Raw genomic sequence first — 52,848 nt, forward strand, 5'->3', positions numbered from 1 at the left:
GTCTCGAGAGCGGGCGGGGCATCGACATCCGAAGTGGCGACGGCACCCTCGGTGAGCAGCACCAGCCGCGAACCGGCGAACCGCTCATCGGTGAGGAAGCTCTTGACGGTGCCGAGAAGCTGGGCGAGGGCCGTACGGGCGGTCGCCAGTGGGTCGGTGCCGGTGCCCGTGGCCTCCGTACGGTGGGTGACGAGGATGACGTCGGGCGCGGCCCCGTCGGCGTCGGCCGCTGCGCCCAGCTCGGTGAGTGTGGGGTGGAGGGGTACGCCGAGGGTGCCGGCCAGACCCAGGGGGTCCGTACCCGCGATCGCCCAGTTCACCGCGTCGGCGGATGAACCAGCGCTCGTCCCGACCCAGTTGACGCGCTTGAGGGTGTCCGTGCGCGTGGCAGCGAGGCGCCCGGTGTCGACCGCACGTACGAGATAGCCGTCGACGAGGGCCACGGGTGCGCCCGTGGTGTCGGCGAGACGCAGCAGGACGGAGTCGGGGCCGGTGGCCGCGATCCGGACCCGGACGGCGGACGCACCGGTGGCGTACAGCGTCACTCCGTGCCAGGCGAAGGGCAGACGGGTGATGTCGTCGGCGGCTCCGTCCTGGGTGAAGTCGGTGGCGTGCAGCGCCGCGTCGAGCAGCGCGGGGTGGAGCGCGAAGGCTCCGGCGTCGCCCTGGACGCCCTCGGGGAGGGCGACCTCGGCGTAGACCTCGCCGTCGTGCCGCCAGGCGGCACGGAGCCCCTGGAAGGCCGGGCCGTATCCGTAGCCCTTCGTGGCCATGTCCTCGTAGAGACCGGTGATGTCGACGGGCTCGGCGCCGTGCGGGGGCCATTCGGCGAGGCCGAAGCCGGCGCGGTCGGCGGCGGGGGCACCGAGTGGGGCGAGCAGTCCGTCGGCGTGCTGGGACCACGGCTCGTCGTCGGTGGCGTCCTCGGGCCGGGAGAAGAACGTGATGGCGCGGCGTCCGCTGCCGTCGGGGGCGGCGACCTGGATCTGCAGAGCGATGCCGGTGCCGTCCGCGGGGACGGTGAGCGGGGCCGCGAGGGTCAGTTCCTCGATGGCGTCGCAGCCGACCTGGTCCCCGGCGCGGACGGCCAGTTCCACGAAGGCCGTGCCGGGCAGCAGGACGGTGCCCGCGATGGCGTGGTCGGCGAGCCAGGGGTGGGAGCGCAGCGAGACGCGGCCGGTGAGGATGATGCCGTCCTCGCCCGCGCGGCTGATCACGGCGCCGAGCAGCGGGTGCCGGGCGGCCACCTGGCCGAGGCCCGTGGGGTCGCCGGAGTCGGTGATCCCCCGGGTGAGCCAGTAGCGGCGGCGCTGGAAGGCGTACGTGGGCAGTTCGACGCGGGGGGCGCCGTCCGGCGCGCAGGCGGTGCCCCACTCCACGTCGAAGCCCCGGACGTGGACGGCGCCGAGGGCGGTCAGCAGTTCCCGCTGCTCGTCGTGGCCTCGGCGCAGCACGCAGTGGAAGGCGGGCGCGTCGTCGGCGGACCTGGTGTCTCCGGCGTCGGCCAGTGCTCCCTGCGCCATGGCGGTGAGTACGGCGTCGGGGCCCAGCTCCAGGAAGGTGGTGACTCCGGCGGCGGCGAGGGTGTCGATCCCGTCGGCGAAGCGGACGGCGCGGCGGACGTGGCCCACCCAGTACTCGGGGTCGCAGAGTTCGGCGCTGGTGGCGATCTCACCCGTGACGTTGGAGACGACGGGTATCAGGGGTGCGCGGTACTCCAGCAGCCGGGCGATTCCCCGGAACTCTTCCAGCATCGGCTCCATGAGGGGCGAGTGGAAGGCGTGGGAGACGCGAAGCCGCTTGGTCTTGGCGCCGCCCGCGGCAAGTCGTTCGGCCAGGGCGAGGGTGGCCTGCTCGGCGCCGGAGACGACGACGGAGCCCGGGCCGTTGACGGCGGCGAGGGCGACGGTACCGTCGCCGTCCGCGAGGGCTGCGGCGACCGCGGCCTCGGTGGCCTGGACCGCGACCATGGCACCGCCGGCGGGCAGTTCCTGCATCAGGCGGGCGCGGGCGGCGACCAGGGTCGCCGCGTCCTCCAGGGAGAGCACTCCGGCGGCGTGGGCCGCGGACAGCTCGCCCAGGGAGTGGCCCGCCAGGTAGTCGGGCCGTACGCCCCACGACTCGAGCAGCCGGAACAGTGCGGTCTCCAGGGCGAAGAGACCGGTCTGGGCGTACTGGGTCTGGTCGAGCAGTGCGGCGTCCTCGGTGCCCTCGTCGGCGAGGAGGACGTCCCAGAGTGAGTGCTCCAGCTGGAGGTCGAGGTAGCCGATGGCCTCGTCCAGGGCTTCGGCGAACACCGGGTACCGCTCGTACAGTTCACGGCCCATGGCGGCGCGCTGGCTGCCCTGTCCGGTGAAGAGGAACGCGAGCCGGCCGGTGGCGGGTTCACCGCGCACCACGTCGGGGTGGTCGGTGTCCTCGGCGAGGGCGCGCAGCGCGCTGTCGAGCCCGGCGCGGTCGCTGACGGTGAGGACGGCCCGGAGGCTGAGTGCGGCGCGCGTGGTCGCCAGCGCGTGGCCGAGGTGCGGCAGCGGAGTGCCGGGGTGCGCGTCGAGGTGGGTGCGCAGCAGGTCGGCCTGGGCGCGCAGCGCGGGCGCGCTGTGGGCGGAGAGGGTCAGCGGCAGGAGCCCGGTGGCGGTCTCCGTCGTGTCGGTGCCGGCGTCGGTGTCCTCCGCGGAGCCGGGATCGACGGCTGCGACGGCCTCCGCGTCGCCTTCCTCGAGGATGACGTGGGCGTTGGTGCCGCTGATGCCGAACGCGGAGACACCGGCGCGGCGGGGGCGGTCACCGGTGCGCCACTCGACGGGCTCGGTGAGGAGCCGGACGTCGCCGGCTTCCCAGCGGATGTGCGGGGACGGCTCGTCGACGTGGAGGGTCTTGGGGAGCACCCCGTGCCGCATGGCGAGGATCATCTTGATCATGCTCGCCACACCGCCCGCGGCCTGGGTGTGGCCGAGGTTGGACTTGACCGAGCCGAGCCACAGCGGGCTGCCCTCGGGGCGCCCCTGCCCGTACGTGGCGATGATCGCCTGGGCCTCGATCGGGTCTCCGAGCGTGGTGCCGGTGCCGTGGGCGTCGACGGCGTCGACGTCGGCGGCGGTCAGTCCGGCTGTGGCCAGGGCGTCACGGATCAGCCGCTGCTGCGACAGGCCGTTCGGCGCGGTGAGGCCGTTGCTGGCGCCGTCCTGGTTGACCGCGGTCGCGCGGACGACGGCGAGCACCTGGTGGCCGTGCCGGCGGGCGTCGGAGAGCCGCTCGACGGCCAGCAGGCCGATGCCCTCGGAGAAGCCGGTGCCGTCGGCGGCGGAGGCGAACGCCTTGACGCGCCCGTCGGGGGCGAGGCCGCGCTGGCGGCTGAACGCGGTGAACATGCCGGGGCTGCCCATCACGGTGACGCCGCCGACGATGGCGAGGGAGCACTCGTCGCGGCGCAGTGCCTGTGCGGCCAGGTGCAGGGAGACGACGGAGCCGGAGCAGGCGGTGTCGATGGTGATCGCCGGGCCCTCGAAGCCGAAGGTGTAGGCGACGCGCCCGGACGCCAGGCTCGGGGCGTTCCCGGTCATCAGATAGCCGTCGAGACCGTCGGGGGCCTCGTGCACGCGGACACCGTACTCGTGGACCTCGGCTCCGACGAAGACGCCGGTGCGCGTACCGCGCAGGCCGTGCGGGTCGATGCCGGAGCGCTCCAGCACCTCCCAGGTGGTCTCCATCATCAGTCGCTGCTGCGGGTCCATGGCCAGCGCCTCGCGGGGGCTGATCCCGAAGAAGTCCGCGTCGAAGTCGGTGGCGTCGGCGACGAAACCGCCGTGCTTGACGTAGCTCTTGCCCTGCGCCTGCGGGTCGGGGTCGTACATGCCGTCGACGTCCCAGCCGCGGTCGCGGGGGAACTCGCCGAGTACCTCTCCGCCCTCCTGGAGCAGCTGCCACAGCGCTTCGGGGCTGGTGACCCCGCCGGGGAACCGGCAGGCGGCACCGATGACGACGATGGGGTCGTCGTCGTCCACGCGCCGGGCGGCCGGGCCGTCGACGGCCGCGGCGGTGGCGGGCAGTCCGAGGGCCTCGGTGCGCAGGTGCTCGGCGAGGAGCGCGGGCGTGGGGTGGTCGAAGCCGACCGTGGGCGGCAGCGCGAGCCCGGTCGCGGTGTTGACCCCGGTGTGGAGCGCGACCAGCCCGAGGGAGTCCAGGCCCTGCTCGCGGAAGGGGCGGCGCGCGTCGACGGCCACCCGCTTCTCGTCCGGGCGCACGCGACGGAGCACCGCCACGGCTTCGCGGCAGATCAGGTCGGTCAGCTGCCGCGTCTGCTCGGCGACCGGAAGCGCCTCCAGTCGGCGGACCAGTTCGGAGGGGTCACCCGCTTCGGCATGCGACACATTCACCTTGTCGGCAGAAGAGGAAAGGGAACCGGGCTCGGTCATCAGCGCACTCCACGGTCATCACTGGTTCGCGCGATTCACGGCGCGCGAATATGCCTACACCCGGCCTTGTTACGGTGTGCCGGCCATTACGGAAATCGTGTCTCGGATTCGTTCTTCGTCATGGCAGTTCTGGATCTGTTCTTGCTTCTGTGCTCAAAGCTGGTGCTGTCACTGCCGCGAGCGACGGGCCGGTGCGGATATTCCGACCGGATATCGCCAACGTAGGGGTGCGGGCTCCCGGCTGACACCCCTAGTGACCCCGGTTGCCGGTGGTGGCGCCCGGTAAAGGGCCTCTTCCGGTGCGTCGGCCCATCGCCCGGCGTGATTGCTCCACGGATATCGCGACCGCCGTCGCGCACACGGCCGCAATTTCCGTCGCGGAGTCCTGCCGGGCATTCGGATCGCCGCCCTCCGGAACAGTCAGGCGCCGTCGAGCAGAACCGGCTGAATCGGAGGTTCGTCAAAGGTGCTGCGTACGTAGGAAAGGTCGCTGAGAAGCCCCGGCGCGGTGACACGTCCCGTACTCAGGCCGGTCACGAGATGTCCCAGCGGCAGAGAGCCGATGGCCGCCCAGCGCAGTCGGCCTTCGCCGTCCACATAGCTGCGTGTGCGACCGCAGTTGTCGGGGTGCACGCAGTAGGGGATGTCGAGGTAGCCGTGCTGGAACGCGCGCATCAGGGCGGTGCCGATGTCCGTATGGAGGGACAGGACCGCTTCCACCAGGGCCCGGGCCTCCTGATACGTCTGGGAGTCGGTCTCCGCCGGAGCGCCGGCGGTGACGGGCCGGGGCGTGCGTGCGGCCACGCCCGCGGCGTACTCCAGGGCCTGGACGTTCTCGACGATCGTGGGGATGCGCCGGGCTTCCGCGACGGTCTTCACGATGAGCCGTTCGCAGCCCGTGGTGACGGCGAGTTCGGCGGCCTGGCCGAGCAACCGCAGCGCGCCGCCGTCGGTCTGCGGGTAGACCCCCATGTACGCGTACACCACCACGTGCCAGTCGTCGGTGCGCAGATGCTCCCGGCACAGACGGCGCAGTGCGGCGACGGCTTCCTGGTCCTGGCCGAGATGGGTCTGCTGGGCGTAGCTGAGGGAGACGCTGCGCACTCCGTGCTGGACGAAGAACATCGCTTCCAGGAGGCTGAGGGCGACCAGCTGGCTGGGCGGGCAGAGCTGTCCCAGCATGCATCCACCGAAGGTCTCGATGTGCGGTTCGGCGCCGCTGCCGCTGAGTTCGGCGAAGAGTTCGCTGCACACGGACCACTCCCGGACCGCCTCGGCGAGCGGGGTGCGCCCGTAGGGAAGGCAGTACGAGACGGGGCCGCCCTCCGTGGCGGTCAGGCCGAGGCCGGCGAGGGCGGCGAAGATGTCCCGGGGGACGGCGGAACCGTGCCGGACCTGTACGGGGAAGTCGGGGCCGCGTATGCCGTCAAGGACCCGTTCGGTCGTCTCGACGGGGTGGCTGACCACCGGGTAGCCGTTGAGGTCGAACCCGGCGCGCAGCGCCTCCTCGACAGCGTGGAGATGACCGACGCGGGTGTGGCTGTCCAGGGTGATGGTGCCCACGGTGTGGGCGTCGGCGCGGCGGGTGGCGAGCAGCCCGGCCCGCATGCGGGCCGGGTCGCCGAACCCCATGCGGGGCTGCACCACGAGCCGTCCGCGCGCCCCGTGCGCCCGCACGAAGGCACCGAAGCCGACGGACTGCTGACCGGGCTCCCCCGTCGGCCGCCGGGCTGGCTTCACGCGGTGATCCGGGGCCCGGGCAGGGCCCGGTTCCCCGCGGTCCGGGCGGAACTCTCCAGGACCTCGATGAAGGACCGGAAGGCGATCACCGGGTCGGCGTCGTCGGGGAACACGGCGTCGAAACCGGCCTCGGTGAGCTGTTCGGAGAGCAGGTCGGCCTCGTCGGTGATGCCGAGCTTGCCGCCGATCACGGCGGGGGTCGCGGCGAGATCGGGCTGCTCGCGCAGCCGTCGGATCATCCGCATCCCCTCCTGGTGGCCGTGGCCGTTGACCGAGCTGACGACCAGCAGGTCGGGGGCGGTCTCCAGGCACTCCCGCACCAGCAGGTCGTCGGGCACGCACGGGCCCAGGTTGATCACCCGGTAGCCGAGCTCCTCGATGAGCAGCTGAAGGTAGACCAGGTTCCAGGTGTGGGAGTCGGAGGCGACCGTGGTGACCACCACGGTGCCCTTGGCGTTCTGCGCGGGCAGCGCACGCTCGGCGGGGGCCACCGCCGTCCCGTCAGACATCCGCCGGCTCCTCTTCGCGGCTGCGGCGGACATGCTCGATGCGCGAGACGGAGACCACTCCGTCCCGGTCGAGGACGACTTCGGTGGGCGCCGGGCGTCCCAGGAACATCAGCAGGCTCGCTGTCGGCCCGTAGGCACCGGCGTTCGGTACGGTGACGATGTCGCCCTCGGTGAGCAGCGGCACCTCGACCTGTCGGCCGAGAAGATCGCCAGGGGTGCACAGGGGTCCCGCCAGGGTGGCGCGTTCGGTCTCGGCGCCGACGGCGACCTGGACCGTGACCGGCAGCAGCCTTCCGAGCCCCGACATCCCGCCGAAGCTGTTGATCCCGGTGTCCAGGATGACGAACTTCTGGCCGCGGCTGACCTTCACGTTGCTGACGCCCGCGACCAGTGTGCCGCTGTCACCGACCAGGTAGCGGCCGGACTCGACGGCGACCTTGGGAGTGCCCTCGCGCCAGGCGGGGAACGCCTCGTCCAGGGCCTCGGCGAGACCGGCGGCCAGGCCCGGGTAGCGGGCGCGTTCACCGGCGGTGGCATACGGGACGGAGAAGCCGCCGCCGATGTCCAGCAGCCGCAGGGGGACGCCGAGTTCCTCCTGGATACGGGCCGCGGCGGTGATGGTGTGCCGGAACTCGCCGAGCAGCGCCTCCTCGTCGGCGGCGTTGCTCTGGGAGAACAGGTGCAGGCCGACGATGTCGGTGCCGGGCACGTTCCGCAGCTGCTCGGCGAGTTCCGGGACGGTCTCGCTGTCGATGCCGAACTGGGTGGGCTTGCCGGTCATCCGGATGCCCGTGCCGGCCGACCCGGTGGCGCTGTTGATGCGCAGCAGGCAGTCGGCGGTCACTCCGAGTTCACAGGCGGCCCCGCCGATGTGCCGCAGGTCGCCGAGCGACTCGGCGGAGAAGAGGCGTACGCCGCTCTCCAGGGCGGTACGCAGTTCCTCGTAGGTCTTTCCGGGGCCGGTGTAGAGGACGTCTCTACCCGCGTAGCCCGCTTCGAGAGCCGCCGCGAGTTCGCCGGTGGAGCTGATCTCGGCGCGGCAGGAGGGGCCGTCGCCCTCACGCAGGGTACGTACGAGGTCGACGTGCGGGTTGGCCTTGAAGGCGTAATAGACCTCGAAGCCCTCCGGCAGGGACTGGAAGAGATCGTGACGGGCGGCCCGTACCTTCTCCAGGTCGTAGACGTACAGGGGTGTGCCGTAACGTTTGGCCAGATCCTCCGGATCCGGACCGGTGGGGGCGTTCACTTGTCTCTCCCGTCGAGCAGCCTGGCCAGTTCCTGTCGGGCGTTCTTGCCGTGCTGGGTCAGCGGGAACTCGGTCAGCGCGCGGCAGATCGCCGGTATCTTGGCCGGCTCCAGACGGACCGTGAGTTCCTTGATGATGACCCTGGGGTCGAGTTCGGTCTCCACGAAGAGCGCGAGATCGTGCTGCTCGCCGGGCGGGACCGCCGCGGCGGCCCGGACACCGGGGATGTCCATGGCGGCGGCTTCGATCTCCAGCGTGCTCATGCGGAAGCCCTTGCGCTTGAACATGTCGTCGCGCCGGCCGCGGAAGTAGAGGTAGCCGTCCGCGTCGAGGCTGCCGTAGTCGCCGGTGTGCAGCCGCAGTTGCCCGGACTCCGCGTCGCGCCGGAAGGTCCGTGCGCTCAGTTCGGGTGCGCCCCAGTAGCCGGGCATCACGTGACCGCCCTCGGCCACGATCTCGCCGGTCTCGCCGGCCGGCACCGGACGGCCGTGTTCGTCCAGGATCAGGACCCGGGTGCCGGGCAGGGGCAGTCCGACCGCGTCGGGGCGCTCCTGGTCCTCCTCGGGGGGCATCACGGTGATCCGTTTGGCCTCGGTCTGGCCGTACTGGCGGACCACCCGTGTGCCGGGAAAGAGGTCCCGCAGCTCGGAGATCACCGAGGGCGGGAGCGCCGCTCCGGTGTTGGTGAACATCCGGACCCGGGGCAACTGGCCTGCGGCGGCCCGCCGGCCGAGCTTGACGATCATGCTGGCGAGCGAGGGCACGGTGGGGACCACGGTCGCGCCGACCTCGTGCATCCGTCGCAGCAGGAGCAGGTCCTCCGCGCGGTCCGCGAGCACGATCTCGCTGCCGACGGCGCAGCTCATCAGCACCTTGTACAGCCCGTAGTCCCAGGACATCGGGAAGCGGCAGAACACCACGTCGTCCGCGCGGTAGCCGAGGGAGCTCACCAGTGCCCGGGTGGCGAAGGTGACCTGCGCGTGCGGACAGATGACCGCCTTCGGTGCCGCGGTGCTGCCCGAGGTGTAGATGAGGGCTGCCGGGTCCTCGGGCCGCAGCGGGACCGGGGCGGCGCGGACACCGCTCTCGCGCAGCGCGGCGATCTCCGGCCAGATCTCCTCGAACGTCGTACGGGTCACCGGACCGGCGGGGGCGTCGCCCTCTGCGGGGAGGGTGAGCTCGCCCGCGCGGGCCTCGCCGTCCTGGTCCGTGACGAACAGCGCGGGACGGCAGTTCGCCACCACGGACCGCAGGTGGAAGGGCTTCATCGCGGGGTTGAGCGGCACGAAGATGACTCCCCGGCGGGAGGCGCCGTAGAACATCGCCGCGAGTTCACGGCCCGTGGGCAGCTGGACCACGAAGCGGTCCCCCGCACCGAGACCGCGCCGCTCCAGCCAGACGGCCACGGCGTGGCTCGCCTCGTTCAGTTCGGCGTAGCTCCACCTCTCGTCCGCGTCCCGGACAGCCGGTGCGCCGGGGGTGGCGGCTACGGCTTTGTCGAGCAGTTCATGGACGAACTCACCACCGGGGCCACCGGCCGCGTCCGCGGCTCCGCCCACTGCTGGTATCTCGTCCGCACCTTCGGTATCCGTGGCAGTGCCCGCCGGCCGGCTGCCGCCCACGTGCGCATGGCTGTCCATTTCCAGACCCCGTCTCATAGCCCCGAAAACTGGCGACGGGCAAACCGTAGAGAGATTCGAACCGCGCCCCACACCCCTAGCCGCCCTTAATCACCCCTGGCTGGCTGCGCCACGACGACGCCCGGTGGAACGCCCGGTGCGAGGTGACCTCGACGGAGGAGCACCACGTCTGCGCAGGTGGCGGGGGAGCCGTGCGCGACGACGTCCCCGACCGCCGTGCCCGGCCGGGGGGCCGCCGGCCGGCCCCGTGCCGGCCGTGTGCGCCACCGGGACCGGGACGTGTCTTCCCCTCCGGATCACACACCAACCGTTGTGCACACCACGAGAACCTCGCGCTGAAGCCGGTGGCCGAAGGTGACCGGACGACACGCCCCCGCTACGGCCGGCGCGGCGGATCGCGGCGCCCGCATGCGGACGAGGCGCACAACGCCCACTGAGCCACCCGCCGCTGAGATCGCTCCGGGGCGAGCGACACCCTCGTCACCGTCCGACCGAGCCGTCGATCTGTTCGCGCAGGATGTCCGCGTGCCCGGCGTGCCGGGCGGTCTCCTCGATCATGTGGACCAGCACCCAGCGCATCGACGGGGGCGGGGTCTCGCGGAGCGAGCGGGCTCCGGGGCGGTCCAGGTCGGTGCAGGCCAGAACTACCTCGTCGGCGCGGGCGATCGCCTCGCGATAGGCGTCCGCCAGGTCCGACGCGTTCTCGTCTGCGGAGACCTCGCCTCCGTCGTCCCAGCTCTCGCGTTCGGCGCCGGCGTAGGCCCAGACGAACCAGTTGAGCTCGACAGCCGTCAGGTGCTTGATCAGCTGGAGCAGACTGGTCCCGGAGGGGACTCCGGCCGTACGGACCGCGGGCTCCGGGACGCCGGCCGCCTTCGCGAGGACGGCCTCACGGAGGTAGTTCAGAAAGGTCAGCAGAGTGGTCTTCTCGTCCGTGTTCAGGCCCGGAGGCCGAAGGTCGGGGCGTGGCTCCGAAGTCGTCATGGCGGAACGGTAGGTGATCGACTCCCGTGTCAACAGCCATATTCCTGACGGCAATCGGCCTGCACGTCGGGGGCCCGGCGGACCGGGGCCGGTCTGCGAGCACACCGGGAAAAGAACTCGCCGGGCGCGGAGCGAGGGCGATAGCGTCCGCCGCTGTGACTGTCGAAGATCCCAAGGACCTGGTTCGGCGCGGCTATGACGCCTTGTCCCTGCGATACGACGAGGCGTACGACTCCGACACGAAGTACCACCGCTGGGTCGCCGACCTGAACGGACGTCTCGCAGCGGGCAGCAGGGTGCTGGATCTGGGCTGCGGCAGCGGAGTACCCGTCGTGCGCGACCTTGCGGGAGCAGGTCACCGGGTCACCGGCGTCGACATCAGCGAGACGCAGATCGACCGGGCTCGGACGCTGGTACCGCGGGCCGAATTCATCAGGGCGGATGCGACCTCGGTGGACTTTCCCGTCGGGACCTTCGATGCAGTGGTGTCGCTGTACGCCCTGATTCACATTCCGCTGGAGGAACAGCCGCCGTTGCTGAAGAAGATCGCGTCGTGGCTCCGGCCCGGCGGCTGGTTCCTCTGCAGCACGGGGCAGCACGCGTGGACGGGCACGGACGAGAACTGGCTCGACAGCGGGGTCACGATGTGGTGGAGCCACGCGGATGCCGACACGAACCGGGCCTGGATCACCGGTGCGGGCCTCACAGTCGAACAGGAGGAACTCGTCCCCGAAGAGGACAGCGGACACGCGCTGTTCTGGGCACGACGCCCGCTGTGACGGAGCGGTCCGCCCTGCGCAGCCCGGGAGCGGCCGGGGTACGCCCGTCCAGGAAACGGGCGTACCCCGGCCTCCACACCGATTGGTCAGATCAGGTCAGCGGAGCTGGGGGCTGGGCACCGTAGAACGTGAGCGGGGGCCACCCCTTCGACTCCGCTATCGCCGACAGCGCGTTGGCGATCTCCAGAGGGGTGATGTCCTGCGCCGACGGATAGCCGTTGGGCCAGTCCACCCGGACGCTGAACGTCATCTCCATCATGAGGTCCGATTCGGCCATGCTCGCGTTGGTCTCGAACTTCGTACCCGGTGAGAACACCGCAGGCGTCTGGCTCGCGTTCGTGTCCTCGGCCGCGGCGGTTCCGGCCGAAGCGAATACGGCCCCCGCTGCCGCCGTCCCCGAATATCCCAGCAGCGAACGTCTCGACATGTTCGACATCTGGCCCCCTCCTCCTGAAGATCTCCCGCGCTCCGCGGGAGCGAAAGCGATCATATGAAGGGCTCCTCGGCGGAGGGACGGCTTCCGGCGAATGGAGCAGAACCGGCGCTGGACGCCCGCGGTTCCATGAGCGAGCGCCTTGAACGCGTCGGCCCGGGCGACCGGGCCCGGGCCGGGTGGCCAGGCCCGGGCACGGGTCAGGTCCGTCTCCACGAGACCGCGCCTCAGCCGCCGCGCGACCGCAGCAGCACCGGTCTCAGCCTGCTGTACCCCCGCACCGACACGGGCCGCAGCACTCTGAGTTCGTACGCCGCCGAGCCGGACAGCTCGCCCGCGAGTGCTGTGTTGACGAGTACGGTGCCGGGGCGGGCCACCGCGGTGAGCCTGGCCGCGATGTTGACCGTGGCCCCGTAGACGTCACCGAACCGGCTGAGCATCGTCCCGTGTGCCACCCCGGTCCGCACCTGCGGCAACCCGCGTTCCGCCTCCGCCCGTGCGGTGAGTTCCAGGGCGATGTCGGCCGCGTCGGGGGCGGACTCGCAGACGAAGAGGACCTCGTCACCGATGGTCTTCACCACCCTGCCGCCTCCCTCGGCGACCACATCACCCGTCAGGCTCTCGAACCGGTCGATGACCCGGACCAGTTCGGCGGTGTCCAGCCCTCGGGTCATCCGGGTGTAGCCGACCATGTCGGTGAATCCCACCGCGCGTTCGCGGACGTCCGCGGCCTCGTGCGGCGCGGCCGGAACCCGTTCCGCGGCGAATCCGTGCTGGCCCTCCCCCTGGCTCTCTCCCCGCCCCCGCACCGCCCGCGCGCCCTCCTCCGTCTCCGCGAGGACGCGTCCGGCGTTCGCGGCGAGATGCCGGTGCCACACATGCCGTTGCAGCAGCTCCATCTCCGGCAGCAGGGCCGCGGCCTGTTCCACGAGCGCCTCGCCGCCTGCGGCACCGGAGTCGCGGCTCAGCCAGGTCCAGAGGGTGTGCACCTGCCACTCCGCGAGCCGGGACAGATGATGCCCCAGCGCCCGCGCCATCGCCGTCTCGTTCTCCTCGGTGATGAGGCCGGCCGCGACGAGCCGCTCCCCCGCGCGCAGGGCGTTGACATCGGCGTCGGTGAACACCCTCGCCTCGTCGTCCACCAGCGGAAACCCGAGCGCACGCCAGATCTGCGCGGTGCGCTCGGGGCTCACTCCGGACCGCTCGCCGATGTCCCGCCTCGTCCAGAGGCGATCGCCCCCGAGCAGCACGGCCTCGACGGCCCGCCGCAGCTCCTCGGCCCCGGGCGGGTCCATCGCCCCGCCGGCCGCCCCTGCCTCACTCACGTGGTGTGGACGATCAGCACGTCCAGGCCCGCTCTTCTGGCGATGTCCGCGGGCACGGAGCCGAGAATGCGGCCGGCGAGCGAACGCAGCCCCCTGTTCCCGACCACCACGAGATCGGCCGAACACTCCCGGGCGACGGCCACGAGCGCGGGCACCGGCTCGTCCTCCACCGCGGTCGACCGTATGGTCGCCGCCCCCTGGGCGCGGGCGCGCTCCGTGGCTGTCCTGAGGGTTTCCTCCGCCGGTGCCGAACCCACGACCTGATAGGCCTCGGCACCTAACTGGTCCTGTGCACGCGCGAGTTCAGGTCCGCTCATCGGCATGTACGCGCAGGCGATGACAAGTTCGGCCCCGCAGGCGGCAGCGAGGCGGGCCGCCCCCTCGACCGCCGAGTACGAGGACTCCGAGCCGTCCGTACCGACCATGACCGTCCGGTAGGCAACAGCCACGACAAACTCCTTACCTGGGAGTAAACTTACCGAGGAGTAAGGTAGAGCGGGCCACATCCGCAGGGCAAGAGGGCGAACACGGTCGTACGGACGGCAGACGCGCCCGGGCACTCCCGCCTCAGCAACGTCCACTTCACCCTCACGACGCGGTCCCCTCCTCCTGATCCATGAGGTCGAGTTGGCGGACCCCGCTCTCCCAGCGCCGGCGGCGCACCTGTGAGGACTGCTCCCACCAAGGCGTGCCCCTCTCGCCGAGGGCCACCTTCGCCGTGTGCACCCGTTTCCGCGCCCGGCCCTCGGCCTCCGTGTCGGCGGCGCGTCGCGCGGCGGCCACCGCGCGACGCCCCGCCATGAGGTGGTGCCGGAGGCGGGAGGCGACGTCCTCGGGGATCTCCGGGTCCGTCGCACGCCACCGGCGGTGGTCGACGACCACGTACCGGCCGTCCGGGGTCCGCTCCGGGTCCGCAGGGGGGTTCATCCGGCCGATGCTGCCCCGGGGCCCGGGCGGAGGGCATCAGGACACGCGGTCGTTCGCGAACCAGCCTCGGCGGTCGACGCCCGTCAGCCGGTGCGCCCTCAGCGGGTGGGCCTCCGCCCGGTGCGCCCCGGCCGGTACGCCCCCGCCGGTCCGGCTCAGGACCGGGTGTCGCGGCCCGAGCGCCGTACGGCGACCGTGGCGGACCTGGGGCGCCCGTTCCTCCGGCCGTCCGGCCAGGTGCTCACGACTCCGGGCGCGTCCACCGCCGGGGCACCCCAGCGGGCGGTGCGCTCGCCCGGGTGCTGGATGCTGACGAACAGCGTGCGTCCGTCAGGTGTGGCGGTGACACCGGTCACCTCGCGCGGGGCGGTGAGGAAGCGGCGTACCGTCCCGGTGGCGGTGTCGGCGGCCAGGAGGGCGTTGTTCCCTGCCGCCCGGTGGACTGCCGAGGGCCCGTTCAGCGCGCTGCCGGAGACTCCGGTGGAGATCCAGAGGGTTCCGTCCGCGCCGAACCACAGGCCCTTGGGCGCGGCGAACGCGCCGTCGGGCGTCGCCCCCGGATCGCCCGCGGCGAGGAACTCCTCCCAGCGGAAGGCGCGAACTCCCTCCTTCCCTTCCTGGTGGCTCTCGCGCCATCTGATGATCCGTCCGTACGGATCGGCCCCCCGGCCGCACCCCTCCGGTGCCCGTGCGCCGGTCTCCTCCGCGTCCGCGCAGGACAGGCCGCCCGTGCTGTTGGCGAGCGCCAGATAGACGGCGCCCGCCGGGCTCACGGCGATCCGCTCGGGACGCCCGAGCGGGCTCGCGCCGAGCGCGTCGGCGGCGAGCCGGACCCGTACGAGGACATCGGCCTGGTCCCGCCAGCCCGCGGCCCTGGTGAGCGGCCCCTCTCCATGGCGCAGCGGCAGCCACTCCCCCGTCCCGTCCTGGGAGATCCTGGCCACGTGGAGGGTGCCGTGGTCCAAGGGGCTCTTGCCCGCCGCCCGCAGAGCGCGCCAACTGCCCGCGCTGACGTACTTGTAGAGGTACTCCCCGTCCTCGGCGTCGCCGCTGTACACCACCACCCGCCCGGCGTCCTCGGTGACCGTGGCACCGCCGTGCATGAAGCGTCCGAGTGCGGTGCGCTTCACCGGGACGGACGACGGGTCGTGCGGGTCCACTTCCACGACCCAGCCGAAGGCGTCGGGGCACGCCTCGCGGGAGGCCAGGTCGAAGCGGGGATCGTCGCGGTGCCAGGGGTGGCCGAAGCCCGTGGCGGACAGGCCGTAGCGGACCTGTGTCCCGCTCCGGTTCCAGCCGCGCTCGTCGGTGCCGAAGACGGCGTTGACGTTCTCCTCGGCGGCCGGATAGGTGCCCCAGGGAGTGACACCGTGCCCGCCGCAGGCCAGCACGCCGCGCGTCCCCGCCGGCATGGCGACGGGCCCGGAGAACCGTACCGGGGTGTCGCCGGTGATCCGGCGGTTGTACGCCGATTCGACGGTCCTCCAGCCGCCGCCCGTCTCCCGTACGGCCACCACGGAGATGCCCTGGGCCGCGAGCGCCTTGTCGCCGCCACCGCCGTGAAGCCGGACGGCCCGACGGGGCCGGACCGTCCGGACGGTGCCCCCGGGGCGGGAGTCGCGGAGGCGGAGGTGGCGCCGAGGCTCATCACCCCCGCGGCGGCCAAGGCTCCCCCGGCGAGCACGCCGCGGCGGTCCATGCCGCCCGCCGAAGGGCGGGTGGTCTTCTTCGTGGCGTCCTCACGCATCAGAACCTCTCCTGGTTGAGAGCGGTCTGCAGGGCCTTGGTCGTGCCCGTTCCCCAGTCGCCGTCGACGACGAGCCCCGCGCCGGTCATGCTGTTGAGGTGCCGCTGCATGGCCTTCACGGTGGTGGTGCCGACGTCTCCGTCCACGATCAGTCCGGCGCCCGCCCAGGTGTTGAGGTGCTGCTGGAGGGCGCGCTTGGGCTCCGGGCCCCACACTCCGTCGGCGGGGGCTCCGATGGCCCGCTGGGTCGCGGAGACGGTCCTCGGGCCGAAGGTGCCGTCCACCTCCAGCCGGGCGCTGTCGTGGTAACGGCCGTACGCGGCATCGGTGTCCGGCCCCCACATGCCGTCGGCCGCCACACCGACCTTGGCCTGGAGCCACTTGACCCCGGCCTCGGTGTCGGGTCCGAAGATGCCGTCCACGTCCAGCGCCGGACTGCGGCCCAGGCCGTTCACGGCGTTCTGCTGGTAGGCCACCGGCCGGATCGTCGTGAGCCCGCCGTCGGAGGCTCCGGCCTTCCCTCCGGTGTAGTCGTTGTACGCGGACTCCGTCGCCGGGCCCCACAGCCCGTCCGCTCCGACGCCGACCTTGCCCTGGAGCCACTTGACCCCGGCCTCGGTGTCGGGTCCGAAGATGCCGTCGACGATCAGCGCAGGGCTGCGGCCGAGACCGTTCACCGCGCGCTGCTGGGAAGCGACCGACCGGATCGAGGTCAGGCCGTCGGAGCTGCTCCCCGTGCCGATGTACGCCCGGTACGCGGCCTCCGTGTTCGGCCCCCAGATGCCGTCCGCGTCCGTACCGACCCTGCCCTGGAGCCACTTGACCCCGGCCTGGGTGTTCGGCCCGAAGATGCTGTCGATGACCAGCGCCGGACTGTAGCCGAGTCCGTTCACCGCCTGCTGCTGCGAGGCGACGGACCGCACCGAACCCCCGCCGGACGAGGAACCGTCGCCGCCCTCGACGTCCTGGAGTCCATCCGTCGGCATGCCCTGCTGCACCCATGACCGCAGGTCGTTGCCCGGGCACTGGGTGGAGCCGAGGGCGCTGTGGTACGTCGTCGAGAGGGTGCGGCCGACGATGTGGTTCGTCTTCGCGTACAGGCTGCGGATCGCCCTCTTCGCGGCCGCGGTGGCGTCGCCGTCGCGGCCGATGAAGCACACCGCGATGTGTGTCCTGTTGTAACCGCTGGTGTGCGCGCCCTCGTTGGACCAGCCACGCCCCTCGTAGATCCGGCCGCCCTGGTCCACCAGGAAGTTGTAGCCGATGTCCCACCAGCCGTTCGAATCCATGTGGTAGTTCTGGATCGCCCGTACGGTCTGACCGGGCGGCCCGGCGGAGTAGTGCACCACGAAGCCCGTGCGCTCGGAGTTGGGCACCTTCGCCACTTCGCGCGGCGGACGTGCGCCCCAGTTCTCCCGGGAGATGATCTTCAGCTGGGGCGGCGCGGGGTCGGGAACCGTTCCGCCCCCGCCCGACTGCGGCGGGTCGGGGTCGATGTCCGATCCGTTCTTGGCGTACGGCATCAGGAACCGGCCGGGGCAGTCGGTGGGCCAGTCGCCCGCGCTGTGCGGCCGGATCAGGTCACCGGCCTCCCGGTGCGCCGCGAGTTCGTAGCGCAGATGGAAGATGAGCTTCCTCATCGAGGTCACCATCGCGCTCGTCGGTGCGTCCTGGGTGCCCAGCATCCCCTGGATCGAGTAGAAGGCGGTGTTGCGGCCGAGTTCGAGGCTGCCCACCTGGAGATAGGCGCCGCCGTTGGCCTCGCCCCGTTCGTATCCCCGGCCCTCGTAGACGATCCCGTGCGGGCAGACGAGGAAGTTGTAGAGGATGTCACCGGCCTCCTGATAATGATCCGGGAACATCGAGGCTATCTCTTTTCGGCAGACGTCTCCGAACCGGAGGAGAACGAACCGCCTTTCCCCATGTAGTGAATGAACACACCACCCGTCCAGGGTTCCCACGCCCGGTTGGACGGCTCCGGCGGCCTGCTGAACCGGTCGACGATCTCCTGGTTGTCGGGCTCCGGAATCAGGGAGATGTACTGGGCCCAGGTGGACCGCTTCTGAATGGTGACGGAAGGCACTGTCGGACCTCGTGGCTTTCTTCGGGACCAGGGCGGGCACGGACCGGCGCTCTCGATCGGGCCGGGCTCGCGTGCTCCGCGGGCGCGTCGGCTCCGCGCGGCGCGGGCTCGACCACCTGTTCCACGATTGCCGAGACCCGCCCGGCTGGGCCATGCTGTTGCGACTGAGAGCAAAAGCTGAGCTCAACGGGGGAGAACGCGATGCTCCGCATTCATTTCAGTGATGCCGACCTGGGCAGAACAAGACTCGCCGCCGCTCCTGATCCACTGTGGGAGATCGCATCGAGCCTGCACAGGTTTCAGTCGAGGAAAGGACGGTGGGCGTACGCCGGGTGGTACCGAACAGCGCGGCAGCAGCTGCGGGAGAAGGGAATGGAGCGGCTCCTGCGAGGTGTTCTCCTGCCGCTGTATCCAAGAGCCGCGTATTTTCCAGATTTTCTGACTCCGGTCCATGCGATGGACGGTTTCGAGGCGGGCATGGAGTCGATTCTGGCCACACCGCCCCAGCGCGTCCTGGAGGAGATCGCCATCCTCGACAGGACCGTCGGAGCCCCGTCCTGGGCCGGGGAGCTCGCCCGTCCGGAGGCGCGCAGGGAACTCGTCGGGATGCTGCGCGCGTACCACGAGGCAGTCGTCGTCCCGCACAAGGAACAGGTGCAGGCGCGGATCGAGGCCGAGCGGGCGGTGCGCTGCCGGGGCATCCTGGACGGCGGCGTGGAGGGCATGCTGGCGGGGCTCGGGCCCATGATGCGCTGGCGCCCTCCCGTCCTGGAGGCCGCCTACCCGACGCAGGCCAGGGACAGGGACCTGTATCTGAACGGCCGCGGGATCACGCTGATCCCGTCGTACTTCAACTGGGGGGAGCCGGTCGCCTTCGCGGATCCCGAACTGCCGCCCGTGCTCTGGTATTCACTGCTCCACGAGCCGGACGCACGACAGGCCGCGCACGGCGCGGCGAGCGGCTTCGAGGCCCCGGGGAGACCTCTGACCGCCCTGCTCGGACGTGCCCGCGCGGTCGCCCTGTACGCCGCGTCCTCGGGTGCCACGACCGGCGAGATCGCCCGCGCCGCCGGTGTCTCCGCCTCCTCCGCCAGCCGGCACGCCACCGCGCTGCGCGACGCGGGACTCATCACCAGCATCCGGAACGGGCCGACGGTCCTGCACACCCTTACGCATGTGGGGGCGTCCATGCTCCGCTCGGCCATGGCTCCGGCGGGCCCGGCAGGCGCGGCAGGAGGACCGGCAGGCGGGGCGGGTGCCGCAGGAGGCCCGGCCGGCAGCCCGGACGGAGCCGGCCGGAGCGACGGGTGAGCACTGGCTGAGTACGGCGGTGAGCCGGTGGCAAGCTCTGGCCGAGTGCGCCGGTGCGCTCGGTGCCGAGCTCTGGCCGAGTGCCCCGGTGAGCTCGGCGCGCGCCCGCCGATCTTGCCGGTGCATCCGCGCGGGTGTGCCGTGCTCGCGCGGGTGCACCTACGCCACGGCTCGCGGCCCGGTGCCGGATGCGCGCCGTTTTCCACCTGACTCGAACAACACCTTGTGCGCCCGGGCCGGGTCCGGTCTCATTCATCACGGCAGACCCACGCACCCCTCTCGCACCGTGACAACGTTGCCAGACTCCCGGGGCCGCCGCTTCGTCGCCGTACCGCCGTACTGCCGTACCGCCCGCACCCGCTCACCCCCGCACCCGAAGGAGCACACCGATGCGATTACGCCTTGCCTCCGCCGCCGCACGCACGGCCCTCGCCTCCCTGAGCGCCCTGCTCCTCGCGCTCGTGGCGGTCCCGCAGCCCGCCTCCGCTCACGGTCCGGGCGGGAAGTGGGTCACCGCCTGGGGTGCGAGCCAGGTGGCCGGCAGTGAGATCCCCTGGAGCAGCTGCCCCGCGGGAGCGGGCCTGCGGGACAAGACGGTCCGCAACGTGCTCTTCGTCAGCGCGGGCGGCGACAACGTCCGGGTCCGGCTCGCGAACACCTTCGGTACGCGGCCGGTGAGCGTAGGTCATGTCACCGTCGCCCTCCAGGAGTCCGGGGCCGCCGCAGTGCCCGGCACCCTGCGGACGCTGACCTTCGGCGGTCGCGCGCAGACCACGATCCCGGCCGGCGGGGACCTCTTCAGCGACCCCCTGCCGATGCGCCTGCGCGCCCTGTCCAGCCTGCTGGTCAGCGTGCATGTGGACGAGGCGACGGGCCCGGTCACCAACCACCCGTTCACCGCGCAGGGCAACTACCTCGCGGACGGGGACGCGACCCTCGGCACCTCGGGCGCCGGATACACGGACACCCCCTGCTGGATGCTGGTGAGCGGCATCGATGTGCGCGCCGGCGCGCGTACGACCGGCACCGTGGTGACCTTCGGCGACTCCATCACCGACACCGCGAGCACCACCGGCAATGCCAACCAGCGCTACCCGGACCATCTCGCGCGCAGGCTCCAGGACGGTCACGGCCCGTCGCTCGCCGTCGTCAACGCGGGCCTGGGCGGCAACCGCCTCATCGCGGACAGGGACGGGGAGCCGTACTACGGCCCGTCCGGTGTCTCCCGGGTGGAGCGGGACGCGCTCGGCCAGAGCGGTGTCCGGGCCGTGATCCTCCAGGAGGGCATCAACGACATCGGGTTCAGCGCGCCGGCCGAGGACATCATCGCCGGGTACCGGGCGTTCATCGAGAAGGTCCACGCGAAGGGCGTTCCGGTGTACGGGGGAACGCTGCTGCCCTTCCAGGGGTCGTTCATCTGGACTCCGGAGCGCCAGGCGACCTGGACCGCGGTCAACGACTGGATACGGAACTCCGGCGCGTTCGACGGTGTGGTCGACTTCGCCGCGGCCACGGCGTCGGACGACGACCCGCTGACGCTCGACCCCGCGTTCGACAGCGGTGATGGTCTGCACCCCAACGACGCGGGCACCCGCGCGATGGCCGAAGCCGTCGACCTCCGCATGCTGGCCGGTGGCCGCGGGCGGTGAACCGGGCCTGCGGCTGAACGTTCGGCGCCTCGGCTCCGTATCCTCACCCGAGGTGTCGTACTCCGATGAAGGGATTGCACGCATGAGCGCATCGCAGGAGAGCCAGGTCCACTTCCGGCGCCGCACCGTCGTCGCGGCGGTCGGTGCGGTGGGCGTGGCCGCCGCTCTCACCGCGTGCGGCGGATCGCAGGACGACGCGGAGGGTTCGGACACGGTCCAGCCGACCGAGGAGGGGGACGGCGCGAACGCCGGGGGCGCGGTCCTCGCGAAGACGGCCGACATCCCCGAGGGCGGCGGGGTGGTCTTCGCCGACCAGGGCGTCGTGGTGACCCAGCCCACCGCCGGCAGCTTCAAGGCGTTCTCGTCGAAGTGCACCCACCAGGGCTGCGCCGTGAAGGGAATCGCCGACGGTGTCATCAACTGCCCTTGCCACAACAGTACGTTCGACGCGGCGACCGGTGAGGCCACGGGCGGTCCGGCGACCCTGCCGCTGCCGGAGAAGCAGATCCGGGTGGAGGGCGACGCCATCACTCTGGCGTGAGCCGTCACGGCCGGTCCGGGACCGTTGCGTGATCGCGCGACAGGCTCCATGATTCCGGGGACCGGCCGAACAGCAGGAGAGGCGTCCCGTGACCGTTGCCCAGCGCCGTGGCCGTCGGATCATGATGACCGACGCGGAGCGGGACGCCTACCTCACCGAGCAGCGCACCTGCCGGGTGGCCACGGTCTCCCCCGACGGCCGGCCGCATGTCGGCGCACTCTGGTTCGTCTGGGACGGTACCTCCCTCTGGCTCTACTCCCTGACCCGCAGCCTGCGCTGGTCCCAGCTGCGGAAGGACCCGAGGGTCGCCGTGGTGGTGGATGACGGGGTCGAGTACGGGGAGCTGCGAGGGGTGGAGCTGTCCGGCGAGGTCTCCTTCGTCGGCGAGATCCCGCGCACGGGCGAGGCATGCCCCGAACTGGACGTACCGGAGCGGACGTTCGCGTCGAAGTACTTCGGGCTCGACGCCCTGCCGCACGACGCGCGGCACGGCTGGCTGCGGCTCACCCCCGAAGCGGTCACGTCCTGGGACTTCCGGAAGCTGGCCCAGGGCAATTGACCCGATTCCCTTCTTCGGCAGGGGAGTCAGCCGGCGGACTCGGGAGGCATCGGCTCGTGCAGGGCCCGCCCGGCGGCACGCAGCGCGGCCACGGCGGCCCTGATCGACGGCCTCCGGTCCGCGTCCGTGCGCCACACCGCGTGGACATGGCGCCGCATCGGCTGCCGTACGGGCACCAGCCGCACCCCGTCCGGGACGGGGCCGCGCCCCAGCCGGGGTGCCACGCAGACGCCGAATCCGGCTGCGATCAGGGCGAGTTGGGTGTGATGTTCGCCCGCGAGGTGCGCGATGCGGGGCTCGATCCCCTTGGACCTCAGCGTGAACATCAGCCAGTCGTAACAGAATTCGCCTTCCGGCCAGGAGACCCAGTCGTCGTCCGCGAAGTCCTCGATGTCGACCTCTGCCCGGTCCGCGAGCGGATGCCCGGCGGGCATGGCGATGTCCGGTGCGTCGTCCAGGAGTTCGGCCTTCGCCAGGCCGCCGGGGACCGGCAGCCGCTTGTTGCTCCATTCGAGGACCACGGCGAGGTCGGTGTCCCCGCGCAGCACGGCACGGATTCCCCTCTCGGGTTCCAGCTCCGTCGTACGCGCCCGTAGTTCGGGATGGTCCGCGCGGAGCGTGGCGAGAGCGGCGGGGAACAGCCCGCGCGCGGCCGTGGGGAAGGCTGCGAGGCGGACCTCGCCCACGGCCTGACCGCGCTGCGCCTCGATGTCGGACTGCGCGATCTGCACCTGGGAGAGAATCTTCGCCGCGTGGTCGGCGAGCAGCCGGCCCGCGTCGGTGAGCCGGATGCCCCGGCCGTTCCTGGCCAGGAGCTGCTGCCCCACTTCGCGCTCCAGCTTGGCCATCTGCTGGGAGACGGCCGACGTGGTGACGTGGAGGCCGTCGGCCGCCCCGCTCACGGAGCCATGGCGGGCCAGGGCATCCAGCGTCCGCAGGCGCTCCAGATTCAACATGTAAGCGATGCTACGCGAAGACCTCCATGAAGTCTCACTTGTCCTACGCGATTGCTCTCGTCATGGTTGTCCCATGAGCGCTCCCTCAGCACCGAGAACCCTGCGGCCCCCGGCCGCCTCCCCGCGCGCACCCCGCGCGCCGCGAGCTGCCCTGGACTGGCGGCTCCGCTTCGCGGCCCTGTCGCTCATCTGGGGGTTCAGCTTCCTGCTGATCAAGGTGGGCACCGACGGTTACGCCCCGTTCCAGGTGACCTTCGGCCGGCTGCTGTTCGGGACGGCGGTCCTCGCCGCCGCGATGGCGGTGCGCCGCGAGCGGCTGCCGCGCTCGGGCCGCACCTGGGGTCACCTCTTCGTCGCCGCGTTCTTCCTCAACGCCCTGCCGTTCTCGCTCTTCGCGTACGCCGAGCTCACCATCCCGTCCACGCTCGCCGGGATCTGCAACGCGACCTCGCCGCTGTGGGGCATGGCGCTGTCCCTGGTGGCGCTCTCCGAGGACCGGCCGACCCGCCGCCGCGTCGCGGGGCTGGGCCTGGGATTCATCGGCGTACTGACGGTGCTCGGCGCCTGGCAGGGATTCTCGGGGCTGGACGTCACCGGCACCGCGATGGCCCTGCTCGCCTCGCTCAGCTATCCCGTCGGCTGGATCTACGTCCGCCGCACGCTGGCGGGCTCCGGTTCCTCCACCTTGGCTCTGACGGGCAGTCAGCTCTTTCTCGGTATGGTGCAACTGGCCCTGGTCCTGCCGGTGTTCACGTCGGTTCCGGAGCACTTCCCGCTGCTCCCCACGCTTGCCGTGGTCGCGCTCGGGGCGCTCGGAACCGGGCTCGCGGTCCTGCTCCAGTACGGCCTGGTCGAGGAAGTAGGACCCACGACGGCGCAGATGGTCACCTACTTCATCCCGGTCATCGCCACGGCCGCCGGAGTGACCCTCCTCGGAGAAGAGTTGAACTGGAACACCCCGGTGGGCGCACTGGTGGTCCTCGCGGGCGCCGCACTCACCCAGAGCCGGGCGCGGGGCGCGGCCGGAGGGTCGCGCCGCGTCACCGGCGGCCGGCCGCTCAGCCGTAACTGACCGGTCTGGCGGGCCGCGCCGCCTCCGCCACCGCGTCCGCGAGCGGCTCGATGTCCGCGGCGGTGAGCGACGACACGGTCAGCCGCACCCCCGGCGGCGAGGCGATCCGGAACCGCGCTCCCGGGGCCACCGCCCAGCCCGAGTGCAGCATCCTGGCCACCGCCCCGGTCTCGTCGCTCACGGGCACCCACACGTTCATCCCGCTCCGCCCGTACGCCTCGACGCCCCGCTCCCCCAGCGCGCGCACGAGGGCGTCCCTCCGCTCGCCGTACGACCGGGCGACCAGTGCCGTGTCGACGGCGCCCGAGGCCCACAGATGTGCCACGGTGCGCTGGAGCAGGCCGCTGACCCAGCCGGGCCCGAGACGCTGGCGTCCCGTCACCCGGTCCACGGTCAGCGCGTCCCCGGTGAGGACGGCGAGGCGCAGATCGGGGCCGTACGCCTTGGAGACGGAGCGCACGAAGGCCCAGTGCTCCGCGCCCCCGGCGAGGGGGTGCACCGGGAGGTCGACGATGGCATGGCCGTGGTCGTCCTCGATCAGAAGCACTCCGGGGTGCCGGGCGAGGACCGCGCGGAGCTCCTCCGCCCTCCGCCTCCCCACCGACGCGCCGGTCGGATTCTGCGCGCGGTCGGTGACGACCAGCGCCCTGGCCCCCGCGTCCAGGGCTCGCGCCACCTCCCCGGGCAGCGGGCCCTCCTCGTCCAGCGCCACCGGGACGGCGCGCATGCCTAGCGCCGGAACGAGGTCCAGCAGGGCACCCCACCCCGGGTCCTCGATCGCCACCGCGTCACCGGGCTTGAGGTGCGCCGCGAGCACGCGCTCGATCGCGTCGAGGGACCCGGAAGCGGCCGCCACCGGCCCCGCGGGCACGCCGTCGGCGTCCAGCCCGGCCCGTGCGAGCTCCGCGAGCCGGGGAACCACCGCCGCCTCGCCGTAACGCCGCGGCCCCTGGGCGTACGCCCGGGCCGCCTCGGCCAGCGCATCGGCGAGGCCGGGCAGCAGGGCGAGGTCGGGGTTGCCGTCACCCAGGTCCCGCACGCCCGGCGGCGCCTCGACCCTGAGGGAGCCGCGCGACGTACTGGCGGGGCGCGGGCGCACCCTGCTCCCCCGCCGGCCCGCCGTCTCGATCACTCCACGCTCCCTGAGCGTGCGGTAGGCGGCGGCCACCGTATTCGGATTGACGCCGAGGAGCGTCGCCAACTCCCGCATGGGCGGCAGCACATGACCGGGCGGGAGGTCTCCCGACGCGACCCCGCGCTCCACACTCGCGGCAATGTCCGATGCGCGCCGCCCGCTGATCCGATACTCTCCTAGCACAAACACGATTATGCACTAGTGCAATGGAGTACGCAATGCCGGACACCGCCATCCCCGACAGCACCGGCCTCCCGGGGACAGCCGCCTACACACCGACGGAGCGCACGGTCCCGACCCGCTCCAGGGAGCGCGCGTCGTACGACAAGGAGACGGTGCACTCGATACTCGACGAGGCCTACCTGTGCCACCTCGGCTTCGTCCGCGACGGCGCACCCGTCGTCCTGCCGACCCTCTTCGGCCGGGTCGGCGAGCGGCTGTACGTACACGGCTCCACCGGATCGCGCCCCCTGCGCGCGACGGCCGCGGGCGATCCCGGGCTCGCCGTCTGCCTCACGGTGACCCATGTCGACGGCCTCGTGCTGGCCCGCTCCGCCTTCCACCACTCGATGAACTACCGCTCCGTGGTGGTCCACGGCACCGCCCGTACGGTGACGGACCCCGAGGAGCGGCGCATCGCCCTCGACGCCATCGTCGACCAGGTGGTGCCGGGCAGGTCGCAGGACTCACGGCCCGCCGACGCGAAGGAACTGGCGGCGACCGCGGTGATCCGCCTGGACCTCGACGAGGTCTCCGCCAAGATCCGCACGGGCGGCCCGAACGACGACGCCGCGGACCTCGCGCTGCCGTACTGGGCGGGCGTGGTTCCCCTCGCACGGAGTTACGGAACGCCGGTGCCGTCCGATGACCTGGACCCCGCGGTGCCGGTGCCGGACTACCTCGGCACCCTCTGATCCCCGGCCGCCCGTGGTCCGCCGCGCGCCGAACGGCCCGGCGGGCCCTCGCTCCTACGGCGAGGGCGGACGCGAGGAGAGCTCGCCGGCGGCCGGCGCGTGGGCTTCCGGCACCTCTGCCGCGAGCACACCCGGACCCGATGCCACGGGTCCCGACGGCGGCTTGGGCGCGGAGGACTGCGCGATGAAGGCACCGATCAGCACCACGCCACCGCCCACGAGCTGCGGCGCGGAGAGGTGCTCGCCCAGCAGCACCCAGGCGAGCACGGTCGCGATGACCGCCTCCAGACAGGCGACGACCCCCGCGACCTGCGGCGAGAGCAGCCTCACGGAGACCACCCCGGTGGCATAGGCGAGCACGGTCGCGAGCAGCACGATCCAGCCGAGCAGCAGCCACGCGGGGACGCTGTTCCCGTCCATGTCCGCGTGTCCGCCGAGCACCGCCCAGTCCATACCCCACGGCCTCGCGACGACGGTGAGCACGGCGGCACCCACCAGCAGTCCGTACGCGATCACGCCGACGGGGTGCGGCGGTTCGGCGTCCGGCCTGTCCCCGTGTCCGGCGCCCTGGTCCGACAGGACGAAGTAGCCGACCTGGCAGCAGGCGGCACCCAGGGCGAGCAGCAGCCCGACCACGTCGAAGCTCAGCCCGGCCCACACCTCGACGACACAGGCGAGTCCGCCGACCGCCAGCACCACGCCTGCGGCGGCGGCGCGGGTGACGGGCCGCCGCTGCACGAAGCGGACCCAGAGGAGGACGAGCGCGGGCGCGAGGTATTCGATGAGCAGGGCGACACCCACCGGGATGCGCGAGATGGAGGCGAAGTAGAAGGCCTGGACGCCGGCCACGGCGAACAGCCCGAAGCCGGCCAGCAGGACGGGCCGTTCCCGGACGAGATTCCGGTGCTTCCAGGCGACCGGCAGCATGACGAGTGCGGCACCCGCCACGCGCAGCCACACCACGTGGAGGGGGTCGAGCCCCGCCTCGATCAGCGGCTTGGCCGCGACCCCTGAACCACCGAACGCGAAGGCCGAGACCAGGGCCAGGCCCAGTCCGGCACTTCTCCCCTGAGACACGTGCATCGGCACATCATGGCAGCAGGCGTCAGCAGCGTCACCCCCGTCACACCTGTCTACGACGTGTTCGTGATCACTGCAGCGGGCTGTTCGCCGCGAGCCGGTCCGCCGCACGGGCGGCCAGCCGCTCGGTCACCACACCCGCGCGCTCCAGCACCTCCACCGCCCGGGACCGGGGATCGGTCACCAGCGCCAGGAGCAGATCGAGGCCACCGGCATGGACCCGTCCACGCAGGACCGCTCCTCGGACCGCGCGCTCCAGCGCCGCCGTGGCCGAGGGTGACCACCCCTCGCCACCGGGTTCACGTACGGCGGGGAACTCGCCCGAATCCTCCTGGGTGCCCTGCCAGCGGAGGCCGTATCCGATGCTGCGCTGCACGAGATAGCCGAGCACCGGGGCGAGCTGCGGCCCGCCGTCGAAGACCTCCCGGACCTGGGGGTCCGACTCGACGAGGGAATGCAGCAGATGGGCGGTGTCGACATGACGGTCACCGTCGCGCAGGGCCCGCCGCCGCGCGCCGCCCGCCACCGCCGTCATCGCGTCACTCAGCCCGACACCGGCCCACGGCGGGTTCGGTGGGGCCTGTTCGGGGATTCCTGACGTCCGGAATTGCACTACTCCACCCCATCAGCCCCGGGGAGCGAAAACATCCCCGGTACGGCGCATCCGGCATCCCGCGGAAGGCGGGCACAGCAGAACGCCTCCTCATCCTTCCGGATGAGATCTCCCCCCAAGGGGAACTCGGTGGCGCACCCTGCGACGCGCACACGGAGAAGCACGAAGGGCCCCGGGTCGAGGTCGACCGGGGCCCTTCACCAGCACTCGGCGAGCCGCACGGCTCAGTGCTCGTCGGCGAGGATCAGATACAGCTTCTTGCGGGCATCGTTGATGACCGTGAGGGCCTTCTGCCGCTGGTCGGCCGAGCCGGTCTTCCAGACCTGGCCGAACGCCTCCATCAGGCCGAACCCGGCCTGCCGGATCTCGTTCATCCCCTCCCAGTCGACACCGCGGCCGGCTTCCTCCCACGGCGCCTCGGGGCCGGACTCGGCCTCCGTACGCCCCGTGTCGGTGAGCGTGAACAGCTTCTTGCCGCCCTCACTGACGCTGACGATCAGGCCCTCGTCCTCCAGCAGCTGGAGCGTGGGATACACCGAGCCGGGACTGGGCCGCCAGGCCCCTCCGCTGCGCTCGCCGATCTCCTGGATCATCTCGTAACCGTGCATCGAGCGGTCCTTGAGCAGCGCGAGGATGGAGGCACGTACGTCACCGCGCCTGGCCCTTCCCCTGCCGCCTCCCCGGCCGCGGCCTCCGCCGCCGCCGAAGGGTCCGCCACCGAAGGGCGGGCCGAACGGCCCGAACGCGGCCCGGCCGCCGTCGAAGTCTCCCCTGCCGGCGCCTCGGCGCCCAGGGCCGCACCCGTGATCGTGTCCATGTGAACGCATGACTGCGCTCCTTTCGTCCTTGGGGTGACGCGACACTTGTCATTGATCTGTCGCGATGTCTCAACGATATATCGGAAACTATCGCAAGACAAGGCCCGGCACGGACTGCTCACGTGGCCCGCGCTCTGCCGTTTCACACGGGCTGGTCTCTTCGGCGCCGATCCCCGTCGTGTGCGGCCCGGCCCGCACGGGGTCGCTCCGGCGATAGCGTGATCGCCATGACAGCTGAAGACGAGGCGCTGGTCGGGGGCATGGCGAACGCGGGGGCAGTCTTCCGCCGAGGGGAGTTGGTGGAGCGACCAGCACCGCTCAACGCGCGGGCCCTCCATGCCTACTTCCGTGCGCTGAAGGAGCACGGCTTCGACGCGGCGCCGACCCCTGTCGGTCTCACCGCCAAGGGCCGTGAGCAGCTGACTTTCATCCCGGGCGACGTGGCTCTGCCGCCGTTCCCGGACTGGGCGATGACACGTTCCGCCCTCGAATCAGTGGGAAACCTGCTGCGGCGTCTGCATGAGACCAACGCGGCCGTCACGGTCGACACCCGCGCCGAGTGGCCCCCGGACCTCGCCGACCCGGAGGGGGGAACGATGCTGTGCCACAACGATGTGTGCCCGGAGAACGTCGTCTTCCGCGACGGCCGTGCCGCGGCTCTGATCGATTTCGACTTGGCTGCTCCGGGCCGCGCCCTCTGGGACATCGCCATGACCGCCCGCTATTGGGTGCCCATGCTTGATCCGGAGTCTGCGGCTGCTCTCCATCCCCACGGGCTGGACGCGGCCGCACGGCTGCGGATTCTTGCCGACGGCTACGACCTCTCGGCAGGGGACCGCGCCGAGTTGCCCGGCGTCATCGAGCAGGCCACGGAGGTGTGCCGGGCCTTCGTCGCCCGCCGTGTGGCCGACGGAGACCCCGTCTATCTCCAGGCATTGGCCGAACGCGGTGGGTGGGAACGCTGGGATCGCATGCAGTCATGGCTGGTGGACCACCGTCAGACGTTCACAGCCGCCCTGCTGAGCTGACCGGCCTGGACGTTCGAGGACGGACTCAAGACTCACAAGTGCATCGCCCTGCGTTGGCGGCATGCCTTCCGACGGCAAGGCTGGGATCACGTCCGGCGCTGTGACCTGCCGCGCCTTTAGGGCGGGGCCCGAAGAGACCGTGCGGGGTGGCGTTTCCTATGACCCGTTGCGGGCCGGGGCCAGGGCGCCAGCCCACGCGCCGACGAGAGGTGCCCCAACAGGTCCGCGCGTACCAGTACACCGAACGATCAACCTGCGGCGCGTCAGTCTCCGGCGAGCCGGCCCGCCCGGGGCGTTTCGGCCCGCCGGCGGGGTCGGCGCTCGGGCTGGGAGTCCAGCCATGCGGCGATGTCCGCGACGACCGCAGCGTCGACGTGCTGCTGCGGCGCCATGTACCCGGCGGGCGTCGACGGCCCCGACCCCGGGAAGAAGAGGTGGTCATCGGCTTCGTGGATCCGGATGGTGACGTTCGGATGCCCGGTCAGCCCCTCCCTCCAGAGGGACAGGTCGTGCTCGACGGTGACCTGGTAGTCCCGGCCGCCCTGGAGGATCAGCAGCGGCTTGTCCAACCGGGCGGCGGTGGCGACGGGGTCGTAGGAGCGCAGGTCCAGCCAGTACGAGGCAGAAAGGCCGAACGGCAGGTCCTCCCGGGGTGTACGGGGTGACAGGGTGGTCTCGACGGTCGCGGCCTGCCTGGTGATCTCCGCAAGGAACGCCTCGGAGCCCGGACCGGGGTCGAGGGCGGCAAGGTGACCTACGACCCGGACAGCCGCCCGGTGCATGGGCTCGGCGTCACCTGCCAGGATCACGACACCCGCGACGGACGGCTCGGCCTCGGCGACCCGCGGGGCAACCTTGCCGCCCATGCTGTGCCCGGCGACGAACACCCGGCTGGATTCGACGCACGGCTCCTCCTGGAGCCGGCGCACGGCGGCGACGGCGTAGGGGACGTACTCGTGCGTCATCGTGAAGTCGTCCGCGGCGGCCACCTGCGCCGCGTGCGTGAAGGTCACCTTGTCGTGGCGCAGCACCGCCACGCCGCGGCCGGCCAGCCCCCAGGCGAGGTCCTTGAGGGGCTTGTTGGGTCCGCTGGTCGCATCCCGGTCGAAGGGACCTCCGCCGCTGAGAAGCACAACTCCGGGCCACGGGCCCTCGCCGTGCGGAACGGTGACCGTGCCGGCCACCGCGAGAGGACCCGTCCCGACCATGACCTCGTGCTCCTCGAAGGAGTCCGGATCCGAGTAGCGGGGCGGCGCCCATGGTTCGCCGGCAGGGGGCGCGAGACGCAGCCCGTTCAGCAGGCCCTCGGAGTCGATGGACATGACAACGGTGAACTGCCCCCGCTCGCAGACCGCGGGCACGCTGACACTGGTCAGGTCCGGCCGCAGGGGCTCGCTCGACGACTCGCCGAGGTCCGTGACCGGACCGGTTCTCGCGGTCTCGGCGAGCCAGGCGGCCTGGAGCGCCTCGACGGTCACCGCAGCACGCAACGGGGGGCTGAACAGCGCGACGATCTCCCCGAAACGGCCATCGCGCGCCCACTCGACCACCAGCACGGCAGTCTGCTCAGCAGTCTGCATCCCTCCACCTTTCTTGTGTTTGAGAAAGGTAGCACGCATGAGAAAGTTAGGTCATGGACACCTTGGAACTCCTGGCGCACCCTGTCCGCCTCCGCGTGGTCCACGCCCTGCGCGGCGGGCGGGCCCTGACCACCGGCCAGTTGTGCACTCTCATCCCGGACGCCTCCAAGGCCACCGTCTACCGGCACGTCGACCTTCTCGCCGCGGGCGGCATCCTCGACGTCGCCGAAGAACGGCGGGTGCGGGGTGCCGTCGAACGCAGCTATCGGCTACGGCAGGAACACCCGGGCATCGACGCGGAAACCATGCGCGCGCTCAGCCCACAGCACCACGAGCGGGCATTCGCTGCCGCCATGGCCTCCCTGGTCGCGGAGTTCGGCGCCTATCTGGGGCGCGAAGGCAGCGATCCCGTGGACGACCTCGTCGGCTATCGCCAGCACGCGGTCTGGCTCAGCAAGGACGAGCTCGTCACACTGATCGGAGCGATGCAAGCCGCCATCGCGCCCCTCCTCGCCAACGGGCCCTCGCGGGAGCGCACCCGCTACCTCCTCAGCCCCATCCTCTTCCCCGCGGAGCAGGCCGAACAGGCCGAACAGGCCGAACAGCAAGACCGGTTGTAGCCGGCACCGCCGCTCGGCGTGGACCAGGGCATCGGAGATCGGCTCTGCTCGGCGCTCAGGCGGGAACCCCGGCCCGGTCCAGGACGGCGGCCATCTCGTCCTCAGGGAGCGCCGGGTTGGCGCCCGCGCCGGAGGCCAGTTGGGGTACGTCGAGGGCCTCGCGGAGCCGGCGGAGCGGGAGTCGCGGATCACCAGCGGCGGCCTGACGCGTCCAGACCGTGGGGTCATGGCTGAGCCGTTCGATCAGCGCGGGCGTGGCGGCCGGATCCCGAACGGCCAGTCGGCGGTAGTTCCCGTCCGGGTGGTCCGCGTATCGGGCGGCGAGGCCCTCGCGGGGAAAGCGGGGGTGCGTCTCCGCCATCCAGGCGGAGAACGTCCCGCCGAGCCTCGCGAACACGCGCATCAGAACCTCCTCCGGGGTGTCGGGGTGGTGAATGCCCAGGTGGTTCTCCACCACCGGGTCCTCGACGCGCGCGAGGAGGCGCAGCAGATCGGACGGCAGGTGAGGGCTGCGGGCGGCTGCACGCTGGAGCAGCGGATGGGCGGAGACCGCGGCTCGTCGCAGCACCTCGGGGTCGGTCAGCCCGTCTCGTACCCATTGCACGCCGTCCCCCCGGTCGAAGTCCCCGACCGTGAAGTCGATCTCCATACGCCGTGTCTCGTCCAGCTCCGGCCTGAGTGAGATGGCGAGCCGTACGGCCTCGTCGGGGTCGGCAGCGAGCCGCTCCACGAGGTCGGCGGGCAGCGACGGGTTCCCGGCGAGGGCCGGCAGGTGCGTCCGCTCGGCGACGCACCGCTCGGCGTCGGCGCGGACGAGGAGCCCGCAGCGCAGCGCCTCGGCGGCGGACTTCGGATCGCGGAGGAGTTCGGCGGTGACGTGTGCGTCCCGTCGGCACTCCCGGAGTGCGCCGGCCCGACGCACGCCGGGATCAGGGTCGGCCAGGAGTGCCGACCGGTCGCCGGGCGGCAGAGCCTCCCACGCACGCACCGCTTTCCGGCGCGCCGCCGAGCTGTGATGCGTGGCCATCGACATCACGAACGACGGTGCCAGATGGGGCGAGTCCAGCAGGGCCGTCCGGACAGAAGGGGCGGGGTCGTCGAGCAGGCGGACACACACGGCGTGCGAGAGCGGTGCGACCTTTGTACGCGGGTCGTACACCTCGGGTCCGTACGCGAGAGCGGCCCGCACCCCGGGAGAATGATCGTCCGCGAGCCGGGCCCGCGGTGCGGGCTCCGCCCTGGCGCTCATGGCGAAGCCGATCCGGGCGCCCGGATTCGGGTGGGCCAGGATCACCACGACGGCCGACTCGGGAAGTCCGGCCCGCTGAAGGGCATGGCGAGGCGGTCCTGCACCGCCCCCGTCGAAGGCGAGCAGGCGCAGCAGCAGCGGTGTCGGCAGCGACGGATTGCGGGCGACTCCGTCCAGCGCGGACGCGTGGAACGCGACCAAGATTCCCCTACCCCCATGTCTCCGCCGGCTGGTTCACGACCATGGTCCCCGACCGTCGGACCGTCCGGCGGGCGGGCCGTCATGATCCACTGGACAGTGGTCCCATGGGTCTACGCCGTCGCGTCCGGCCCCGGAACCCGGTCGGCGGCAAGCAGTTGCTCGCGCAGGATGTCGGCGTGCCCGCAGTGCTGGGCCAGCTCGCGCAGGACTTGCAGATACACCCAGCGCAGCGTGCGCGGTCCGGTTCGGTGGCCGGTCACGGGGGTGTCCAGCGCCAGGCCCGCGACGATCGCCGAGGCCGTCGCACAGGCCTCCTGATGGGCCGCCCTGACGGAGACGACGGTGTCGTCGTCGGTGAGCCCGAAGGACTCGTCCGGGCTCTGGACCAGGCCGAGCTCCCGGCGGGGAGTGCCGCCGACGCATTCCTCGAACCACACCCGCTGCATCCACGTGACGTGCTTGAGCAGCCCGAGCAACGTGGTCGCCGAGGGCACGAGCCGGCGACGGACCTGCTCTTTGTCCAGGCCGTCGAGGGTTGCTTCGATGGCGCTCCGGCCGTCCTTCACGAACGCGTCGAGCTGGATGCGTTCATCGTCCAGCAGCACATCGAACGAGCCCATCGAAATCTCCCATCGAGTCGCGGACCGGGGGTGCATCGGCTCGTGCGAGCGGCTGCCCGCTCCGGCCTCCACCACCCTAGGAGCCGTCGGTGACGGATCGGGGGACCACGGAGCGCGCCACCGGGGTCGGTGGCCGACTGCGGGACAGTACAAAGGGGGCACCCCCGTGGCGTGGGCTGACCCACCGACGGCAGAAGCCGCGCATCCGCGATTGGCCTTGGACCGCGCGTTTCCGTCCGCCTACCGTCTGCTCCATGAAGATCCGCATCGTCGACGCGTTCACCGACCGCCCTTTCGCCGGCAATCCCGCCGGAGTCGTGATCCTGGACTCCGGGACCTTCCCCGAGGCCGGCCGCCTCCAGCTCATCGCATCCGAGGTCAATCTCTCCGAGACCGCCTTCGCCCACCCACTGCCGCCGGGCGGCGACGCCGACTGGGCGCTGCGCTGGTTCACCCCCACGACCGAGGTCGATCTGTGCGGGCACGCGACACTCGCCACCGCTCACGTCCTGCACACCACGGGAGCCGCGAGCGGCACGGTGCGCTTCGCGAGCCTGTCCGGCGTCCTGCGCTCCACGGCGCACGAGGACGGCACGCTGACGCTGGACTTCCCCACGGCGCCGCTGACACCGGTGTCCGCCCCGGCCGGACTGGCCGAGGCGCTCGGCGCGTCGCCCCTCTCCGTCCATGACACGGGCGAGCAGGTCGGCGACCTCCTGGTGGAGCTGGCCGACGAAGCGACCGTACGCGCTCTGCGGCCGGACTTCCGCGCGCTCGTCGCCTGTTCCCGGCGGGGCGTCATCGCCACGGCGGCGGCCGAGGACCCCACGAGCGGCTACGACTTCGTCTCGCGGGGCTTCTTCCCCCGGGTCGGCATCGACGAGGACCCGGTGACGGGCAGCGCCCACACCGCTCTGGCGCCCTTCTGGTCGGCCAGGTTCGGCCGCGACGACCTCACGGGCCTCCAGGCCTCGGCCCGCTCGGGCCTCGTCCGCACCTCGCTGCGGGGCGAGCGCACCCTGCTGACCGGCAGCGCGGTCACGGTCGTCGACGGCGAACTGCTCGCGGGGCTCTGAGCCCGGTGGGCAGGGCCGTTTCTGCTCGCGCGGGGCCCGTCCTGCTCATGGGGTCGGCAGCCAGTCCACCTTCCCCGCGAGCAGGGCGTAACCGACGAACGCCCCGATGTCGAGCAGGGCGTGCGCGACGACCAGCGGCCCGACCCGCCCCCAGCGCCGGTACAGCAGCACGAAGACGACGCCCATGACCACGTTCCCGATGAAGCCGCCGATCCCCTGGTAGAGGTGGTACGAGCCGCGCAGCACGGAGCTCGCCACCAGCGCGGCCATGGGCGTCCATCCCAACTGTCCCAGCCGTCGCAGCAGATAGCCGACGACGATGACTTCCTCGACGAGGGAGTTCTGGAGCGCGGAGAGGATCAGGACGGGGAACTTCCACCACACCTCGGGCAGCGACTCCGGCACCACCGTGAGGTTGAATCCGGTGGCGCGTGCCACCAGGTAGAACGCCAGCCCGGCGCTGCCGATCCCCGCCGCGACGAGAGTGCCCCGGCCAAGGTCCTGCCAGGGCCTGGTGCGGTCGAGGCCGAGGGTCCGCAGACCCGCGCCCTCCCGCAGGAGCAGATGGGCCACCAGGGCGACCGGCACCAGCGCCGTGGCGATGCCGAAGAGCTGCCAGGACAGGTCGAGCCAGGGCCGGCCCGGGGCGTACGAGCCGTTCAGCGTCGCGGCCTGGTCCTTGAGGCCGCCCGGTTTCGTCAGCGACCCGATGAAGCTGATCAGGGCGGACACCGCGCTGGCCCCGAGCGAGAGAGCCAGCACGAGCAGCGTCTCCGAGCTCAGGGTCCGCCGGGACACCCCCTCGTGAGGAATGGATTCAGCCACGCGCCCCGCCTCCACCTGTGCACCTTCCGTCGGCTACGGGTCATAGCTTGCCCGAAGGCGTCGCGGAGGCGGGACACCGGGCGGCCCCGCTCAGGGGGCGGGGAAGCCGACCGGCCAGGTGTGCACCGGCTCGCCCGCCTGCATCAGCTCCCCGTAGCGCCGGGTGGTCGCTGCCAGCGCCCCCTCGCGTTCGAGGCCCGCGTCCAGCGCCCGGTGGTAGGTGTCGACCTGCCAGGAGGCCCCGTTCACCCGGAGCCGGCAGCGCTCCTCGATCACGCCGAGGTAGCGGTCCCTGTCCGAGGGCTCGATGTTCCAGGCGTCCAGCCCCGCGGCGGCGAGCGGCAGCAGTTCGTCCCGTACGAGCTTGACGGCGGGCACCTTCGCCACGCCGCCGGAGCGGCCGGGGCGCGGCCAGAGCAGCTCCGCGTCGATGCCGTGGCGGCAGGCGGTGTCGAAGTTCTCGGCGGCCGCCTCGAAGGGCAGCCTGCCCCACACGGGCCGGGACTCGTCGGCGAGCGCGCGCACGAGTCCGTAGTAGAAGGCGGCGTTGGCGATCACGTCGACGACCGTGGGACCGGCGGGCAGGACCCGGTTCTCCACCCTCAGATGGGGCACGCCGTCGGCCAGCCCGTAGACCGGGCGGTTCCAGCGGTAGACCGTGCCGTTGTGCAGGACGAGCTCGGCGAGGGCAGGCACTCCGCCCTCGTCGAGGACGCGCAGCGGGTCCTCGTCGTCGCAGATCGGCAGCAGCGGCGGGTAGTAGCGCAGATTCTCCTCGAAGAGCTCGTACGCCGATCCGATCCAGCGCTCCCCGAACCAGGTCCTCGGGCGCACCCCCTGATTCCTGAGTTCGGGCGGCCGGACGTCCGTGGCCTGCTGGAACAGCGGCGGCCTCGACTCCCGCCAGAGCTCCTTGCCGAACAGGAAGGGAGAGTTGGCGCCGAGGGCGATCTGTACGGACGCGATGGCCTGGGCCGCGTTCCAGACGTCGGAGAAGCGGTCCGGGGTCACCTGGAGATGCAACTGCACGGAGGTGCAGGCTGATTCCGGGGCGATCGAGGAAGAGGTGGAGACCAATCGCTCCACCCCTTCGATATCAAGGGTGAATTCCTCGCCGCGGGCCGCCGCCATTTGATCGTTGAGGAGCGTGTAACGGTCCACGTCGGAGAGGTTCGCCGAGACCAGATCATCACGCCCCAGGGTCGGCAGGATGCCGATCATCACGATCCCCGCGTCGACCTCCGCGGCCTTGCGATGGGCATATGCGAGTCCGGTGCGCAACTCCTCGGCGAGCTGATCGAAAACCCGGCCGCTCAGCCGGTGGGGAAGAATGTTTACTTCCAGATTGAACATCCCCAGTTCCGTCTGGAAATCCCGGCTGGCGATGCGCTGGAGCACCTCAGCATTGCGCATCCTCGGCATGCCGTCCGAACCCGCGAGATTCAGCTCGATCTCCAGCCCCATGAGATTCCTGGGCCGATCGAACCTCCGCTCCGACAGGAGCCTCTCCAGCCCGGCCAGGCACCGGGTGAGCTTCTCGCGGTACGCCTGCCGATCGGACGGGGCAAAGGCACCCGCCACGACCTTCTCGCCCATCGAAGGGTCCCTCCTCGAGTGGGCGGCCCACGGCACAGGCCGCTCGTATCACGATCGATAATGCCCCGACGAGATGATCCGTAACGCCTGCGCGGCCCTCGGACAGCCACTAGTCTGGTGGCCGACGCCGGAGGCACATTCCGAAGGCATGGGGCATATGCAGTTCACGCGATCGAGTTGCGTGGTAGAAACACCGACGGGTTTCAGCCTACCGCCGCATCGGGAAAATACCTGGCGGCAGGGGTCCGGAGCGGCCCGAATCCACAGAAACTCCGCAATTCAAAGGCTCAGATGCCCCTTGCGCGCAATATGCGGGTCAGGTAGCCGAAACATCGTGTGAACATTTGTCGTATAAACTCTGCGAACGAGGCAGAGAGTTGACGCACCGGCCCGTCCGCCCGTCACCGGCCTTCCTCTGGCCCCGCACGCCGACAGCGCCGTCTGCACCCGCCCACGCATCACCGTGTCTCAGAAGTGAGAGGCGACCCACTATGCCGCTGCATGTTTCACCGGCACCCGCGCCCGCACTGCGCAGCGTTCTCGCGGCACTCGGTTCTCCCACCGCAGTCCGCGAGGCCCATACACCCGCTCTCAGGTCCGTCCAGGGATCTCTGAGCCCCGAACTCCCGCTTCCCGTCCATGTGCTGGACCGGATCGTCCCGAACGAGGCAGCTCCGCGCACCCGCCTGGCAGGCTGGCGCTTCCTGATCCGTGACGGCGAGCGCGCCGTCGCCGCCGCGGACACCATGCTCACCGCCGACGGCTGGACCTTCTCGCACTTCTTCGAGGGCCCGTACCTCCTCTCGACCGAACTGGCCGTGCGCCAGGCCGAGTCGTCGTCGGCGCACTACCAGCCGCGCCTGCTCTCGGTTCCCGAGCTGTACATGCTCACCCTCTGGCTGCACCACGACACCGGGGCGGACGCCGGCAGCGGGGTGCTCGCCCCGACCGATGTGCTGGTGCCTCTGGCGCCCGCCCCGCCGGGCATCACGGCCTACCGGCCGCATCATGTCGCCGAGCTGCTCCCGGTCATGACACTGCGTGTCACCCCCGCGCCCCTGCCGGACCTGCCCGAGCTCCCCGGTCTTCTCGGGTCGCCCGCCTGACCCCGCGTCATCACGCGCCCCCGCCGGGACTCCCTGCGGGGGCGCATCGACGTCCCGTGCGGACTAGTCCGGTCAGGTCACCCCGAACCATCCGAACGGACAGTCCAGTTGGATCGAACCGTCCGGCCGGGTGATGCGTCATGGGAGGAGAACAGCAGCTGCCGCGAAATCCCTGCGGAATGACGCCCGTGGGGCAACACTGGGACCGGACCGACTGATACGGGGGCGGCCATGAACACATCGTCCAGCCGCAGGACGCTCGAATCGACGCAGCGAAAGAACCCATCCATGTGCCAGCACCAGCCACCCTGCCCGACCGCCGACTCCAACGACCGGGAAGCCGCACGCCTGACGGCCCACCACCCGGAACAGGGATGGAGCCTGCTGTGCAACGGCGTCCTGCTCTTCGAGGACACCGGCGAGCTGCTCCCGGACGGGCAGGTCATCGCCCCCCACCGGCCGCTGAAGAGCGACCGGGTGGTGAAGGCCGCCTGACCGGGGCAGCAGAGACAAGGGGGCCGGCCCGGAGAATTCTCCGCACCGGCCCCGACGCGTGTCCGCGCTCCTACTGGTCGTACTCCTCCAGCGGCGGGCAGGAGCAGACCAGGTTGCGGTCACCGAACGCGCCGTCGATCCGGCGCACCGGCGGCCAGTACTTGTCCGCGGGCGTGACGCCGGCCGGGAAGACGGCCTCCTCGCGGCTGTAGGCGTGGGTCCACTCCCCGCCGAGCGAGGCAGCGGTGTGCGGGGCGTTGCGCAGCGGGTTGTCGTCCGCGCTCCAGGCCCCGGAGGCGACCTTGTCGATCTCGCCGCGGATGGCGATCATCGTGTCGCAGAACCGGTCCAGTTCCGCGAGGTCCTCGCTCTCGGTCGGCTCGATCATTAGCGTCCCGGCCACCGGGAACGACATGGTCGGCGAGTGGAAGCCGTAGTCGATCAGCCGCTTGGCGATGTCGTCGATGGTGACGCCGGTCTCCTTGGACAGCGGCCGCAGGTCCACGATGCACTCGTGCGCGACCAGACCGGCCGGGCCGTTGTAGAGGACCGGGAAGTGCGGTTCCAGGCGCTTGGCGATGTAGTTGGCCGCGAGTACGGCGACCTGCGTCGCACGCTTGAGGCCCTCGCCCCCCATCAGGCGTACGTACGCCCATGAGATGGGCAGGATGCCCGCCGAGCCCCACGGGGCGGCCGAGATCGGGCCGACGCCGGTCTCCGGGCCCGCGGCGGGCTGGAGGGGGTGGTTGGGGAGGTACGGCGCCAGGTGGGCTCGCACGCCGACCGGGCCGACGCCCGGGCCGCCGCCACCGTGCGGGATGCAGAAGGTCTTGTGCAGGTTCAGGTGGGAGACGTCACCGCCGAAGTGGCCCGGCTTGGCGAGGCCGACCAGGGCGTTGAGGTTGGCTCCGTCGACGTACACCTGACCGCCGGCGTCATGCACCTCGCCGCAGATGTCGGCGACGTGCTCCTCGAAGACCCCGTGCGTGGAGGGGTAGGTGATCATCAGGACGGCGAGCTCGTCGCGGTACTGCGCGATCTTGGCCCGGAGATCCTCTATGTCGACCTCCCCGTCCTCGGCGGTCTTCACCACGACGACCTTCATCCCGGCCATCACGGCGCTCGCCGCGTTGGTGCCGTGCGCGGAGGACGGGATCAGGCAGACGGTACGGCCGTGGTCCCCGTTGGCACGGTGGTAGGCGCGCACGGCCAGGAGACCGGCGAACTCGCCCTGCGAGCCCGCGTTGGGCTGGATGGAGACGGCGTCGTAACCCGTGACCTCGGCGAGTCGCTCCTCCAGCTCACGGATGAGGGTGAGGAAGCCCTGCGCCTGCTCGGCGGGGGCGAAGGGATGCAGGGCGCCGAACTCGGGCCAGGTGATGGACTCCATCTCGGCGGTCGCGTTGAGCTTCATGGTGCAGGAGCCCAGCGGGATCATGCCGCGGTCCAGCGCGTAGTCGCGGTCGGCGAGCCTGCGCAGGTAGCGCAGCATCGCCGTCTCGGAGCGGTGCTGGTGGAAGACCGGGTGGGTGAGGACCGCGTCGGTGCGCAGCAGCCCCTCGGGCAGGGCGTCGGCCGCCTCGGCGTCCAGTGCCTCGATGTCGCCGTCGGCGCCGAAGGCCGCCCAGACCGCGGCGATCCGGGCCCGGGTGGTGGTCTCGTCGCAGGCGACGGAGACGTGGTCGGCGTCGACGAGGCGCACATTGACCCCGCGCTCACGCGCACCGGCGACGACGTCGGCCGCCGTCCCCGGCACCCGCACGGTGAGGGTGTCGAAGTACGCGTCGTGCACGATCTCGTTGCCGGCGGCTCGCAGCCCCTCGGCCAGGACGGCGGCGTAGCGGTGGGTGCGCTGTGCGATTGTGCGCAGCCCGTCCGGGCCGTGGTAGACGGCGTACATGCCGGCCATGACGGCGAGCAGCACCTGTGCGGTGCAGATGTTGCTGGTGGCCTTCTCGCGGCGGATGTGCTGCTCGCGGGTCTGCAGCGCCAGGCGGTAGGCCTTGTCGCCGTCCGCGTCCACGGAGACACCGACGAGGCGGCCGGGCAGGCTGCGGGCGAACTTCTCGCGTACGGCCATGAAGCCGGCGTGAGGTCCGCCGAAGCCCATCGGGACGCCGAAGCGCTGGGTGGTGCCGACGGCGATGTCCGCGCCGAGCTCGCCGGGCGAGGTGAGCAGCGTCAGGGCCAGCAGGTCGGCGGCGACGGAGACGATCGCCCCCAGCTCGTGCGCCTGGTCGATGACGGGCTTGATGTCACGCACGGCCCCGGACGCGCCCGGGTACTGGAGCAGCACGCCGAAGACGCCGCGCTCGGCGGTCTCGGCCGGGATGCCGTCGGTGAGGTCGGCGACGACGACCTCGACGCCGGTCGGTTCGGCGCGGGTCCGGATCACGGCGATGGTCTGCGGCAGCGTGTCGGCGTCGACCAGGAAGACGCCTTCCTTCACCTTGCCGACCCGCCGCGCCAGGGCCATGGCCTCGGCCGCGGCCGTGCCCTCGTCGAGGAGCGAGGCTCCCGAGGTCGGCAGGCCGGTGAGGTCGGCGACCATCGTCTGAAAGTTCAGGAGGGCCTCGAGGCGCCCCTGGGAGATCTCCGGCTGGTACGGCGTGTAGGCCGTGTACCAGGCCGGGTTCTCCATGACGTTGCGCAGGATCACCGGCGGGGTGAACGTGCCGTAGTAGCCGAGCCCGATCATCGGGGCCAGCACCTGGTTGCGGTCGGCGAGGACGCGCAGCTCGGCCAGGACCTCGGCCTCGGTACGGGCCTCGGGGAGGTCCAGCGCCTCGGCGCTCCTGATCACGTCGGGCACCGCGGCGGCGGTGAGCTCGTCGAGGGAGCCGTAACCGACCTGGGCGAGCATCTTCGCCTGTGCCCCTGCGTCGGGCCCGATGTGGCGCTGCTCGAAGGGAATGCCCTGCTCCAGCTGGGAGAGCGGAGTGCGACGGGGGGTCATGATGGAGGCCTCCTGGTCTGCCACGACCTGCGAGGGGCGCCACGGCGTGGCTGCCCGTACGGCCTCCCCATCTGTCATCTCGACCTGAGAGCTTCACCGGGACGCCCTGGGGCGTACCGGCTTTCACCGTCGGTGAGGGCGGCGCCCGCGGCGGCGTGTGCCGCACGGATTCCGCCCTGCTTTCCAGAGTGACCTCGTCCGTGCGGTACGGGGGCCTGAGAGATTCCGGGGAGGAGTTGCTCCTTCGGCGCCTCCGGATCGCTCCGGAGGACTCTCCCGCACGGGGTCAGCAGCCGGTTCCAGCCTACCAGCGGGGACGGAGCGCGCCGTCTCGAGTGGCCGATACCCCGGATCTGTCCTTTCGTAGTGCCTGTGGAGCAGTTGCGACCACCCTGATGCAGTTGTGACCCGTGGGAGGCACCGTGCAGACCGACATCGATCCGCGCAGCCTGATCGGCCGAAAGGCCTTCGACCGTCAAGGTGCCAAGATCGGAACGGTGGACGAGGTGTATCTCGACGACGCCACGGGCGTACCCGAATGGGCCGCCGTGCGTACCGGTCTCTTCACCAGGGACGCGTTCGTCCCGCTGGAGCCGAGCGAATTCGTCGACGGGGCGCTGCTGATCCCCTTCGACCGGGCCCTGATCAAGGACGCGCCGGACTTCGGCGTCGGCCGCCATCTCTCCCCCGAACAGGAACTCCAGCTCTACCGTCATTACGGGCTGGACTCCGCCCCGTCGGCAGGGCCCGCCGCCCCGGACCGCGACTTCGGACGGCTGGCCGGCCAGGAGGAGTAGTCCGCGGGCTCCCGCACCAGCGGGAGCGGATCGGCCGGCTGCAACTGCGGATCGTCGATACGGAACGTCCGCACCCGGCCGGGCGGCGTCCATGGCTCCTCGAAGCGCACCGTGACCCGGCCGACGCCGCTGCCCTGAACCCATCCGTGTCCATGGACCTCGTGCCGTACGTCGTGCCCGGCGGACCATCGCCGGGCCGCCGGGCGCTCCTCGCTCTCCGGGGCCTCCCGTGCCGCCGCATCGGGCGTCCCGGGGGCGGTGCCGGATGCCACGGCCTCCTCCGCCGCGTGCTCCGCCTCCGCGGCCTGCGCGAAGAGGTCCTCCTGGGTGAAGTCCGCCAGCCCCGTGACTCCGACTCCGAGCAGCCGCACGCCGCCGGTGGTGTCGACGGCCTCCAGAAGCCTCGCGGCGGCCTCCCTGACCACCGTGGGGTCGTCCGTGGGGCCCCGCAGAGTCTCGGACCTCGTGAGCGTGGAGAAGTCGTAGCGGCGCACCTTGAGCACGACGGTGCGCCCGGAGCGCCCGGCCCCGCGCAGCCGCCCCACACACCGGTCCGCCAGCCGCTCCACCTCGGTCCTGACCCGCACACGGTCGTGCAGGTCGACGTCGAAGGTGTCCTCGACCGATACGGACTTGGCGTCCCGCTCAGCGACGACGGGCCGGTCGTCGAACCCCTGGGCCATGCGGTGGAGCGCGACGCCGTGCGCCTTGCCCAGCAGGCGCACCAGCTCGGCCTCCCCCGCCTCCGCGAGGTCGTTGACGACGGTCATGCCGGCGCGCCGCAGATGGTCGCCTGTGGCGGGCCCCACGCCGGGCAGGACGCGCACGGACATCGGCGCGAGGAGCTCGCGCTCGGTGCCGGGCTCGATGAGCATCAGCCCGTCGGGCTTGGCCTCCTCGGAGGCGATCTTCGCCAGCATCTTGGAACCGGCCAGACCCACGGAGCCGCTGAGGCCGGTGACGGCCCTGATCACCGTACGCAGCTCCACGCCGATCACACGGGCGGAGGCCGAGTCGTCGGCGACCCCGCCGGCCTCCAGGTCGACGAAGGCCTCGTCCAGGCTGAGCGGCTCGACGAGCGGTGACAGCCGCCCGAGCAACTCCATCACCTGGTCGCTCACCGTCCGGTAGAGCGAGAAGCGCGGGACCAGATAGGCCGCGTTGGGAGCCAGCCTCCGCGCCTGGGCCATCGGCATCGCGGAGTGGACGCCGAGCCGCCGGGCCTCGTACGAAGCGGTGGCGACGACGCCGCGCATCCCCAGGCCGCCCACCACCACCGGCTTGCCGCGCAGACTCGGCTTCGCCGCCTGCTCCGCAGAGGCGTAGAAGGCATCCATGTCCAGATGCAGAATCGTGGGCGCGGCTCTCACATGGACCGATGGTGCCCTACGCCACTGACAACCGCCCCGCCCGACGCGTGCGCGGGGCGGGGCGGCTCGGGTTCGGGCTTCTGTTGCTGCTCCGCCGGATCAGACCGCGCGGTTGCGCCGGCGTGCCAGTTCGTCGGCGGGGTTGTGCCCGATCAGCGTCTCCCCGGTGTCGACCCGCTCCCCGTGGAGCTGGGAGAGCGCCGCGTCGACATCCCGCCAGACGACGCCGACGGCGATCCCGAAGACGCCCTGGCCCCCCTGGAGCAGGCTCACGACCTCGTCGGGCGAGGAGCACTCGTAGACCGTCGCCCCGTCACTCATCAGGGTCATGCGCTCGAGATCCGTGAATCCGCGTGCCCTGAGATGCTGGACAGTGGTGCGGATGTTCTGCAGAGCGACCCCTGTGTCCAGGAACCGCTTCACGATCTTGAGGAGCACCACGTCCCGGAAGCTGTACAGCCGCTGCGTCCCCGACCCGTAGGCCGGGCGTACGCTCGGCTCGACGAGCCCCGTACGCGCCCAGTAGTCCAGCTGTCGGTAGGTGATACCCGCCGCAGCGCACGCTGTGGGCCCCCGATAGCCGATGTCACCCGCCACTGCCACACCGTCCGCTGCCACCACCGCCGGCTGAACCGGCTGTCTGATGGAGTGGTCGGCCGCACTGCCGTGCTGCCGGTACGGCCCACCCGCAGCCGTACCGTCGCCGCTGCTTCTCACGCCGACCTCCGTCCTTGACCTGCCATCTCGAAGGTAGGCAGTCACCAGGGGTGCGTCAACGATCGCCACACTCGGCACGCCGAGTGATAATCACCCTGAGGGTGGTTTCCCGTGACTGGTTTACGGGAACGGCTTGTCGGATGTGCTGACGCCGCCCCTCCGAGGAGGGTCACTGGCTGTTGGTACCGAAGTCCTCCGGCGAGATCTGGTCGAGGAACTCGCGGAACTTCTCCACCTCGTCCTCCTGCTCGTCCGGGATGGCGATGCCCGCATCGTCCAGCACTCCGTCACTGCCGTAGATCGGCGTACCGGTGCGCAGGGCGAGCGCTATGGCGTCGGAGGGACGCGCGCTCACCTCGACCCCGCTGGCAAAGACCAGCTCCGCGTAGAAGACCCCTTCTCTGAGGTCCGTGATGCGGACCTCGGTGAGCTCCTGGCCCACGGCCTCGAGCACATCCTTGAAGAGATCATGGGTCAGCGGCCTGGCCGGAGCCATGCCCTGCTGGGCGAAGGCGATCGCGGTCGCTTCCCCAGGGCCGATCCAGATAGGGAGGTACCGGTCGCCTCCCACTTCACGCAGGAGCACGATCGGTTGGTTGGAGGGCATTTCCACCCGGACACCCACAACGTCGAGCTCGTTCACACAGCAACCCTAGGACGTGCCCGCCATGTTTGGATAGTCGGGCTCCTCCAAGGTCAGTGAAAGCTCACCTTCAGCGCGGACTGCACGAGCGCCGCGTGGAGCCTCACGGACAGTTCTGCGAGCTCCTTGGCGGTCGCCTCGGCATGGGCCCTGGTCTGCGGATTCCGGTGCCTGCGCAGGGGTGCGACCACCTGCTCGACCAGCCCGGCCTCACGCTCCGCAGCTGCCTTGACGGCCCTGAGGTGCCGAGGTTCCAGCCCGAACCGGCCGAGATCGGCCACGAGCCTGGCCACGGTCACCGCCTCGGCGCCGTAGCTCCCGCCGGACGCGGGCACGACCAGCCCGTAGGACTCCCACTCGTCGAGCTGCTCCTCGGTGACGCCGGCTGCGGCAAGGAGCTCGGAGCGGCCGATACGGGCCGCTGTCGCCGCGCCCGGGTCCTGGTCCCAGCTGCCGTCCCCCAGCTCGCCCTGCGCGCCCTGGGACGGCAGCGCGACCTGCTCACCGCGGGCCAGGGCCTCCAGGTGCTCGCGGATGACCTTGAGGGGCAGGTAGTGGTCCCGCTGCATGCGCAGGACCTGCGCCAGCCGCTCGACATCGGCGGGACCGAACTTCCGGTAGCCCGACGGCGTCCGCTGGGGCTCGATCAGCCCCTCCGTCTCCAGGAAGCGGATCTTGGAGATGGTGACTTCGGGAAATTCGTCGCGCAGCTGGAGGAGCACCGTGCCGATGCTCATCGTGCGCTCGCCCGCGGCGGCGGTGCCGTGACCGGCACCGCCTGTCGGTGTTCGCAGCATGGGCCTTCCTGGTGGTCCCCCCGGACGGTGTCCGGGGAAGGGTCACACGCCCCGCTGGCTCGCGTAGAAGACCAGCCGGTACTTACCGATCTGGACTTCGTCGCCGTTGGACAGCGCGACGGAGTCGATGCGCTCACGGTTGACGTAGGTGCCGTTGAGGCTGCCGACGTCGCCCACGGTGAAACTACCGTCCGGACTCCTGCGGAACTCCACATGACGCCGCGACACGGTCACGTCGTCGAGGAAGATGTCGCTCTGCGGGTGACGGCCGGCCGTCGTCAGGTCGCCGTCCAGCAGGAAGCGGCTGCCCGAGTTCGGGCCTCGGCGCACGACCAGGAGCGCGGATCCTGCGGGCAGCGCGTCGACCGCGGCCTGGGCCTCCGGGGAGAGCGAGGGAAGGGACGTCTGCCCCGTCGCCTCGGCCTCGTACGCCTCGATACCGGAGATCGAGATGGTGGAGGTCGTCTCTGAGGCGCGCTCGGGAATTCCGCCCCGCAGCGGCGCACCGCAGTTGGAACAGAATCGGCTGGCCTCGGCATTGCGATGCCCGCACCTGCTGCAAACCGGCATGGACGAGCCCTCCGGAGCGGGGGCGAACCCTCCACCCGTACTTGAGGTTGATGGTTCCCCGAAACCTATGCGTCCTGCACCGGCGGGGTCAACCGACGACGCGCCGGTCCCACCGGCGGTTCCCGGCACCTCATCGCGGAAGAGCGGGCGCTCCGAGCCCTGCTCCTCGGCACCCTGACGCGGAGCGCGGTGGCGGGCAGCGTTGCTGTCCTCGCGGGCACTCTTTCCGAACAACTTCGCAAACAACTTCACGGGCGTTTCCCCTTGACCGAAATAGACCCGCCCGTGGGGCAGGACGAACCCTGAACGAACACACCTGCCGACCCGGACATCCTCACAACGTCCGTATCCACCCGACAGTTTCCACCACGCGTCACCGATCCGTTGCGGCGACCCCCCGCAACCTCGTGCCCGAGTCCTTCGAGCACCACACACCCCTGTCTCACTGGGGCGACGACCGAGCGTAGTCAGGCTGCTCCGCCGGTCGCAAGGCGTCCACCACGATGTCGTCGGCGCGTGCCACTTCCGCCGTGGCCTGCTCCTTCTCCAGCGTCTGCACCACGCCGCCGGGGATGTTCAGAGCAGGTTCCAGGTCCTGCGGCTTGCCGATGACCTTGAACTCGTACGGAGCCTCGATCTTCTTGCCGTCCACCCTCAACTCTCCCCCGTCCCCGGAGAAGTACGTGTTGGCGACCACCCGGACACCGTTGATCTCGATCGCCTCGGCACCCGCGGCACGCAGCTCCTGGATGGTGTCGAGGAGCATGTCGGCCTCGACCGCACCGCTCGGATCGCTGATGGTCAGCGTGATCCCCGGACCGTGCGCCGCGACGGTACCTGCCAGGATACCGAGCTGGCGCTCCTTCTCCAGCGTCTGCTTACGGGCCTCCTCCGCCTGGTCGGAGCTGTTCTCCAGCTCCGTGCGCTGGTCGTCGAGGCGCTGCTTCTCGTCCTCCAGGCGCTGGGTGCGGTTGTCGAGCTCGTCGAGGATCCGGACCAGGTCCTCCTGGCGGGCGCCGCGCAGGGCGCTGTTGTCGCTGTTCGACCTGACCTGGATGGCAAGACCGAGGCCGAGGACGAACAGCAGGAGCGCCACGATGAGTTGGGCTCTGCTCACCCTCGGCGGCCAGAGTCCCGCCATCAGCCGCTGACGTCCGGAGACGCCCTCGGCGGGGGCAGGGCGTGACGGTTCGGGCCCGGGGGCCTCGGGGGGAAGCGCTCCGGCCGGTTCCCCGCTGTGGTGGTTCTGTTCGCTGCTCATCGGCCTCACGCCCGGAAGACGTGGCGGCGGATGGCCGCAGCGTTGGAGAAGATCCGGATGCCGAGCACGACCACGACACCGGTGGACAGCTGGGCCCCGACGCCGAGCTTGTCACCGAGGAAGACGATCAGCGCCGCGACGACCACGTTGGACAGGAACGACACCACGAAGACCTTGTCCACGAAGATTCCGTCCAGCATGGCCCGCAGGCCGCCGAAGACGGCGTCGAGCGCGGCCACGACGGCGATCGGCAGATAGGGCTCGACCACCGCCGGCACTTCGGGCCGGACCAACAGTCCGACCACGACTCCCACGACGAGGCCCAGTACGGCGATCACGATGTGCCCTTCCCTGTGTCTGCCGCACCACTGCCCGTGTCTGCGGCCTGAGGCTCTGCTGTACGTACGATCAGGCTGGGGGCGGCCGGCAGGCGCACCTTCTCCTGTTCGGAGATGCTGGTGCGGATGTCGAAACTCTCGTGCAGCGCCTGAAGGTACTGGCCGTCCGCGCTGTCGCGGAACTGCGTGGCGAGCTGCTTCCCGTCCCCCACCGCGAGCACCGTGTACGGCGGCACGAGCGGCCTGTTGTCGACCAGTATGGCGTCGCCGGCCGCGCGGATGGCCGAGAGGGCCGTCAGCCGCTGCCCGTTGATGGCGACCGCCTCGGCGCCGGACTGCCAGAGGCCGTTGACCACGCGCTGCATGTCGCGGTCGCGCACCCGTCCGGTGTCGGCGAAGCCGGTGGACTCTCGCGGACCCCCACCACCCTGGTCGGTGTCCTCCGCGTCGTCCACGACGAGCTTGATTCCGGGCCCCTCCACGGCAGTTGCGCCGGACAGGAGGGCGACCAGACCGCCCTGGTCCCCGCCGTGCCGCTCAAGGGCCTTGCGCTGCCGCTCGTTGACGTCGTTCCGCAGCTTGTCGACATCGGCCTCCAGCGTGTCCGCCGTGGAGGTCTCGGCGTTCACGCGGTCGATGAGTTCCTCGCGCTCCTTGGCCACGACGGGTGCCGCGACCTGTGCCTCGGCGGCACCGAGGGTCACCACGAACGCGGCCAGCACCAGACCCGCAGCGAGGCCGAGCTTGGCCCTGAGTGTGCGGGGCAGGCCCGCATCGCCCTCCGACCTGCGGCGGGCCGAGGCCTCGGCGTATCCCTCGTCGAGGCTGTGTTCCATCACGGTGGTCAGCAGCGACATGGACGCGTCGGGGCGAGGACGCGGCGGGGCGCTACTCCGATCGGGGGGCGGCTGCGACATGCCGCACATCGTCGCACGTCATGGCGGCTGCCGCCGAATGGCCCCACCGTCGGCCCGGAACCGGCGGCACACCGGCTGCCGGGCCGGCCACCGGCGACCTGGGGCCTCGTACACGAATCACGCCGGACTCGCGTGCCCCCGCACGTGCGGGGCCTCTCGTTCGGACCGGGCCAGGCCCGAACGAGAGGCCTGCGGGAGGGCCCTCAGTCGCCCGCGCTGTCCACGACCGCCGCCCACTCGTCGAGCAGTGCCTGCGCGGAGGCGTCGTCGGGGCCCTCCGCCCACAGATGGGTGACGGCCTCCGCCCGGTCGGGCAGCACCATGACCCAGCGGCCGTCGGTCTCGACCACGCGCACGCCGTCGGTGGTGTCCACGCTGCGCTCGCCCGCTGCCTCGACGACCCGCCGCATGACGAGCCCCTTGACCGCCCACGGTGTGGCGAGGTCACGCCGGAGGACATGAGCACGCGGAATGCGGGCGTCGATCTGGCTCAGCGTGAGCTGTGTCCTGGCCACCAGGCCGATGAGTCTGACGAACGCCGCGGCCCCGTCGAAGACGCTGCTGAACTCGGGGATGATGAAGCCGCCGCGGCCGTCGCCGCCGAAGATGGTCGTGTCCTCACGGCCCACCCTCGTCAGATCGTCCGGGGACGTCGTCGTCCACTCGACCTGCGTGCCGTGGTAGGCCGCGACCTGCTCGGCGACGCGGGTCGTCGTCACGGGCAGGGCGACCCGGCCGCTCCTGCGCTCGGCGGCCACGAGGTCCAGCATGACGAGCAGCGCCCGGTCGTCCTCGATGATGCGGCCCCGCTCGTCCACGAGCGACAGACGCTCGCCCACCGGGTCGAACCGCACCCCGAAGGCCGCGCGTGCGGACGACACGATCTCGCCGAGGCGCACCAGCCCCGCCCGCCGGGATTCGGCGGACTCGGTGGGCCGGGATTCGTCGAGTCCCGGGTTGATCGTGAGGGCGTCCACGCCCAGGCGTCCGAGCAGGCTGGGCAGAACAAGCCCGGCGCTGCCGTTGGAGGCGTCCACGACCACCTTGAGGCCCGCGTCGGCGATACCGCTCGTGTCGACGTTGCGGAGCAGGGAGCCGGTGTAGGAGTCGTAGACGCTCGACGGGAAGTGGAGGTCTCCGATCTCGCCGGGGAAGGCCCTGCGGAACTCCTGACGGGCGTAGACGCGGTCCAGCTTCTTCTGGCGTGCCTGGGAGAGATCGGCTCCCCGCTCGTCGAAGAACATGATGTCGACCGAGTCCGGCACTCCCGGAGACGTACGGATCATGATTCCGCCGGCGCTGCCCCGTGCGGTCTGCTGACGGGCCACCGGCAGCGGCACGTTCTCCAGGTCGCGGACGTCGATGGCGCTGGCCTGCAGGGCCGAGATGACCGCTCGTTTCAGCGCACGGGCACCACGGGAGTGGTCACGCGCGGTCGTGACCGTCGCGCCCTTCTTCAGAGTCGTCGCGTACGCGCCGGCGAGCCGGACGGCGAGCTCCGGGGTGATCTCGACGTTCAGGATGCCGGTCACACCGCGGGCTCCGAAGAGGTGCGCCTGGCCGCGCGACTCCCAGATCACCGAGGTGTTGACGAAGGCGCCGGCCTCGATGGTCTTGAACGGGTAGACCCGGACGTTCCCCTGGATGATCGATTCTTCACCGACCAGGCATTCGTCGCCGATCACGGCGCCGTCCTCGACACGCGACGCACGCATGATGTCGGTGTTCTTGCCGATCACACAGCCGCGCAGATTGCTCTGCTCACCGATGTACACGTTGTCGTGCACGACCGCCCGGTGCAGGAACGCGCCGGATTTCACGACGACATTGGAGCCGACGACGGTGTGCTCACGGATCTCCGCCCCGGCTTCGATCTTCGCGTAGTCACCGATGTACAGCGGCCCTCGGAGCACGGCGTCGGCATGGACGTCCGCGCCTTCCGCGACCCAGACCCCGGGCGAGATCTCGAAGCCGTCCAGTTCGACGTCGACCTTGCGCTCCAGCACATCGGCCTGGGCCTTCACATAGCTTTCGTGGGTGCCCACATCTTCCCAGTAGCCCTCGGCGATATAGCCGAAGATCGGCTTGCCTTCCTTCATGAGCTGCGGGAAAACGTCACCGGACCAGTCCACGGAGGTGTCGGCCTGGACGTAGTCGAAGACCTCGGGCTCCATGACGTAGATGCCCGTGTTCACCGTGTCCGAGAAGACCTGGCCCCAGGTCGGCTTCTCGAGGAAGCGCTCTACCTTTCCTTCTTCGTCCACGATCGTGATCCCGAACTCCAGAGGATTCGGGACCCGGGTCAGGCACACCGTGACGAGTGCGCCCTTTTCCTTGTGGAAAGCGATGAGGTCCGTGAGATCGAAGTCCGTGAGGGCGTCACCGGAAATGACAAGGAAGGTGTCGTCCTTCAGGGCCTCCTCGGCGTTCTTGACGCTTCCCGCGGTACCGAGTGGCTTCTCCTCGTTGGCATAGCTGAGCTCCATCCCGAGCTCCTCGCCGTCGCCGAAGTAATTCTTGACGAGAGAGGCGAGAAACTGGACGGTGACAACGGTTTCGTTGAGCCCATGCCGTTTGAGCAGCCTCAGCACATGCTCCATGATCGGCCTGTTGGCCACGGGCAGGAGCGGCTTGGGCATGCTTGAGGTCATAGGGCGAAGGCGGGTGCCTTCACCGCCTGCCATCACGACGGCCTTCATGTCGGAAACGTCCTCCTCGAAGAGACGACGGTCTAGCCGACTTCGCCCGTCGGGGCAACTCCACACCTATCCGGTGCGGGCCTGCGACTCTGCACGGCGCCACGTCAACGAGCTAATCGGCTACTTCATCCGCCTTGACCAGACGGCGGACCTGGACCACGTAGAGGATCCCTGCCCACCAATAGAGCGTTGTACCCCATCCAGCGAACGCCCATCCGAAAATGGTGCCCAGCGAAGCAAGCCAACCACTTCCGTCGCTGAGCAGCAACAAGGGGAAGGCGTACATCAGGTTGAACGTTGCAGCTTTGCCTAGGAAGTTCACCTGGGGCGGCGGATAGCCGTGCCGGCGCAGGATTGCCACCATCACGAGCAGCATCAGCTCACGGGCGAGGAGGGCTGCCGTCAGCCAGAGCGGCAGGATCTCCCGCCAGGTCAGTCCGACGAGCGTCGACAGAATGTAGAGGCGGTCGGCAGCCGGGTCCAGGAGCCGGCCGAGACTGCTGATCTGGTTCCACCGGCGGGCCAGCTTGCCGTCGAGGTAGTCACTGACACCGCTCAGCATCAGAACCAGCAGGGCCCAGCCGTCACTGTTGGGCCCGCCGAACACGGGGCGAAGAATCAGCCACAGGAAGAGCGGTACGCCGACGAGACGAGCCATGCTGAGGATGTTGGGGATGGTGAGTACTCGGTCCGTCTGAACTCGAGTCTCCTGGACCTCCACCCGGGGGCCTCCTGTGAAGAACGTGCCAATGATGCCCCCTGACCTTACCCTCAGCATCCTTGCGGCAGTGCACAGGGGTACGGCAAGAGGACGTGAACGCAGAAAAGCCCCGTGCCACAAGGGCACGGGGCTAGTCCGTAATATTTGTTCGGCGGCGTCCTACTCTCCCACAGGGTCCCCCCTGCAGTAC

General features: G+C 71.0%; 46 protein-coding genes, 1 pseudogene and 1 riboswitch. Of the genes and pseudogenes, 14 read left to right on the forward strand and 33 right to left on the reverse strand.

What is annotated here, in order from left to right; all coding sequences use genetic code 11:
• The 6 genes from ACWCQM_RS38795 to ACWCQM_RS38820 all read right to left on the reverse strand — a co-directional run.
• Positions 1-4,415: type I polyketide synthase (locus ACWCQM_RS38795; protein WP_450919785.1), on the reverse strand; the 4,415-nt coding region annotated here is incomplete at its 3' end.
• Between the two features lie 420 nt (positions 4,416-4,835).
• Positions 4,836-6,155, reverse strand: a complete 1,320-nt coding sequence (locus ACWCQM_RS38800; RefSeq protein ID WP_450919786.1) for a methylaspartate mutase — start codon at positions 6,153-6,155, stop codon at positions 4,836-4,838.
• A complete protein-coding gene (locus ACWCQM_RS38805; RefSeq protein WP_450919787.1) occupies positions 6,152-6,664 on the reverse strand; it encodes a cobalamin B12-binding domain-containing protein in 513 nt (170 codons plus the stop codon). Before ACWCQM_RS38805 ends, ACWCQM_RS38800 begins: the two co-directional genes overlap by 4 nt.
• Complete coding sequence (locus ACWCQM_RS38810; RefSeq protein WP_450919788.1) at positions 6,657-7,910, reverse strand: type III PLP-dependent enzyme; 1,254 nt, start codon at positions 7,908-7,910, stop codon at positions 6,657-6,659. Before ACWCQM_RS38810 ends, ACWCQM_RS38805 begins: the two co-directional genes overlap by 8 nt.
• A complete protein-coding gene (locus tag ACWCQM_RS38815) occupies positions 7,907-9,550 on the reverse strand; it encodes an AMP-binding protein (RefSeq protein ID WP_450919789.1) in 1,644 nt (547 codons plus the stop codon). Before ACWCQM_RS38815 ends, ACWCQM_RS38810 begins: the two co-directional genes overlap by 4 nt.
• 480 nt (positions 9,551-10,030) lie before the next feature.
• On the reverse strand, positions 10,031-10,534 hold the full coding sequence (locus ACWCQM_RS38820) for a DinB family protein (RefSeq protein WP_450919790.1): 504 nt from the start codon (positions 10,532-10,534) through the stop codon (positions 10,031-10,033).
• Between the two features lie 155 nt (positions 10,535-10,689).
• On the opposite strand from ACWCQM_RS38820, the gene ACWCQM_RS38825 reads away from it, so the two are divergent.
• Positions 10,690-11,313, forward strand: a complete 624-nt coding sequence (locus tag ACWCQM_RS38825) for a class I SAM-dependent methyltransferase (RefSeq protein WP_450919791.1) — start codon at positions 10,690-10,692, stop codon at positions 11,311-11,313.
• A 91-nt stretch (positions 11,314-11,404) separates the two neighbouring features.
• Here the strand turns inward: ACWCQM_RS38825 and ACWCQM_RS38830 are convergent, their stop codons facing one another.
• The 6 genes and pseudogenes from ACWCQM_RS38830 to ACWCQM_RS38855 form a co-directional block, all read right to left on the reverse strand.
• Positions 11,405-11,749 carry a hypothetical protein gene (locus tag ACWCQM_RS38830; RefSeq protein ID WP_450919792.1) on the reverse strand — a complete coding sequence of 115 codons (345 nt, stop codon included), beginning with the start codon at positions 11,747-11,749 and terminating at the stop codon, positions 11,405-11,407.
• Positions 11,750-11,973: 224 nt separating this feature from the next.
• Entirely contained in the window at positions 11,974-13,041 is a 1,068-nt protein-coding gene (locus ACWCQM_RS38835; RefSeq protein WP_450919822.1) for an adenylate/guanylate cyclase domain-containing protein, read from the reverse strand.
• A 26-nt stretch (positions 13,042-13,067) separates the two neighbouring features.
• Positions 13,068-13,496, reverse strand: a complete 429-nt coding sequence (locus ACWCQM_RS38840) for a universal stress protein (protein WP_450919823.1) — start codon at positions 13,494-13,496, stop codon at positions 13,068-13,070.
• Between the two features lie 163 nt (positions 13,497-13,659).
• Entirely contained in the window at positions 13,660-13,998 is a 339-nt protein-coding gene (locus ACWCQM_RS38845; protein WP_450919793.1) for a hypothetical protein, read from the reverse strand.
• A 155-nt stretch (positions 13,999-14,153) separates the two neighbouring features.
• Positions 14,154-15,536, reverse strand: a pseudogene (locus ACWCQM_RS38850) (PhoX family protein); the annotation flags it as partial.
• Between the two features lie 208 nt (positions 15,537-15,744).
• Positions 15,745-17,607, reverse strand: coding sequence for a peptidoglycan recognition protein family protein (locus ACWCQM_RS38855; protein ID WP_450919794.1), 1,863 nt, complete (start codon positions 17,605-17,607; stop codon positions 15,745-15,747).
• 69 nt (positions 17,608-17,676) lie between these two features.
• Here ACWCQM_RS38855 and ACWCQM_RS38860 point away from each other — a divergent pair, with 69 nt between their 5' ends.
• The 5 genes from ACWCQM_RS38860 (at position 17,677) to ACWCQM_RS38880 (ending at position 21,888) form a co-directional block, all read left to right on the forward strand.
• Positions 17,677-17,811 carry a hypothetical protein gene (locus ACWCQM_RS38860; protein ID WP_450919795.1) on the forward strand — a complete coding sequence of 45 codons (135 nt, stop codon included), beginning with the start codon at positions 17,677-17,679 and terminating at the stop codon, positions 17,809-17,811.
• Between the two features lie 218 nt (positions 17,812-18,029).
• The gene (locus tag ACWCQM_RS38865; RefSeq protein ID WP_450919796.1) at positions 18,030-19,139 is read left to right on the forward strand and encodes an ArsR family transcriptional regulator; all 1,110 of its coding nucleotides are present in this window, start codon (positions 18,030-18,032) and stop codon (positions 19,137-19,139) included.
• Between the two features lie 389 nt (positions 19,140-19,528).
• Positions 19,529-20,788, forward strand: a complete 1,260-nt coding sequence (locus ACWCQM_RS38870) for an SGNH/GDSL hydrolase family protein (protein WP_450919797.1) — start codon at positions 19,529-19,531, stop codon at positions 20,786-20,788.
• 82 nt (positions 20,789-20,870) lie between these two features.
• Positions 20,871-21,329: a Rieske (2Fe-2S) protein gene (locus tag ACWCQM_RS38875; RefSeq protein ID WP_450919798.1), complete on the forward strand. Its 459-nt coding sequence runs from the start codon at positions 20,871-20,873 to the stop codon at positions 21,327-21,329.
• 88 nt (positions 21,330-21,417) lie between these two features.
• A complete protein-coding gene (locus ACWCQM_RS38880) occupies positions 21,418-21,888 on the forward strand; it encodes a pyridoxamine 5'-phosphate oxidase family protein (RefSeq protein ID WP_450919799.1) in 471 nt (156 codons plus the stop codon).
• 26 nt (positions 21,889-21,914) lie between these two features.
• On the opposite strand, the gene ACWCQM_RS38885 is transcribed toward ACWCQM_RS38880, so the two are convergent.
• Positions 21,915-22,844 (reverse strand): LysR family transcriptional regulator, encoded by a 930-nt coding sequence (locus ACWCQM_RS38885; protein ID WP_450919800.1) that lies wholly within the window; start codon positions 22,842-22,844, stop codon positions 21,915-21,917.
• A gap of 73 nt (positions 22,845-22,917) precedes the next feature.
• Between ACWCQM_RS38885 and ACWCQM_RS38890 the strand changes: the two genes are divergently transcribed.
• Positions 22,918-23,916: a DMT family transporter gene (locus ACWCQM_RS38890; RefSeq protein WP_450919801.1), complete on the forward strand. Its 999-nt coding sequence runs from the start codon at positions 22,918-22,920 to the stop codon at positions 23,914-23,916.
• Here the strand turns inward: ACWCQM_RS38890 and ACWCQM_RS38895 are convergent.
• Complete coding sequence (locus ACWCQM_RS38895; protein ID WP_450919802.1) at positions 23,903-25,234, reverse strand: aminotransferase class I/II-fold pyridoxal phosphate-dependent enzyme; 1,332 nt, start codon at positions 25,232-25,234, stop codon at positions 23,903-23,905. The two genes, ACWCQM_RS38890 and ACWCQM_RS38895, sit on opposite strands and share 14 nt — an antisense overlap.
• Before the next feature lie 35 nt (positions 25,235-25,269).
• Here ACWCQM_RS38895 and ACWCQM_RS38900 point away from each other — a divergent pair, with 35 nt between their 5' ends.
• Positions 25,270-25,965, forward strand: a complete 696-nt coding sequence (locus ACWCQM_RS38900; RefSeq protein WP_450919803.1) for a pyridoxamine 5'-phosphate oxidase family protein — start codon at positions 25,270-25,272, stop codon at positions 25,963-25,965.
• Positions 25,966-26,019: 54 nt separating this feature from the next.
• Here ACWCQM_RS38900 and ACWCQM_RS38905 read toward each other — a convergent pair whose 3' ends face one another.
• The 3 genes from ACWCQM_RS38905 to ACWCQM_RS38915 all read right to left on the reverse strand — a co-directional run bounded on the left by ACWCQM_RS38905 (position 26,020) and on the right by ACWCQM_RS38915 (position 28,485).
• On the reverse strand, positions 26,020-27,048 hold the full coding sequence (locus tag ACWCQM_RS38905) for an EamA family transporter (protein ID WP_450919804.1): 1,029 nt from the start codon (positions 27,046-27,048) through the stop codon (positions 26,020-26,022).
• 67 nt (positions 27,049-27,115) lie between these two features.
• The gene (locus ACWCQM_RS38910) at positions 27,116-27,658 is read right to left on the reverse strand and encodes a Clp protease N-terminal domain-containing protein (protein WP_450919805.1); all 543 of its coding nucleotides are present in this window, start codon (positions 27,656-27,658) and stop codon (positions 27,116-27,118) included.
• 224 nt (positions 27,659-27,882) lie between these two features.
• On the reverse strand, positions 27,883-28,485 hold the full coding sequence (locus tag ACWCQM_RS38915; protein WP_450919806.1) for a PadR family transcriptional regulator: 603 nt from the start codon (positions 28,483-28,485) through the stop codon (positions 27,883-27,885).
• A 218-nt stretch (positions 28,486-28,703) separates the two neighbouring features.
• On the opposite strand from ACWCQM_RS38915, the gene ACWCQM_RS38920 reads away from it, so the two are divergent.
• A complete protein-coding gene (locus ACWCQM_RS38920; protein ID WP_450919807.1) occupies positions 28,704-29,504 on the forward strand; it encodes a phosphotransferase in 801 nt (266 codons plus the stop codon).
• Between the two features lie 263 nt (positions 29,505-29,767).
• Here the strand turns inward: ACWCQM_RS38920 and ACWCQM_RS38925 are convergent, their stop codons facing one another.
• The gene (locus ACWCQM_RS38925; protein ID WP_450919808.1) at positions 29,768-31,084 is read right to left on the reverse strand and encodes a hypothetical protein; all 1,317 of its coding nucleotides are present in this window, start codon (positions 31,082-31,084) and stop codon (positions 29,768-29,770) included.
• Positions 31,085-31,137: 53 nt separating this feature from the next.
• Here ACWCQM_RS38925 and ACWCQM_RS38930 point away from each other — a divergent pair, with 53 nt between their 5' ends.
• Positions 31,138-31,704, forward strand: a complete 567-nt coding sequence (locus ACWCQM_RS38930; protein ID WP_450919809.1) for a helix-turn-helix domain-containing protein — start codon at positions 31,138-31,140, stop codon at positions 31,702-31,704.
• A 55-nt stretch (positions 31,705-31,759) separates the two neighbouring features.
• Here ACWCQM_RS38930 and ACWCQM_RS38935 read toward each other — a convergent pair whose 3' ends face one another.
• Positions 31,760-33,154: a Mucin-2 gene (locus tag ACWCQM_RS38935; protein ID WP_450919810.1), complete on the reverse strand. Its 1,395-nt coding sequence runs from the start codon at positions 33,152-33,154 to the stop codon at positions 31,760-31,762.
• A 110-nt stretch (positions 33,155-33,264) separates the two neighbouring features.
• Positions 33,265-33,774, reverse strand: a complete 510-nt coding sequence (locus ACWCQM_RS38940; RefSeq protein WP_450919811.1) for a DinB family protein — start codon at positions 33,772-33,774, stop codon at positions 33,265-33,267.
• A gap of 254 nt (positions 33,775-34,028) precedes the next feature.
• On the opposite strand from ACWCQM_RS38940, the gene ACWCQM_RS38945 reads away from it, so the two are divergent.
• Positions 34,029-34,850, forward strand: a complete 822-nt coding sequence (locus tag ACWCQM_RS38945; protein WP_450919812.1) for a PhzF family phenazine biosynthesis protein — start codon at positions 34,029-34,031, stop codon at positions 34,848-34,850.
• A 45-nt stretch (positions 34,851-34,895) separates the two neighbouring features.
• Here ACWCQM_RS38945 and ACWCQM_RS38950 read toward each other — a convergent pair whose 3' ends face one another.
• Both ACWCQM_RS38950 and ACWCQM_RS38955 read right to left on the reverse strand, forming a co-directional pair.
• On the reverse strand, positions 34,896-35,675 hold the full coding sequence (locus tag ACWCQM_RS38950; RefSeq protein ID WP_267076943.1) for a CPBP family intramembrane glutamic endopeptidase: 780 nt from the start codon (positions 35,673-35,675) through the stop codon (positions 34,896-34,898).
• 90 nt (positions 35,676-35,765) lie between these two features.
• Positions 35,766-37,271 (reverse strand): glutamate-cysteine ligase family protein, encoded by a 1,506-nt coding sequence (locus ACWCQM_RS38955; protein WP_450919813.1) that lies wholly within the window; start codon positions 37,269-37,271, stop codon positions 35,766-35,768.
• A 491-nt stretch (positions 37,272-37,762) separates the two neighbouring features.
• Here ACWCQM_RS38955 and ACWCQM_RS38960 point away from each other — a divergent pair, with 491 nt between their 5' ends.
• Together ACWCQM_RS38960 and ACWCQM_RS38965 are read left to right on the forward strand one after the other, a co-directional pair.
• Positions 37,763-38,377 carry a hypothetical protein gene (locus tag ACWCQM_RS38960; protein ID WP_450919814.1) on the forward strand — a complete coding sequence of 205 codons (615 nt, stop codon included), beginning with the start codon at positions 37,763-37,765 and terminating at the stop codon, positions 38,375-38,377.
• Positions 38,378-38,665: 288 nt separating this feature from the next.
• On the forward strand, positions 38,666-38,872 hold the full coding sequence (locus ACWCQM_RS38965) for a DUF5999 family protein (RefSeq protein ID WP_450919824.1): 207 nt from the start codon (positions 38,666-38,668) through the stop codon (positions 38,870-38,872).
• Between the two features lie 70 nt (positions 38,873-38,942).
• On the opposite strand, the gene gcvP is transcribed toward ACWCQM_RS38965, so the two are convergent.
• A complete protein-coding gene (gene gcvP / locus ACWCQM_RS38970) occupies positions 38,943-41,828 on the reverse strand; it encodes an aminomethyl-transferring glycine dehydrogenase (RefSeq protein WP_450919815.1) in 2,886 nt (961 codons plus the stop codon).
• 193 nt (positions 41,829-42,021) lie between these two features.
• A riboswitch (glycine riboswitch) is annotated at positions 42,022-42,117 on the reverse strand.
• Positions 42,118-42,250: 133 nt separating this feature from the next.
• On the opposite strand from gcvP, the gene ACWCQM_RS38975 reads away from it, so the two are divergent.
• Positions 42,251-42,625 carry a PRC-barrel domain-containing protein gene (locus ACWCQM_RS38975; protein WP_450919816.1) on the forward strand — a complete coding sequence of 125 codons (375 nt, stop codon included), beginning with the start codon at positions 42,251-42,253 and terminating at the stop codon, positions 42,623-42,625.
• Here the strand turns inward: ACWCQM_RS38975 and ACWCQM_RS38980 are convergent.
• From ACWCQM_RS38980 to ACWCQM_RS39025, 10 genes are all read right to left on the reverse strand, one after another.
• Complete coding sequence (locus tag ACWCQM_RS38980) at positions 42,544-43,995, reverse strand: DNA polymerase IV (protein ID WP_450919817.1); 1,452 nt, start codon at positions 43,993-43,995, stop codon at positions 42,544-42,546. The two genes, ACWCQM_RS38975 and ACWCQM_RS38980, sit on opposite strands and share 82 nt — an antisense overlap.
• 99 nt (positions 43,996-44,094) lie before the next feature.
• Positions 44,095-44,712 (reverse strand): MerR family transcriptional regulator, encoded by a 618-nt coding sequence (locus tag ACWCQM_RS38985; RefSeq protein ID WP_073753980.1) that lies wholly within the window; start codon positions 44,710-44,712, stop codon positions 44,095-44,097.
• Between the two features lie 169 nt (positions 44,713-44,881).
• Positions 44,882-45,355, reverse strand: coding sequence for a bifunctional nuclease family protein (locus ACWCQM_RS38990; protein WP_006123076.1), 474 nt, complete (start codon positions 45,353-45,355; stop codon positions 44,882-44,884).
• 53 nt (positions 45,356-45,408) lie between these two features.
• A complete protein-coding gene (ftsR, locus tag ACWCQM_RS38995; RefSeq protein WP_450919818.1) occupies positions 45,409-46,152 on the reverse strand; it encodes a transcriptional regulator FtsR in 744 nt (247 codons plus the stop codon).
• A gap of 42 nt (positions 46,153-46,194) precedes the next feature.
• Positions 46,195-46,974 (reverse strand): FHA domain-containing protein, encoded by a 780-nt coding sequence (locus tag ACWCQM_RS39000; RefSeq protein WP_073753984.1) that lies wholly within the window; start codon positions 46,972-46,974, stop codon positions 46,195-46,197.
• Between the two features lie 190 nt (positions 46,975-47,164).
• Complete coding sequence (locus ACWCQM_RS39005; RefSeq protein WP_450919819.1) at positions 47,165-47,983, reverse strand: DUF881 domain-containing protein; 819 nt, start codon at positions 47,981-47,983, stop codon at positions 47,165-47,167.
• Between the two features lie 5 nt (positions 47,984-47,988).
• Positions 47,989-48,321 (reverse strand): small basic family protein, encoded by a 333-nt coding sequence (locus ACWCQM_RS39010; protein ID WP_003970459.1) that lies wholly within the window; start codon positions 48,319-48,321, stop codon positions 47,989-47,991.
• The gene (locus tag ACWCQM_RS39015; RefSeq protein WP_450919820.1) at positions 48,318-49,238 is read right to left on the reverse strand and encodes a DUF881 domain-containing protein; all 921 of its coding nucleotides are present in this window, start codon (positions 49,236-49,238) and stop codon (positions 48,318-48,320) included. Before ACWCQM_RS39015 ends, ACWCQM_RS39010 begins: the two co-directional genes overlap by 4 nt.
• Before the next feature lie 203 nt (positions 49,239-49,441).
• Positions 49,442-51,937, reverse strand: a complete 2,496-nt coding sequence (locus tag ACWCQM_RS39020) for a sugar phosphate nucleotidyltransferase (RefSeq protein ID WP_450919821.1) — start codon at positions 51,935-51,937, stop codon at positions 49,442-49,444.
• Positions 51,938-52,049: 112 nt separating this feature from the next.
• Positions 52,050-52,658 carry a CDP-alcohol phosphatidyltransferase family protein gene (locus ACWCQM_RS39025; RefSeq protein ID WP_073753992.1) on the reverse strand — a complete coding sequence of 203 codons (609 nt, stop codon included), beginning with the start codon at positions 52,656-52,658 and terminating at the stop codon, positions 52,050-52,052.
• Positions 52,659-52,848 lie beyond the last annotated feature (190 nt).

The sequence above is a fragment of the Streptomyces sp. NPDC002125 genome (assembly GCF_053593715.1).

Bases quoted from the DNA above. Each gene is read 5' to 3' on its own strand.
- ACWCQM_RS38875 (WP_450919798.1), top strand. From the start codon at position 20,871: ATGAGCGCATCGCAGGAGAGCCAGGTCCACTTCCGGCGCCGCACCGTC.
- ACWCQM_RS38840 (WP_450919823.1), bottom strand. From the start codon at position 13,496: ATGGTCGGTACGGACGGCTCGGAGTCCTCGTACTCGGCGGTCGAGGGG.
- gcvP (WP_450919815.1), bottom strand. From the start codon at position 41,828: ATGACCCCCCGTCGCACTCCGCTCTCCCAGCTGGAGCAGGGCATTCCC.
- ACWCQM_RS38960 (WP_450919814.1), top strand. From the start codon at position 37,763: ATGCCGCTGCATGTTTCACCGGCACCCGCGCCCGCACTGCGCAGCGTT.
- ACWCQM_RS39020 (WP_450919821.1), bottom strand. From the start codon at position 51,937: ATGAAGGCCGTCGTGATGGCAGGCGGTGAAGGCACCCGCCTTCGCCCT.
- ACWCQM_RS38885 (WP_450919800.1), bottom strand. From the start codon at position 22,844: ATGTTGAATCTGGAGCGCCTGCGGACGCTGGATGCCCTGGCCCGCCAT.
- ACWCQM_RS38930 (WP_450919809.1), top strand. From the start codon at position 31,138: ATGGACACCTTGGAACTCCTGGCGCACCCTGTCCGCCTCCGCGTGGTC.
- ACWCQM_RS38845 (WP_450919793.1), bottom strand. From the start codon at position 13,998: ATGAACCCCCCTGCGGACCCGGAGCGGACCCCGGACGGCCGGTACGTG.
- ACWCQM_RS38870 (WP_450919797.1), top strand. From the start codon at position 19,529: ATGCGATTACGCCTTGCCTCCGCCGCCGCACGCACGGCCCTCGCCTCC.
- ACWCQM_RS38860 (WP_450919795.1), top strand. From the start codon at position 17,677: ATGAACACACCACCCGTCCAGGGTTCCCACGCCCGGTTGGACGGCTCC.
- ACWCQM_RS38865 (WP_450919796.1), top strand. From the start codon at position 18,030: ATGCTCCGCATTCATTTCAGTGATGCCGACCTGGGCAGAACAAGACTC.
- ACWCQM_RS38945 (WP_450919812.1), top strand. From the start codon at position 34,029: ATGAAGATCCGCATCGTCGACGCGTTCACCGACCGCCCTTTCGCCGGC.
- ftsR (WP_450919818.1), bottom strand. From the start codon at position 46,152: ATGCTGCGAACACCGACAGGCGGTGCCGGTCACGGCACCGCCGCCGCG.
- ACWCQM_RS38890 (WP_450919801.1), top strand. From the start codon at position 22,918: ATGAGCGCTCCCTCAGCACCGAGAACCCTGCGGCCCCCGGCCGCCTCC.
- ACWCQM_RS38855 (WP_450919794.1), bottom strand. From the start codon at position 17,607: ATGTTCCCGGATCATTATCAGGAGGCCGGTGACATCCTCTACAACTTC.
- ACWCQM_RS38820 (WP_450919790.1), bottom strand. From the start codon at position 10,534: ATGACGACTTCGGAGCCACGCCCCGACCTTCGGCCTCCGGGCCTGAAC.
- ACWCQM_RS39015 (WP_450919820.1), bottom strand. From the start codon at position 49,238: ATGTCGCAGCCGCCCCCCGATCGGAGTAGCGCCCCGCCGCGTCCTCGC.
- ACWCQM_RS38830 (WP_450919792.1), bottom strand. From the start codon at position 11,749: ATGTCGAACATGTCGAGACGTTCGCTGCTGGGATATTCGGGGACGGCG.
- ACWCQM_RS38835 (WP_450919822.1), bottom strand. From the start codon at position 13,041: ATGGACCCGCCCGGGGCCGAGGAGCTGCGGCGGGCCGTCGAGGCCGTG.
- ACWCQM_RS38805 (WP_450919787.1), bottom strand. From the start codon at position 6,664: ATGTCTGACGGGACGGCGGTGGCCCCCGCCGAGCGTGCGCTGCCCGCG.
- ACWCQM_RS38900 (WP_450919803.1), top strand. From the start codon at position 25,270: ATGCCGGACACCGCCATCCCCGACAGCACCGGCCTCCCGGGGACAGCC.
- ACWCQM_RS38925 (WP_450919808.1), bottom strand. From the start codon at position 31,084: ATGCAGACTGCTGAGCAGACTGCCGTGCTGGTGGTCGAGTGGGCGCGC.
- ACWCQM_RS38905 (WP_450919804.1), bottom strand. From the start codon at position 27,048: ATGCACGTGTCTCAGGGGAGAAGTGCCGGACTGGGCCTGGCCCTGGTC.
- ACWCQM_RS38965 (WP_450919824.1), top strand. From the start codon at position 38,666: ATGTGCCAGCACCAGCCACCCTGCCCGACCGCCGACTCCAACGACCGG.
- ACWCQM_RS38955 (WP_450919813.1), bottom strand. From the start codon at position 37,271: ATGGGCGAGAAGGTCGTGGCGGGTGCCTTTGCCCCGTCCGATCGGCAG.
- ACWCQM_RS38815 (WP_450919789.1), bottom strand. From the start codon at position 9,550: ATGGACAGCCATGCGCACGTGGGCGGCAGCCGGCCGGCGGGCACTGCC.
- ACWCQM_RS39005 (WP_450919819.1), bottom strand. From the start codon at position 47,983: ATGAGCAGCGAACAGAACCACCACAGCGGGGAACCGGCCGGAGCGCTT.
- ACWCQM_RS38940 (WP_450919811.1), bottom strand. From the start codon at position 33,774: ATGGGCTCGTTCGATGTGCTGCTGGACGATGAACGCATCCAGCTCGAC.
- ACWCQM_RS38915 (WP_450919806.1), bottom strand. From the start codon at position 28,485: ATGCGTTCACATGGACACGATCACGGGTGCGGCCCTGGGCGCCGAGGC.
- ACWCQM_RS38920 (WP_450919807.1), top strand. From the start codon at position 28,704: ATGACAGCTGAAGACGAGGCGCTGGTCGGGGGCATGGCGAACGCGGGG.